This window comes from Streptacidiphilus pinicola, assembly GCF_003258295.1.
Classification (GTDB): Bacteria; Actinomycetota; Actinomycetes; order Streptomycetales; family Streptomycetaceae; genus Streptacidiphilus; species Streptacidiphilus pinicola.
Window position 1 is genome coordinate 1 of sequence record NZ_QKYN01000036.1, and the last position, 57,061, is coordinate 57,061.

Here is a 57,061-nt window from a genome sequence, read left to right on the forward strand (position 1 = left end):
CCAGGGACCGGCCGCGGCCGGTTGCGGTCCCGGGCCGCCGGACGAGCAGCCGGCCACGGCGGCGACCACGGCCAGCATCGACAGCAGCCCGGCCCCGAAGGCCCGGCCCCGGCGCGGGTGGGCGCGCCGACCCCGAGGGGAGTGCGTCGTCCTCATGGTCCCGACCTCCGTTCCCGCCGTCCCAGCGGGTAGAGCGCCATCAGCGAGGTCAGTACGGCGAGGACGCCGACGGCCCGCAGGGTGGTGATCGAGTGGGTGAAGAAGAACGCCTCCGCCACCAGCGTGTCGATCACGACGCTGAACGCCACGCTGAGCACGGCGAACTCGAGCCGGTCCGGCCCGTGTCCGCGATGGGCGGGGTGGGTCAGCCGGAGGGCGGCGGCGCCGGGGCAGACGAGCAGGAAGGGCACCACGAGCACGACCCGCAGCGGCGTCAGCTCGGCCGGCAGCAGGGTGGCGGCGACGGCCACCCATCCGGACAGCAGCAGGCCGTACCGGGCGAGGCCGTGCCGGGCGACGCTGTTCCTGGCGACGAGATGCGACATCAGCGTCCTCCTTGCTGCGGTTGCTGCTGCGACGGCTTGGACTGTCCGGGCCGTGGTTGCAGCGCGGGGTTGCTGCGGTCCACCAGCACGTAGACCACCGCGTCGGAGTTGCGGTAGACCGGGGCGAAGATGCGCGAGTGGTCGACCGCCGTCTCCAGTCTGCTGACGGTGTCGGCGGGCAGCACGCCGGTGATGTAGCACTCCGCCGTCTGGCCGCGGTTGAGGATGAGGTACACCGGACCCGGCGGCGCGTCGAGCGCGACGGCCTCCTCCAGACCGGCCAGCGGACTGCTGATGAGCAGGCGTCGGTTCTGGACGGAGTTCCAGGCGATGACCACGCGGCTGTGCAGCTCGTACTGGTTGTCGATGTTCGGGATGTTGTTGGTGACCGAGACGATCGTCGAACCGGTGGGCACCACGCGGTCCAGATAGGAGGTCGCCGAGGCTTCCTTGGCGGTGAAGTACTCCATCTGTTCCTTGCCGTAGTAGCCGAACACCAGGCCGCCGAGGAAGCCCAGCAGCAGCACGTAGGTGGCCGCCACTCTCAGCCATCCGGGCGGCCGGATGCGCGGCATACCGGGCTGACGGACCCGGACGACGAGCGTGGCGGTCAGCATCGCGGTGGCCGGCAGCGCGAACATGAAGGCGCGGAAGATCATCTCGCCGCCGTAGCTGTTCAGCGCGGGCATCGGCAGCGGCGCGAGGGCCAACCACGGGAGCACGGTGTGGCGGGTCCAGCGGCGGCGGACCAGGGCGACGACGGCCAGCAGCAGCACCGCCGCCGACAGGCCGCGATCGATCCAGGCCAGCAGGATCTGGCCCGCGGCGGGGGTGCCGAGCCCGGTCAGCCAGGTGGGGGCGTTCGAGTCGGGCGAGGTGAGCGCCTTGATGAAGCTGCCCAGGTTGGCCGCGATGTAGGGGCGCGCCGCGGTGGCGAACCAGACGGCCTGGAGCACCACGGCGGAGGCCAGCACCGGCAGCACGGTCCGCCGGTTGCGGCGCGGGACCGAGAGCGCGGTCAGGGTGACGATCAGCATCAGCGGGGTGAGCTGGTGCGAGGAGACCAGCACGGTCTCCATCAGCACCACCATGCCCAGCAGCGGCAGCCGCCAGCGTGGCGGTCCGGGGGACGTCAACTGCTTGACGACCAGCCCGATCAGGGTGACGTAGAGCAGGAAGTCGAAGGTCTGCGGGGCGAAGTAGTCCTGGCCGATCCACGAGCAGGAGAAGAAGATCCAGACGGCGCCCCAGATCAGCTTCCGCTGCCGGGTGAGCGAGCGGTACAGCAACAGCAGCGGACCGATCATCAGCACGTTGACGACCGGCGTGGCCCAGTGCGCGTAGCCCATCGCCGAGGGCAGCCCGGTGAGCCGCAGCACCAGGCCGTTCGCCGCGAAGAAGCCCGGCCACTGGTTGTAGATGTCGAGCCAGCCGGGGTGCGGCACCGCTCCCCCGTTGCGCAGCAGCGCGTCGACCACGTCGACGTGCTTCCAGGCCCAGGAGTAGCGCAGGGTGGGGTACAGGATGCTGGGGGTCGCATGGATGATCGCGATCAGCGAGACCACGTAGACGGCCGGCCAGACCCGGCTGAGGCGGTCCGCGTGCAGGGTGACCACGAAGCCGAGGGTGAGCAGGCCGAGCGCGACCCAGAACAGGACCGGCAGCACCTGGAGCAGGCCGAGGTCGCCCATCCGCCCGACGTGCACGTGGCGCAGCGAGAGCAGCCAGAGGGTCAGGGCCACCGGCGGCACGGCGCAGGTCACGACCGTCCGAACCGTCACGCGGCGGTTCGTCCGCACTCCGCGCGGGTCCGCCGGTTCGGCCGGCGCGGGTGGCACCGGCGTGTTCCGGGTCGCGGGGGGCCTCAGCGTTCCGGCCATCGCGCCGCCTCCGAGAGGACGGGGACGACGTTGGCCACGACCCACCAACGACTGCGCCCGTAGCGGGGCGACTTGTCCAGGTTCGAGGCCACGTGCCAGAGCCAGGCGAGCAGCGGCAGCGCGGTGCGGCCGAGGGTGTCGTCGACGCCCGCGGCGTCGAGCAGCGCGAGATCCGCGGCGGGCAGCGAGCCGTCGCGCAGGACCGCGGTGACGAGGCTGCCCCAACAGCGGTCGGCCGTCAGGGAGTGCAGCGCGAGGAGGAAGGTGTGCGCGTCGATCCCGGCGGGGGCGTCCGTGCCGGCGCCCGCCCAGTCGAGCACCCCGGAGACCCGGTCGCCGCCGTCGGCCAGCAGGACGTTGCCGGGGGCGTAGTCGCCGTGGATCCAGGCCACCGTCAGCGGCCGGCCCGCCAGTTCGGCGTGCACCCGGGCGCTGAGCGCGTCCAGGCCCGCGGCTCCCAGGCCCGCCCGGCACCAGGTGATCTGCTCGGACAGCAGGGTCCGGCGTGCGCCGATCCACTCGTCGATGCAGCCGTCGGCGCGCAGCGTGCGTCCCGTCGCCCGGTGCAGTTCGTGCACGGCGGTGAGCGAGGTGGCGGTCACCCGCCGGGTGTGGGCGGGGAACCGGGTGAGGTGGTCCTCCGCCCGGACGCCGGGCAGCCAGCTCTGGGTGACCAGCTGCGGCCGCTCGTCCAGGTGGCTGGCGACGGGCAGCGGCAGCAGCCGCCGCCACTCGCCCAGCCGCGGGTCCGCCTCCAACCGCCGCAGCACGTCCCACTCGCGGGCCAGGGACGCGGAGGCCCGCGGGTTCCTCGGGTGCTTGACGGCGAGTGAGGGCGCACCGGCGTAGTCGAGCCGGAAGACCAGCACGTCGGAGTGGCCCTGCGGGGAGGGGCGCAGGCGTGCCACCTCGGCGGAGTCGACGCCCGGGGTCGTCCAGCGCCCGGCCAGCCGACGGGCGGTCAGCCGGGCGGCGGGCCGGCTGAACAGCGCCGGGCGGCGGATCGGCAGCAGGCCGCGCAGGGGCGTCCAGCCCGGTCCGGCCGCATGGGCGGTCGTGCCCGTCCGGGCCGGCGCCGCCGCGGCCTCCGGCAGCCAGCTCGAGCGCCGCCACACCAGCCCGCCCGCGACCACGCACTGCGCCACGAGCCAGGCGACGGAGGCGCCGGCGACGCCCATCGGCCGCAGCAGCACCGCGCTCAGCCCGAGCACCAGTACCGCCTGCCCGGCCAGGGACGCCACGACGACGCGCATCCGGCGGCGCACCCGGCAGACCGCGACCGCGACGCAGACGACGAGGTTGGGCAGGGCGGACAGGCCGAGGAGTCGCAGCGCGACCACGCCGCTGTGGGCGTAGGCGGGGCCGAAGACGGTCAGCAGCCAGGGGGCCGCGACCACCACCAGCAGGGTGCCGACGGCCAGCAGCGCGCCCGCGTGGCGCAGCACGTGCAGGCAGTGACGCCGCAGTTCGCCGGGGGCGCCGACGGTCTCGACGATCAGAGAGGCGGACATGTTGATGGCGAACTGGTAGAGCGCGTACGCCACCAGCCAGGCGATCGAGAAGTAGGCGCTCGCGGCGGCGCCGAGGCGGTCCAGCACGATGATCGGCGGCAGGGTGGTGGCGGCGAGCCAGCACATCGAGGCGATCCAGTCGGCGGACAGGTAGCTCCAGGTGGGCGCGGCGGGCGCGGAAGGCTCGGTCGGGGTCCGGCGCACGTGCCGGGGTATCGCCCTGGCGAAGAGGTAGGTGTTGGTGAAGGCGAGCGAGACGACGAGGCCGACTCCCCAGGAGCCGAGGATCGCGCTCAGCGGTCCGGCGACCGCGAACAGGGCCAGCAGCAGCACCTTCGCCGTCGCGAACAGGGCGTTCTCGGCGACCACCCAGTCCGCCCGGCGCAGCCCCGTCAGCACCCCGTCCTGCAGCACGAAGACCGCGTAGCCGGCGACGGCGGCGGTGAACGCGGCGCCGACGAGGGGGGCGTGCAGGAAGGACAGGCCCGAGGCCAGCCGTGGGATGAGCAGGACGAATCCGGCGCCGAGCAGCAGCCCGCAGCTCACCGCGGCGAGGTAGGCCACGGCGACCAGCCGCCCGGTGCGCTTCCCCGCGGGTGCGACGAACCGGATCATCGTGTTGACCAGGTTGAGCTGCCCGATCCCGCCGAGGAACATCATCGCGGACACCGCGGCGTAGCCGCGCCCGACCGAGCCCGGGCCGAACAGGTGGGCGGCGAGCGCCCAGTAGGCGGCTCCCACGCCCGAGGTCAGGATCGAGCTGACGGTCAGCAGGTGTCCGTTGCGCAGCAGGGGGTCGTAGCCGCGGACGGCGGCGCGCACCACGGCCAGGGGCGAGCGCCGCACCGCGGTGGCGCGGTAGAAGGCCCGACCGGCCGGCGCACTCATGTCGACGCTTCCCCTCGGGTGGCCAGGCGGTTGATGACCCGCCGCGTCGCCGTCCGGGCGACGAGCGGGAACATCCGGCCGACGGCGGCCTTGCCTCCGCTCAGCACCCGGGCCGCGGCGACGTCGACCGCGGTGATGCCGCGGGCGGGCTGCCGCCTGACGATCGAGTAGGCGCGGTGGGCGGACAGGTCCCGTTCCACCATCGGGTCGTGGCGGCGTGCGCGCAGGAACACGCCCGGGAACTCCTCGTCCGGCCGGAGCACCTCGATGCCGAGGTCCCCGAAGATGGCGGCCATGTCGGCCACCTCGAAGCGCCAGAAGTCCAGGGGGTAGGGGTGGAACTCGAAGCCGCGGGAGCGGGTGGTGATGATCAGCAGTCCGCGGTCGCGCAGCACGCCCTTGAGGTTGTGGACCACCGCCCGCCAGTCCTGCACGTGTTCGAGCACCTCGGTGCTGATCACCACGTCGAACGAGGACTCGCCGAAGCGCTCGATCAACTCCTCGGCGGGACACAGGAGATCGACGCCGGGGCCGGAGGCCATGTCGACGCCGACGTACTCGGCCGGGCGTAGCGGCGTCACGATGGACCTGACCGCGCCCCGCGCGTCACGGGAGCCGACCTCGATCACCCGACGGCCGGTGACGTCCCGCGCACCCAGATGCCGGGCCAGGAAGACCGCTCCTGCCGCTGTACACACCCCGGATCACACTCCCTTCCTCACCTCAGCAGGCGACCGGGCGGCCGAGGGCCGCGCGCACGCGACGGTAGGCGCGCCAGCCTTTGGTCCGCAGCCGCTCCGGCACCGGTGCCACGGGCGCGCCGCGCCCCTCCACCCAGGCCTGGAACAGCTCTTGTGTGGTGTCGGCGCCGACCATCAGCCGGCTGATCCGCAGCGGATGGTCCTCCGGCGAGCTGAACGCCCGGCCGACGGCGCAGGCCGAAGTCCAGCCGGCTTTCTGCACCTTGCGGCGCACCGCCTGGCTCGAGTAGCCGTGCGGATAGGCGAAGGAGTCCACCACGTGGCCGACCGCGTCCTCCAACTCGCGCTTGCAGACCACGATCTCGTCGTACAGCCGGCGCCCCGGCAGGGTGTCCAGCTGGGGATGGGTCCGCGAGTGGCCGCCGATCTCGATCCCGTAGGCGTCGAGGCCGGAGACCTGGCGCCAGTTCAGCATCCGGGCGGGCGGCAGCAGGCTGCCGGTGGCGCTCCCGCCGGGGGGATGGATCGCCCCCGTGGTGAGGTAGAGGGTGGCGGGAAGTTCGCGGCCGGAGAGCAGCGGGGCCACGGTCCAGTAGAAGTCCGCGTAGCCGTCGTCGAAGGTGAGCACGGCGGCGCGCGGCGGCAGCGGCGGCCCGCCGTGCTGCGCGGAGACCAGGCGCCGCAACGGGACGACGGTCAGGCCGCCGTCCGCGATCCGGTCCAGTTGCTCGACGAAGGCACGCGGCGTCACCGTGTAGGGGGCGCTCCAGGTCGGCGGATCGTCCGTGACGGAGTGGTAGACGAAGACCGGTACGGCGCTCATGGCGCGGCCCTGCCCGTCGGGCCCGCGCGCGCGAAGCCGCGCAGCCGGCCGGTGCCGTAGCCGAGCAGGGTGGTCCCGACGCCGGCCGCCAGGGCCACCACCGTGCTGCGGCGCGTGCCCGCGCGGGGGCGCAGTCCACGCACGAGCGCCAGCGGAATGGTCGAGCGCAGGTAGCTGCGCTCGCTCGAGAGGGCCGGTCCGGCGCCGGCATGGCGTGCCACGGCTGCCTTGGACAGGCCCTCAGCGAAACAGCGTGAGCGGAAGTAGGCCCAGCTGGCTCGGGCCGGCGGCACATGGTGGCGAACGGCAGCGGCCGGCTCGTAGAGGAGCACGGCCTCGGGGTCGTGGGCGCTGATCCGCAGACACAGTTCGGTCTCCTCACAGCCGAGCGGCCGGCTGCCGACACGTCCCAGGTCCGTGCGGAAGCCGCCGACGGCCAACAGCTCGGACCGGCGGAAGGACATGTTGGCGCCGATGAAGTTCCGTACGGCGGAGCGCTGTTGCGGCAGGCCGCGGTAGGAGCAGCCGACCACCCAGTCGAACTCGGGCGGGAACCAGCCGGGTCGGCCGGTCTCCCACCACGGCCGGACCAGGCCTCCGACGCCGACCACGTGCGGGTTGCGGTAGTTGGAGACCAGCCGGCGCGACCAGTCCGGCGCGGCGGCCGCGTCGTCGTCCAGGAAGGCGACGACGTCGCCGCGGGCGGCGGCCACCCCGCTGTTGCGGGCCCCCGCCAGTCCCCGGCGTTCCCGGTTCGCGACGATGCGCACCCCGCAGGTCTCCACGCGGGCCCGGGCGGCGAGCTCGGGGCAGTGGTCCACGACGAGCAGCAGTTCGTCGACGGGCTCACGCTGGGTCTGGACGGACTCGATCGCGGCCAGCAAATCGTCCCAACGGTCCATGGTGTAGGCGCAGATGACCACGGACAGGGCGATCCCGGGCGTGGTCCCGGGCGTGATTCCCGGGGTGGCTCCTCCGTACGGACACATGGTCGACTCAGCTCCCCGGTTCGGTGCGGCATGCCTGCCCCACGCTTGCATTGAGGGGCACCGTCTCGACGACGGGCACCATGGTGATGCGCGGTGCCGGCCGGCACCCGGCACGGCCCGGCGACCCCGCCGGTCGTGCCGATGGCGGCCACCAGCCCGAGCGGGTGTCCGCACGGCCGCACCCACGCCCACACGCGCCCGTCCGGGGCGATCGACGCGATCGACCCAAGTCCGCGTGACAAGGCGCGAACGGCTGTGTACGGCGATACGCGGGCGGCAAGGCAGGGGCAGGCCGCATCGGTGCACCGGTCGGCACCGTTCATCATTTCCACCCCGCCACCGCGGGGGCCGCCGTGAGCCTGGCCCTGGGGCGCTCGGCGACGAGGGTACGCAGCACCCGGCGGCCGTCGGAGACGGCGTGCAGGTGCGAACGCCCGTTGCGGCGGGGCAGTTCGAGGCTCGGCACTTCGGCGACCCGAAGCCCCGAGCGGAGTGCGTGCGCGATCATCTCGGCTTCGATCTCGAATCCCGGCGCGGACAGGTCCAGTTCGTCCAGGAGGCTGCGCCGGAAGGCGCAGAAGCCGTAGCAGAGGTCGGTCAGCGAGGCGTCGTAGAGGCGGTTCACCACCGCCAGCAGGAGGTGGTTGCCGAGCGAGCGGAAGCGGGTCAGGTCCAGTGACCCGCCGCCCGCGACGAACCGGGAGCCCTTGACGAAGTCGAAGCCGTGCTCCAGGAAGTGCAGGTAGTGCGGGATCTCGCCGGGCCACATGCTGCCGTCGGCGTCCATCATCACCACGTAGTCGCCCGCGGCGGCCAGGAATCCGGTGCGCAGCGCGTTGCCCTTGCCGGGTCCCTGCTGCTGCACGATCCGCACGGTCGGCAGGCACAGGGCCGCCATACGCACGGTCGCGTCGCTGGAGGAGCCGTCCACGAGCAGCACCTCGTCGACGCAGCGCGGGATCTGCTCGAAGACCCAGGGGATGTTGCGGGCCTCGTTGTGCGCGGGCACGACCAGACTGACGGTGTGTCGGACCGGTGGCAGGTCGCTCGCGCGGCGCTTCTTCAGCTGCGGGGCGACTTGCGGAATCTCCACCCCGTTTGGGGACACACCGTTCGGGGACGTGTTGGTTCGGGGCAGGGTGGTACTCATCGGAGGATGCCTCTCCGCATGGAATGACGGCAGGCCGCAGCGGCGGCACAGGCCGTGTTTCACGGGGTCCCCGGGAATACGCGTGCGCGGTCGCACGAGTGGACGATCGGAGCGGTCACTCGGTTCGCGCCGTTCCCCGGCCCCTCGGTAGCCGTTCCCCCGAGCTACCGGTCAAGATTCGGACGCCAAAGCGTCGACCACCAAACTGGCGAATGTACTCCGCGCATTCGCGGCGCCAGGGCCCCATCATCGCCACCGCGCTCACACAGAGTCAAGGCTTTTTGTGAGATTCATCGCTTTTTGTGATAATTCGCCCCGCATGACTACAACGAGTGAGCGCGGTCGGCTTCCCGGGACCGCCCCGGGAAGCCGACCACGCAAAGCCCGCTCAGTCCAGCGCCGGGATCACGTCCCGCCCGTAGGCGTCGATGACGTCCTCCACCGCGTCGTGCATGGCGTAGATCGCGAACTGGTCCACACCGAGGGACCGCAGGTGTTCCAGCTGCTCCAGGTGCTGCTGCGGCGTGCCGATCAGGCAGAAGCGGTCGACGATCTCGTCGGGGACGAAGGCGGTGTCCGGGTTACCGGCGCGGCCGTGGTGGGAGTAGTCGTAGCCTTGGCGCTCCTTGATGTAGTCGGTGAGCGCGTCCGGGACCAGTCCGCTGTGCTCGCCGTAGCGGGAGACGAGGTCGGCGACGTGGTTGCCGACCATGCCGCCGAACCAGCGGCACTGCTCGCGAGCGTGGGCGAGCTGCTCGGCGCTTCCGTCGGTGACGTACGCCGGGGCGGCGACGCAGACGGTGACGGACGCCGGATCGCGGCCGGCCTCCTCCGCGGCGCGGCGGACCGCCTTGACCATCCACTCGGTCAGGAACGGGTCGGCGAGTTGGAGGATGAAGCCGTCGGCCTGACGGCCGGTCAGCTCCAGGGCCTTCGGCCCGTACGCGCCCATCCAGATCGGCAGTTTCGGGTCACCGCTGATCCACGGGATCCGCATGACCGTGCCGTCGACCTCCGCCTCCCTCCCCTCCGCCAGCTCCTTGATGACGTGCATCGCGTGCGAGAGCCGCTCCAGCGTCGCCGGCTTGCGGCCGGCGACCCGCTGGGCGGAGTCGCCACGGCCGATGCCGCAGACGGTGCGGTTGCCGAACATGTCGTTCAGCGTGGCGAACAGCGAGGCGGTGACCTCCCAGGTGCGGGTGACCGGGTTGGTGACCATCGGGCCGACCGTCAACCGTTCGGTGTTCGCGAGGATCTGGCTGTAGATCACGAACGGCTCCTGCCACAGCACGCAGGAGTCGAACGTCCAGCCGTGGGTGAACCCGGCTCGTTCGGCGCGGATCATCCGTTCCACCAGCAGCTTCGCCGGCGGGTCGGTCTGGAGGACGAGGCCGATATCCATCACGGGCGCCTTTCAGAGCAGGTACTGGGAGGTGGCACGCGGCACGAAGGTGCCGTGTCCGGCATGGCCGAGGTACTCGCCGCCGTCGACAACCACCGCACCGCGCGAGAGCACCGTCCGCGCCCTGCCGGTGACCTCGCGGCCCTCGTACGCGGAGTAGTCGACGTTCATGTGGTGGGTGGCCGCGGACATGGTGTAGCGCTCCTGCGGGTCGAAGATCACGACGTCCGCGTCCGCGCCCGGCGCGATCGTCCCCTTGCGCGGGTAGAGGCCGAACATCCGCGCCGGGGTCGCGCAGGCCAGCTCGATCCAGCGGCGCCGGGAGATGTGCCCGTCCAGGACGGCCTGGTGCAGCAGGTCCATCCGGTTCTCCACGCCCGGAAGGCCGTTGGGGATCTTCGAGAAGTCCCCGCGGCCCAGCTCCTTCTGCCCGACGAAGCAGAACGGGCAGTGGTCGGTGGAGACGACGGAGAGGTCGTTGGTGCGCAGCCCGCGCCAGAGCGCGGCCTGGTGCTCCTTGGGCCGCAGCGGCGTCGAGCACACGTACTTGGCGCCCTCGAAGTCCGGCTCCGCCAGGTTGTCCGTCGACAGGAACAGGTACTGCGGGCAGGTCTCGCCGAAGACGTTCAGCCCGAGGTCGCGCGCCTGCGCGATCTCCGCGACCGCCTGCTCCGCCGAGACGTGCACGACGTACAACGGCGCACCGGCCACCCGCGCGAGCTGGATCGCCCGGTGCGTCGCCTCCGCCTCCAGCAGCTCACGCCGGACCTCGCCGTGGTAGCGCGGGTCGGTGTGCCCGGCGGCGAGTGCCTGCTCGACCAGCACGTCGATGGCGATGCCGTTCTCCGCGTGCATCATGATCAGCCCGCCGTTGGCGGCGGAGCGCTGCATGGCCCGCAGGATGCGGCCGTCGTCGCTGTAGAAGACCCCCGGGTAGGCCATGAACAGCTTGAAGCTGGTCACCCCCTCCTCGACCAGGAGGTCCATCTCCTTGAGCGAGTGCTCGGTGACGTCCGACATGATCATGTGGAAGGCGTAGTCGATCGCGCAGTTGCCCTGCGCCTTCTCGTGCCAGGCGTCCAGGCCCTCGCGCAGACTGTGGCCGACGCTCTGCACGGCGAAGTCCACGATCGTCGTCGTGCCGCCGAAGGCGGCGGCCCGGGTGCCGGTCTCGAAGGTGTCGGAGGCGGAGGTGCCGCCGAAGGGCAGCTCCATGTGCGTGTGCGCGTCGACGCCCCCGGGGATGACGTAGCAGTCGGTGGCGTCGATGGTCCGGTCCGCCTGCCAGCCCGCCGCGACGTCACTGCCGGTCGCCGCGAGGGCGACCACGCGCTCGCCCTCGATCAGCACGTCGGCGTGGCTCTCGTCCGCCGCCGTGATGACCAACCCGCCGCGGACGACCGTCCGTTCGTGCGTCACAGTGCCTCCTCCCGCACAGCGGCCTGCTCGATCACAGGGCCTCCTCGATCGCCCACAGTTCCTTCTGCGCCCGGTCCAGCGCCTGGACCAGCAGCTCCGCGCCCTGCTCGGCCTCGTCCACGGTGAGGGAGAGCGGCGGGGCGATGCGGAGCGTGTTGCCGAGCGGTCCGCCCTTGCCGATGAGCAGGCCGAGGTCGCGGGCGTGTTCGAGCGTCATGGCCGCCGCCGCGGCGCTCGGTTCGCCCTCCCGGTTGACCAGCTCGACGCCGAGCATCAGTCCGCGGCCGCGGACCTCGCGGACGACGGGCAGCTGCCGCGCGCCCGCCTCGATCCGCTCGCGCAGCACCGCGCCGACGCGGCGCGCGTTGCCCTGCAGGTCGTGCTCCAGCAGGTACCGCAGGTTGGCCAGCGCCCCGGCCGTGGTGACCGGGCTGCCGCCGAAGGTGGAGATGGAGTTGGCCGCCAGGCAGTCCATGAGCTCGGCGCGCGCGACCACGCCGCCGATGGAGAGGCCGTTGCCCAGCCCCTTGGCGAAGGTCAGCGCGTCGGGCGGGCCCGCCTGGGCGTGCGCCTGCCAGCCCCAGAAGTGCTCGCCGGTGCGCCCCCACCCGGTCTGCACCTCGTCGCTGATCCACAGGATCCCGTACCGGTCCAGCACCCGCTTGAACGCGGCGAACAGCCCGTCCGGCCCGTAGGTGAACCCGCCCACCCCCTGGATCGGCTCGGCGATCAGCGCGGCCACCGGGCCGCCGACCTGCCCGAGCATGTCCTCCAGGTCCGCCGTGCAGGCCTCGACGAACGCCGCGTCGTCCAGGTGCGCGAACGGCCCGCGGGTGCGGACCGAGCCGTGCACGTAGAGCGTCTGCAGCGGCGACAGACTGGTCGGCGACCAGGAGCTGTTGCCGGTGATGCCCACGGTGGAGAAGGAGCGCCCGTGGTAGCTGTTGCGCATCGCCAGCACCTGGTTGGAGCGCCGGTAGCCGGTGGCGAGCAGCAGGGCCGCGTCGTTCGCCTCGGTGCCGGAGGTGGTGAAGAAGACCTTCGCGTCCGGGATCCCGGACAGCTCCGCGATCTGCTCGGCGAGCTCGACCATCGGCGTGGAGAGGTAGAGCGTCGAGCTGTGCAGGATCCGCCCGGCCTGCTCCGCGACGGCCTGCGTCACCTCGGGCTGGGCGTGCGCGGTCATGGTGGTGAGAATGCCGCCGAAGAAGTCCAGGTAGCGGCGCCCGTCGGAGCCGTGGACGTGCCGGCCCTCACCGTGGGTGAGCTCCAGCGGCTCGCGGTAGTAGAGCGCCAGCCAGGACGGGGTGACCGCCCGGTGCCGGTCGAGCAGGCTCTTCGACTCGTGGGTCGTGTCGTCGGTCATGTCGTCCGTCGTGCCATCGTCCGTCATCTGCGCTCAGGCCTCCGTCAGCGGGCCGTAGGCGTCGGGGCGGCGGTCCCGGTAGAAGGCCCACTGGTTGCGGACCTCCTCGATCAGCCCGAAGTCGAGGTCGCGCACGATCAGCTCCTCCTCCTTGTCGGAGGCGGGCTCGCCGACGAACTGGCCGCGCGGGTCCACGAAGTAGCTGGTGCCGTAGAAGTCGTTGTCGCCGTACTCCTCCACGCCGACGCGGTTGATCGCGGCGACGAAGTACTCGTTGGCGACCGCGGCGGCCGGCTGCTCCAGCTGCCACAGGTACGCGGACAGGCCGCGGCTGGTCGCGGAGGGGTTGTACACCAGCTCCGCCCCGGCGAGCCCGAGCGCGCGCCAGCCCTCCGGGAAGTGCCGGTCGTAGCAGATGTACACCCCGACCCGGCCCACGGCGGTGTCGAAGACCGGCCAGCCGAGGTTGCCGGGGCGGAAGTAGTACTTCTCCCAGAACCCCTTGACCTGCGGGATGTGGTGCTTGCGGTACTTGCCGAGGTAGCTGCCGTCGGCATCGATGACGGCGGCGGTGTTGTAGTAGAAACCGGACTGCTCGACCTCGTACACGGGCACGACCATGACCATGTTCAGCTCGCGCGCGAGCGCGCGCATCCGCGTCACGGTGGGCCCGTCCGGCACGGGCTCGGCCCACCGGTAGTGCTCCGGCTCCTGCACCTGGCAGAAGTACGGCGCGTTGAACACCTCCTGAAACCCGATCACCTGCGCGCCCTGCGCGGCCGCGTCCCGCGCGTACCGCTCGTGCACCTCGATCATGGACTCGGTGTCCCCGGTCCACTTCGCCTGCACGAGCGCTGCGCGCACCACGCGCGGCACTCCCTGCATCGACCTGCTGACGGATTCCGACATGTGCGGCGCCTCGCCTTCAGCGTGGATCTATGGATCTACGTGCGTAGAATCATGGTCGCTCCCGACCTTGATGGCAATATGTCGGGCTTACCACATCTCAGACGTTACTTCCCTGCTCAGGGGCGTGTCGCACCCTCAATGGACAGCAAAAGGTCAGCATCGTACACGGAGGAATGACAGCCCCGTGGCCACCAGGAGCCTCGCCCACGGCACGGGCACCTTCTTGAGGGACTGCGACCACCATCGGCTCGGCCTCTGCAGCGAGCACGCGTTCGAGGGCGTCAAGCCGCCGGAGCTGGACGAGGGGTAGGACGGTAGCGGACCGGGGTCCGCCGGAGGGCTGGTCCTCTCGGCGAGCCAGCGCGTGACGACGCCGCCGAACCAGGCGGCGTCGTCCAGCCAGGGGAAGTGCCCTGCCCCGGGCTGCACGACGAGCTGCACCCAGCCGTCCGCGAACAGCTCGCTGAGCTGTGTCGCGAGCACCGGGCTGGGACTGAAGTCGAGCTCCCCGGCGAGGATCAGGACCGGGATCTCGAGCCCCGCGAACGCGGCCCTCGTCGCCTCGGGGTCGAACGCGCCCTCGGCGTAGTGCGCCGCGCGGGCGTCACGCGCGGTGGAGTGGCTCCAGTCAGCAGACGGCATCTGCGGCGGTGTGAACGGCAACGTCGGACACTGCACTTGGTACACCCTGCGCGGGGACTACCTCGCCTAGGTCTGTTTGGAGTTGTGAGCAGCCCGGCCCGGTTCGCCCTCGAGAGCCGGGCCGGGCCGGGCTGGGCGGACGCAGACGCGGGGCGGTGCGGGTGAACGCGTGTCGGGCCCTGCCACGATCAGCGGGCGTCCAGCGGGTCAGCCTGGCCGAGGAGTTCCGCGAGCGGCGTGCCGGTCCGGGTAGCCACGATGCGGCGGGCGCGCATCTGGGCGCGGGTACGGGGGCGGAACTTCGGCTCCCGCCCGCAACCGCACGGCTCAAAGCCCTCGTATCGCAGCCCGGCGCGCAGGACCACCGCGACGACCGACCACGCCTTCCGGTTACTGCGGCGCGGTGCCGCGAAGTCGTGGCCGGCACACAGCAGCGGCTCGGCACACCGCTGGCAGCTGTGACGACCTGTGGCACGACCAGTCGCCGACCGTCAGGCGGAACTGATCCCACATCACCCATCGGCCGGCGTCCGATCAACGGGCCCGTCCAGGCTCCACGAGCAGGTACCGTCCACGCCCCGCCCGGTAGAGCAGCGCATCCCATCCAGCACTCCCCAGCGCCGCCACGGCCGCACCAAGGTCGGCCTCGCCGGCGTCGACCGCACGGTGGCCGCGCTGGTAGCGCCAGGTCACCCGGGCCCCGCCGGGCTCCGCCGGCTCCACCACGGCGCCGCTCGCGACGACGAGGTCACCCTCGACGGCGCAGATCGGCACACCGGCCGCCTCCAGTGCGAGCGCGATCGCGCGCACTGGCTGCGCCCGCTCCCACGGCGCGGGGAGGTCCGGGTGGTCGGCTTGGACGAGGCGCCGGATCTGCAGCAGCGACTCCCAAGCCTGCGCCACCTGCGGCACGCGCGCTTCGGGCGCGGACTCGGGTGGCTCGTGGCCGGTCCGTGCCGCGAAGCCGGCGTCACCCGTCATCGGAGGAGGCCTCAGGACGTGGGCCGGCGTCGGGATCACGCCCCTCGCGCAGGCCGGGCGGGCCGGGCACGCCGGGCGGGCGGCCAAGTCCCCAGGTGCTCTTGAGGTCGGCCATCATCTGGCTCACCAGCGCGTGGACATCCGACTCGGGGAGGTAGGTGTTCACCGCGTCGGCGGTCGTGCGCTGCGAGGACTCGACGTAGCGCCAGGTGCCGGAGTCACCGAGCCAGACGTCGAACTCGTGGTCCGCGTGGGTGAACCGCACGGTCGAGACGCCGTCGACGGTGACCAGCTCGCCCTGGAGGCGGCGGGCGAGTTCTTCGTGGGCCGGCGGCTCCGGCTTCTCCGGCAGCAGATGGCTGACCGCGAGCAGCGAGGACAAGGGACCCGCGAACGCCTCACCGTCAGGGGTCTCGAAGCTGAAAGCGACGGGCCACTCCACCGCGGCCGTCCGCTCCTGCGGATCGTCTCCGGTCGTGAGCTGGACCGGGCCGAGCCGGAAGGTGCCGTTCACGACCTCGTGCCAGCCGTCGGAAAGCTGCACCTCCCGGACCTCGTCGACATGGATGCGCATCAAGGCTGTCCCTCTCGTCGGGTCTGCCGGGCTCGGGTCTTCTTCTCGGCACGGGCACGCTCCGCCGCCAGCCGCTGCACCTCGCGGGCCCGCTCGGCATCCCGGGCCCGCTCGACCTGATCCTCGGTCGGCAGCTCGGGCTCGGGCTCACGCAGCTCGTAGGGCTCGGGGGTGTAGTCGACATGCTGCTTGACGACGTGCCGGCTGCGCTGGCCGCGGGGCAGCCCGTGCTCGCGCCGGCGCTGGTCGCGCATCCCCTCGGCCATCATCGCGGCGTACTGCGGCGAAGCAGGCGGGGCGTCGCGCTGGTCGACGTCCGTCATGTGGATCACGCTGGAAGCCTTGCGGCACCGCGGGCACGAGCCGGAGTCGTCCCGCAGCCAACCGTCCTCGCAGGCCGGGGACGGGCACTCCCCCGGTGCCAGCAGGTCCCAGGCGAGCTGGTCCCCGCGCCGGACGAGCTCGGGTCCGCTCAGGTTGGAGAACAGCTTGAACCAGCGACGCTCGATCCGCTCCCTCAGCTCGTCCGCGGTGCGGCACAGCAGCTGCTGCTCGACGAGCCGGACCACCGTGTGCGGCACACCGCCACGCCTGCCCAAGACCTCGGTGAGCGGGCCGGGCATCGCCTGCAGCACCCACACGGCCGACGACTGACCAGGACTTTGGAACGGCACCGCCAACCCAACCGCCTCCCCCTCGCACACCGCCAGGACCGGTCAGCCTACCTTCCGCGTCCCGGCGCAGGCCGGAGACCACCCGGGCATTCGGCCGATCTCGCGAACCCCCGGCGGCCGACCAGGCTCAGGTCCCCACCTCCGTGGGAAGGTCCGGGGCGTCGGTACGCGCGTTCTGCGGCCATCGCGCCGTGCCCAGGATCATCGGGCGGACGAAGGGGGGTGCCTTGGGGAGCACTCCGTGTTCGACGTGTCCGACCTCGAAGCCGGCTGCCTTGATCGAGTCCAGCGTCGGACGGTTGCACTCGCAGCAGACCACCAGCCGGTTCAACCAGTTGAGGCGGTCCTGGGTGCGGGCGAGCTTCGGCTCCGCGGAGCGCACGTGCTCCATGAAGAGCAGCCTGCCGCCGGGCCGCAGCACGCGACTGATCTGCCGCAGGGCCCGCTGCTGGTCGGCGACACCGCACAGCACCAGAGTGGAGACGACAACATCGAAGCTGTCGTCGTCGAAGGGCAGGTCCTCGGCGGGCGCACGCAGCACGGTGGCGTGCGGCGCACGCTCCCGGACCTGGCGTTCGAGTCGGCGGACCATGGCCGGCTCCGGTTCGGTGACCGTCAGGGCGGCCACGCCCGGACCGTAGAGTTCGAGGTTGGCTCCGGTCCCGGCACCGATCTCCAGCACCTCGCCCGTGGCCTGGGCGACCAGCCGACGCCGTGACTCCCGCAGGCCCGCCGCCTCGGCCCTGGCCATCTGCCGGTCGTAGGTCAGCGCGAAGAACGCTTTATGGATGCTCATGGCTGCCTCGATTCCTCACCCCCGGGAGCACGTCCCGGGTGCCGAAGTCGACGCTACGGCGGTGGCGGACATCGCCGCATGAGGCGGTTGCCTCATCTTCCCGTCCGGGGTCAGGCTGCGGCGTCGTCCACCGGCGGCAGCAGTCCGTTCTGCATCGCGAACAGGCATGCGGCGGCCCGGGTGGACACGCCGATCTTGGCGTAGATGTGCTCGACATGGTTCCGGGCGGTCTTCGGCGAGATGACCAGGCGGCCCGCGATCTCCCGGCTCGAGCAGCCCCGGGCGAGCAGCCGCAGCACGTCGACCTCCCGGCCGGTCAAACCGGCAGGACCGCGCCGGTGGCGGGCGACGCGGTGCCCGGCCGCGGTGAGCACCGCCGCCACCGCCTCTGCGTCGAGCCGACCGCCCGCCGCCTCGGCGCGCAACTCCGCCGCGGCCTGAGCTGCCGTCAGAGCCTGGCGGTGGGGCCGCGGTTCGATCATGGACTGGTAGGCGTCCGCGGCACCGAGGATCCGGGCCTTGGGTGAGATCGCCGGGGCGGTGAGTCCGCGGGGGTAGCCGGAGCCGTCCAGCCGCTCCCGGTGCTGCACGGCGATGGCTCCGAGCGGCGCCAGCGTCGCCGACTGACAGAGTATCCGTTCCGTCAGATAGGGCTGGAGGCGTACCCGTTCGCGTTCTCCGGTGCCGAGCGGGCCGGGTTTGTCCCAGATCGCGTTCGACACGCCGAGGCGTCCGAGTCCGTGCACCAGGGCGGCCCGGTGCAGCTCCTGCCGCTCGTCCTGCGTCAGGCCCACCTGCGAGGCGGCGGCGTCGACCAACGCGGCCACCGCGCGGGCGTGGCCCAGGGTGAACGGCGACTTCAGATCGACGAAGTCGGCCACCGCCAGCAGCGCCTCGTCGAACTGGTCCTCGCTCAGCCGGACGCCCAACGCCGGCTCGGCGCCGATCACCGCCTCCCAGGTCCGCGCCGCGTCCAGACCACCCAGCACGGCCTCCGGGTCCTCGCACAGCACCGCGGCGAGCCCCGGATCGAACTGCCCGCCCGCGCGTCGGCGGGCCAGCTCGACCGCGGCGTCCACGCCGCCCAGACGGTGTGCGACCTCGGTGAACTCCGCCAACTGAGCCAGGCGGGAGGGGATCGGAACCTCCCTCCCTTTGAGCTCTCCGGGCCAGCCACGCCCGTCCCACTGCTCGTAGGCCGCCCCGACCGCCTGCTGGACGTCCATTGGCAGGCTGAGCCGACGAGCCAGATCGGCAGCCAGAGCCGCGTGTCCGGCGATCATCGTCTCCACCTCGCGGAACCCGCCCAGGGTGAACTCCAGCCCGACCCGGAACCGGTGCAGTGGGGGGTTCCCCGAGCCGATCAGGCGCAGGGCCGACGCCGCCGCAGCAAGACTCCGTTGCTCGTACCGGTACTTGCCGGACTTCAGGGCGATGTCGTCGCCGAACCACTTCGCCTGCTCATGCGCGTCGGAATGGCAGCCCACGTTCACCAGCAGCGCCGTGTAGTACACGGCCAGGCGCTCCTGGTCACCCAGGCCGATCCGCTCGGAGAGGCGCAGGGCGATGAGGCACTGGCGCAGGACGTGTTCCATCGGCTGGCCGAAACCGAGGTCGACGCCCAGGGAAAGCGCGGCGACAAGCTCGGCCAGCCGCATCCGCGGGCCGGCACCCCTACCGCTCACGCTTCGACCCTATGCGGCCTTCTGGCCGTAGTGGAGCGCGCCCTGCCAGTCGATGGCCACGACCGGTTCGTCGCCGATCACCCACGCGTCGTGGCCGGAGGGCAGCACCGTGATGTCGCCCGCCTTCGCGTCGAACTCCGTCCCGTCGGCCATGCGGATGCGGATGGTCCCGGACACGTGGTACTGGAAGTGCGGCGCCTCGCACCACTCCGTGCCGGCCAGCGGCTTGACGTCCTGCGACCAGCGCCAGCCCGGTTCCAGGACCAGGCGGCCGACCACCCCACCGCCCGCGTTGATGATCTCCACGCGGCCGTGCGGGAAGGTGCGGACCTCCGCGGGCGCGCTGAAGTCCAGGTGCTGTGCCTGAGTCGCCGCCTTCGCTGCCGTCATCCCCTCCGTCGTGGTCTCCTCGTCCCAGGCCTGCAGGCTGGTCTGCGTGGTGACCAACCCGTCCCGCAGGTCCAGCATCGAGGTGGACAGCACCCTCGTGCCATCCGGGTATCGGCACTCCTCCAGGTAGGCCGCGTGGCTGCCGTCCGGTGAGACGACGACCTGCCCCAGGTGGTGCTCCATCTCCCGGCCGCACACGTCGTCGAGGAACTCCCCGATCGCCGCGGTGCCGGTGATCTCGTGCGGGTGACTCGGCTGGTCGCGATGGTCCACGACGGTCAGCCGCGCGTCCTGCGCGTACAGGCCCTTCAGGGCCGAGGCATCGCGGTCCTCGATGCCGCGGCGCAGCATTTCGATGTCGAACATCGGCCTACTCTGCGTCGTGCTCATTCCCTGCCACCTCTGATTTCGCGGTCATTTCCTCTCGGCCGAGCATCAGCCGCCCAGGCACCGATGCAGCACTGCGGACGGCATGGGACTCGCGGAGGGTTTCAGGAGGACGCTCCGGAGACTCCCGGGGCCACGAACCGGCGATGCATCGTGGTGAAGCTGACCTCCGGCTGTCCCGGAACGCCGACCTTCTCGACCGCGGGCGCCAGTCTCTCCTGCATGAACCGGGTGAAGTCCTCCTCGGTGTCCCACACGTCGGTGATACGGAGGCCGTCCGCGTCGAACCAGGCGACGTGGAGGACCGCGCCGTGGGGCGTGTCCTCCTCCCAGTGGACGACGTCGCGGACCGCGTCGTACTGCTCGGGCGTGGCCCCCGGCCAACTGAACGACAAGACGACAGCCATGGCGGATCTCCTCTCGTTACCCCTTCCAGGCTAGGCCGCCGGGCAGGACACCCGCCTGTTCACCGCCCGAGGACGGTTCGCCTCACCCGCCACGTGGCGAGACGGGGGCGGACCCTGCTCACCCCGAACCGAGTTGGCGGATGAAGCGGCGCCCTCGGCCGCGGTGTGCTTCGGAGTTCGGGTCAGGTGGACTCAAGGAGCCGCTTCAGCATCGCGACGTCGACGACGTGTCCGCGCGAGGGGAAGACCTTGGTCAGCAGGAGCTGGTGGACCTCGGGGTCGGGGTCGGCGACGCCGTCGGAGAGGACCAGGACGCGGTAGTCGCGGTCGGCGGCGTCGCTCAGCGTGGACAGGACCACACCGCTGGTGCTGATCCCGGTGAGGACGAGGGTGTCGATGTCCCGGTCGGTGAGCTGCTGGTGGAGGTCGGTGGTGGAGATGCCGCCGAAGCGCGTCTTGCGGACGGTGATGTCGCCGTCCTGTGGGGCGATCCGCTCGTCGATCCGGGTGGAGGCATCCTCGTGGTGCAGCATCCTCGCGGCCGCGACGCCACTGAAGGTGGTGTTGGTCGCCGGGACGGCGTCCCAGTCGTCCTCGGTGAAGGCGACGCGGACGTAGCCGATGGCTCCGCCCGCCTCGCGGACGTGGGTGATGACGTCCGCGACCCGCTCGACCAGTGCGTCGGAATCGGGAACGGCGGCGACGATGCCGCCCTGGAAGTCCATCGCCAGCAGGACGGTGCGCTTGGGGTCGACAGACGGGAGGGTGGTGGCGCTCACTGCGGTGTCGCTCCTTCGGAGGTGTGGTCCGAGGCTGTCCTCGGTTACGGTAGGGGTGTGCGGGAGTCGGTGTGGTGCGTGCGGGATTCGGCGCGGCCCATGAGCCGCCGGTCCAGGACCGTCAGCAGCAGGACCGCGAGACCGGTGCCGACCAGCACGAGGCCGAGGCCGTGCAGGGCGCGGTCGGTGACGCCGTGGTGGAAGACCAGGCCGGTGATCACGGACGAGACGATGGTGCCGAGGTAGGAGAAGGTCCGGAACAGGCCCGCGGCGGTACCGATCTGCTGCGGCAAGGCCTGCAGGTAGAGGGTGGTCTGGTTGCCGACCGTGGTGGCGGCGCTGGTGATCCCGAAGATCAGGGTCACCAGCACGATCACGAGCGCCGGACTGCGCGAGGTGAGCAGCACGATCGCAGCGGACCCGGCCAGCATGGTGACCGCGGAGACGACCAGCGGTCCGCGCACCAGGTTGCGGGTGGCCAGCGGCCGTGCGAGGAGCGCGGACACGCCGGCCATCGGGAGGAGGAGCAGCCCGGCCACGGTGGACGAGTAGCCGTGCGCCGCCTCCATCCACTCCGTCACGCCGTACATCACGGTGTAGACGCCGACCAGGGTCAACGCCTGGCGCAGGTAAGTGCGGCTGAGCGGGCCGTTGGCGGCCAGTCCCCGCAGGTCGAAGAACGGCTCAGGGGCGCGCAACTCCCACAACACCGTCGGGACCGCGGCGACGACGAACACTCCGAAGGCGGTCCAGTCGGCGGCCGGCAGGCTCATCAGAAAGATGATCAGGGCGGTCGTCGAGGCGGCGAAGCCGACGATCCCGGCCAGGTCGATCCTGCGGGCGACGCCGCGGAAGCCACCTGGCACCGACGAGCTCTCGCCGGGCTCGGGGGCGGGGTCCTTCGGCACCCAGCGCGCTGTCACCAGGAGGGCGGCGACGGTGACGGGGATGTTGATCAGGAACGCCCAGTGCCAGCCGGCCGCGCCGACCAGCAGTCCGCCCAGCGGCGGGCCGACGGCGGCGGTGGCCATCCCGGCGATGGCGAGCCCGCCGAGGACCGACCCCGGCGGCGCGTCCAGACCGGCCCGCGCCGCCCGGCGCCTGATCAGCACCATCGCGGAGGGGTAGCCGGCCGAGGTTCCGATGCCGATCAGAACCCTGGCCACGGTGAGCATCGCCAGGCTGTCGCCGAAGCCGCCGACCAGGCCGCCCAGCAGCACCAGGAGGATGCCGCCCAGGAAGACCCGGCGCGGCCCGACCACCTCCGCCAGTTTGCCGGCGGTGGGCTGCGCGATCGCGCTGGCCAGGTACAGCGAGGTGACCAGCACCGCGGTACTGCCCACGGAGACGTGCAGGCCGTCGGCGATCGGCACCAGAGCGGTCGCGATGATGGCGCTGTTGATCGGGTTCAGGCTGGACCCCACGTAGAGCGGGGTGGTGAAGCGCCATGGGAACGCCTGCTGTCCGGCCACGGGCGCGCTCTCGCCGGCAACGGCGTGTCCGGCGCTCATATCCGGGCCCGCCACGGGTCGGCGGTGGCGATCCGCTCCAGCAGCTCGATGGCCTTGTCCAGGTCGGCCCGCTCGTCCGGGGCCACCACCTGGTCGATGGCCTGCGCCAGGAACGAGGAACGGCCCTTCATCAGCCGGTCGATCAGCTCGAGGGCGGACGGGTCGGCGCTGACCAGCTTCTTGCGCCCGTCCTGGGGGTCGGGCTCCTGTCGTACCAGGCCCTCGGCCTTCAGCACGGCCAGGCTCTGCGAGATCGACTGGGGGCTGACATGCTCCAGGTCCGCGAGCCGGGCGGCCGTGATCGGCCCCTCCTGCGCGATCGTGCCCAGGACCATCAGGTGGCTCTGCGCAAAGCCGACCGCGTGCTGCCCGGACTCGGTGCGCAGCCTGGCCCGGAGGCGCTTCATCGCGTGCTGCAGCCGCTCCGCCGCCACCTCGGCCTCCCCGGGACCGCGGCCCGGGTCCTGGCTGACGTCTCTGTTCATGCTGCCACCGTAAAACTCGACAAGTAACTTTGCAAAGTTACTTGTCTATTTTCTCGGCCGAGCCCCGCCGGCGGACTACCCCAGTCCACCCAGACTCCGCCCCACCGAACTCACAGATCCGTCACGTGCATGGCGCCATTTTTCTTGTCTTAGTTCGCATCTTGCATCTCAGTGTCCATCAGATTACGTTCCTCGCTAGCGAGTTCCCTTGCCATGTGCGCGCCCAGGGAGGAACCCCCATGACACGAACGGCAATCCACGCCTGGCGCCGCTGGACGGGCGTGGCCGTGGCCGCCCTACTCACCAGCGCCGGGCTTGCCGCCGTCGGCGCCGCACCGGCCGTCTCGGCAGCCGCTCCGGCAGGGGCGACCGTGCCGTTCACCAGCCTGGAGGGTGAGGCGGGCACGCTCGCCGGTGGTGCGAGCGTGGTGTCGCTGAGCTCGCCGCCCACCACGCAGTACTCCAGCGCCGCCGTGGAGGCCTCCGGCCACGCCTACGTGCAGCTCACCGGCACCGGCCAGAGCGTGCAGTGGACCAACACCACCGGCGCGCCGATCAGCGCGATCAATGTGCGTGAGAGCATCCCCGACTCCCCCACCGGCGGCGGCACGACCGCGTCCCTCGACCTCTACGTCGACGGCACCTTCCGGCAGGCGCTGAACCTCAACTCCAAGCAGAGTTGGTTCTACGAGAACAGCAGCAACTACAACGGCAGCGACCAGAACCCCGCCGACGGCACCCCGCGGGTCTACTTCGACGAGTCGCACACCTTCATCTCCGGCGCGCCGATCGCCCCCGGCAGCACCCTGATGCTGCGGAAGGACGCCGCCAACACGGCCGCCTTCTACTACATCGACGTCCTGGACGCGGAGAACCCGCCCCCGCCGATCGCCCAGCCGGCGAACTCGATCTCCATCACCGACTGCGGCGCGACCGCCGACAACACCCCCACCAACGGCTCCGCCGACAGCGCCGCCGTCGACAGCACCGCGGCCATCCAGAACTGCATCAACCAGGCCCAGAGCCAGAACAAGACCCTCTGGATCCCGCCGGGCACCTTCTACCTGAAGGGCACCCAGGGCCTGACCGCGCAGGGCATCACCATCGCCGGCGCCGGAATCTGGTACAGCACCATCTACCGCGACGTGCCGCTGCCCAACAACACCCCGCTGGCCGCGCTGTTCGACCTGACCTCCGACACCGTGCAGGACTTCCACCTCGACTCCGACGCCACCAGCCGCGAGATGGTCGACGGCGGCGGGGGTGCGATGGACACCAGCGGCACCAACTGGGTCGCCGACGACATCTGGACCCAGCACACCGAGTCCGGCTTCTGGGCCTCCGGCACCGGCGGCACCGTCGAGAACTGCCGGGTCACCGCCGTCTGGGCCGACGGCATCAACCTCAACAACGTGTCCTTGGGCAACTCCGTCGGCAACAACCTCACCGCGACGAACAACTTCGTCCGCGGCACCGGCGACGACAGCATGGCCATCAACTCGGTGAACTACAACACCGACTCCAGCGGCAACAAGACCTATTACACGCCGATGTCGCACATCACGATGACGCACAACACCGTCATCGCGCCCTGGGGCGGCAAGGGCATCGGCATCTACGGCGGCAGCAACCAGGACGTCGAGAACAACTACATCGCCGACACCGCCCGCTACATCGGCCTGGGGGCCGGCCGGTTCGGCGTCAACGGCAACGACCTGCTCACCGCCACCGTCAACGGCAACACCGTCGTCCGGTCCGGCGGCAACGGCTACAGCCAGGGCCAGCCGGCCCTGCAGATCGGCAACGGCGGCGACGGCCAGAACGTCGGCGTCGTGGACCACGTGACCGCCGAGAACAACACCGTCCTCGACGCCCTCTACGACGGCATCGGCTTCTCCACCTCCACCAACACGCTGCTGCAGAACAACACCGTCACCTCGCCCTGGCGCAACGGCATCGTGATCGCCCCGCCGTACTACCCCGCGCCCACCGGTTCCGCGAACATCACCGGCAACACCGTCACCGGGCTGGGCTCCGGGACGTCGCCCTACCTCGACAACTCCAGCGGCTTCACCGCCACGCTGAGCGGCAACAGTTGGCAGGGCGGCGGCACCCCGGAGGGTCCCTTCGGCGGCAGCGCCGTCGCCGTCCCCGGCACCGTGCAGGCGGAGAACTACGACACCGGCGGCCAGGGCGTCGCCTACGACGTCTCCTCCGTCAACGGCACCGCCGACAGCTACCGCAGCGACGGCGTCGACCTGGAGACCACCACGGACACCGGCGGCGGCTACGACCTGGGGTGGACCGGCGGTGGCCAGTGGTTCCGGTACACCGTCGACGTCGCCGCAGCCGGCACCTACACCGTCAGCCTGCGGCTCGCCGCCCCCAGCGCCGTCACCGACGCCCTGCACCTCTCCGACGCCTCCGGTGCCAACCTCAGCGGGAACATCGACATCCCGGCGACCGGCGGCTGGCAGAACTGGACCACCGTCACCACCCAGGTGACCCTGCCCGCCGGACAGCAGACCCTGACGCTGGACCAGGACAACGGCGGCTGGAACGTCAACAGCCTCCAGTTCACCTCCGCCGGCACCGTCACCCCCACGAACCTGGCCGCCGGCCAACCCACTGCCGAGTCCTCGCACACCGACGTGTACCCGTCGTCCAACGTCACCGACGGCAACCAGAGCACCTACTGGGAGAGCACCAACAACGTGTTCCCGCAGTGGGTCCAGGTGGACCTGGGCTCGGCCCGGTCCGCCGACCGCGTGGTGCTGCAACTGCCCGCCGGTTGGGGGGCGCGCGACGAGACGCTCTCCCTGCTCGGCTCGACGGACGGATCGAACTTCACCACCGTCGTGGGATCGGCGACCCACACCTTCAGCCCGTCGGCCGACAACACCGTCACCCTCACCTTCCCGGCGACCGCGCAACGCTACTGGCGGGTCGACATCACCGCCAACACCGGCTGGCCCGCCGGCCAGATCTCCGAGTTCCAGATCTGGAACCAGTAGGACGATCGTGGGCCGCGGACCGGCGACCTCCCGGCGCTCCCTGCGCGAGCGCTACGGCCGCTGAGAGTCGCGCCTCGCCGACGCCCTCGACGTCGCGGCCGGAGAGCCGTGGAGTGCACCGGCCAGTACGGGGACCAGCCACCGCTCGATCTGCTCGGCGGGCTCGGCAGTCAGTTCGGCGCCGATGGGCGCCAGCGCGAGCCAGTTCAGCAGGCCCGCCGCGCACCGGATGCGGAAGTTCAACTCCTGCTCGTCGACCCCGGGGAGCTTCGACGAGAGCACCTCGGCCACGTCCCGCCGCGACTGCTGGAACTTCGCGGCCAGGCGGTCCCATCCCTGCGGCGGGTCGATTCCGACGCGCGCCACCGTGCGCATGACCGCGAGTTCGCGCCCGCCCGCCGCGAGGGCGCGCATCATCGGCCCGGCGAACGCCGCCGCCAGATCTTCGATGCCCGCGGCCGGGTCGAGCGAGGCGACCGCGTTCATCTGGGCGTCCAGGTACCGCTCCAGCGCATGCTCTATCGCCGCGTCGAAGAGCGCCTTCAGTGACCCGAAGTGGTAGCTCACCGCGGCGACGTTGGCCTCGGCGCGATCGGTGATCTCACGGAGGGTCACCCCCTCCTGGCCACGCTGCGCGAGCAACTCCAGCGCAGCGTCCATCAGCCGGTCCCGCGTCCGCCGGCCGGCCTCACGGCGCTGGTCTGTGCGTTCTGTCGCCATGGCAGAAGTCAAACAGTTGCTTGATTTTACTGTCAAGCAGCGAGCCCCCGGCGGCCGCCATCAATCTAATCAATCAATCGCTTGACAGTCGCTCGCCACGGTTCCTACAGTTCAATCATTCGCTTGATTAGTTGTGCGCCGACGGCGCCAACTCGACCTGTAGGAGCACGAGATGAAGCAGCTCGGATGGAAGACGATCGTCGCCACCACCGCCGTCGCGGGCCTGAGCAGCCTCGCCATCGCCGCCGCGCCGTCGCAGGCCGCGAGCCGCGTCAGCAGTAGCGCACACGTGCATGTCGTCAGCGAAACCTCGGCGCCCGCGGCCCTGAGCCCCGCTCAGCTCGCGGCACTGCCGCTGACGAACCGGCACCTGACCCGGCACGAGATGGACAACCTCGCGGTCGTGCTCGGTGCGTACCACGACGCGGAGGGCAACAGCCTGGACGTCAACGCGTTCATCAGCAGCTTCACCAAGGGCGGCGTCTTCAACGACATGGTCGCCGGCCAGAGCTACCGGGGTCAGGCACTCGGCGACGTGCTCACGAACATGGCGGCGATCTTCCCTGACGTCCACCGCGACCTGAAGAGCATCACCGTGAACGGCGACGAGGTCAGCCTCGAACTCGCCATCCAGGGCACCTTCGAGGGCCCGCTGCCGACCCCGGCGGGCACCCTGAAGCCGAACGGGGCGAAGGTCAACGTCCCCACCGCCGACTTCTGGTACCTGCAGGACGGCAAGATCAAGAAGTTCGACTGCTACGTCGGCTACAGCGACATGTACGCCCAGATGGGCGTGAACCTCGACTGGGCGGGCGCGGTCGCCAAGGGCTGAGGCGGTTCGACGAGTTCTGCCGAAAGGGGCTGTCCGGCCACGGGCCGGGCGGCCCCTTCGGCGTCGGCTGACATGCGCCCGACCGGAAACGGGCACCAGAGGGTGGCGTTCGGGCATCCGGGCCTGGCCCGCACCGGCCCGAAATCGACCGCGACCTGCGGGAATCGCTAGATCAAAACGGGCCTGCTTCGGGTTTGATTGCGTCAGTTACAGGCAGTGACCAGCGACACGGAGGACGGTATAACTCTTCTTGCGGGCAGAAACGGGCGTGCGATGCCCGAACGGGCCCGGCGGCGACAGCGACGAGGAGGTGGGCCATGCGAGCGGAGGAACGGCAACACCGGATCCTCGTGCTGGCCCGCCAGGAGGGCCGGATCGACGTGGCCCTCGCGGCGACCAGGTTCGACGTCGCACCGGAGACGATCCGCCGCGACCTCAGCGAACTGCAGCGTCGCGGGCTGGTCCGCCGTACCCACGGCGGCGCCTACCCGGTCGAGAGCGCCGGTTTCGAGACGGGACTGGCCGAACGCGTCAACCTGCACGTGGACAACAAGCGGCGCATCGCCGCCGAGGCGGTGAAGCTGCTCGGCGACGCGGAAACGGTCTTCGTCGACGAGGGCTACACCCCGCAGATCCTGGCCGCCTCGCTGCCCACCGACCGCCCGCTCACCATGGTGACCGCCTCGCTCGCCACCGCGGCGGCGGTCGCCGACTCGGCCAACCTCACCGTGCTGCTGCTCGGCGGCCGGGTGCGCGCCAGGACCCTGGCCACGGTGGGCTCGTGGGCGTGCTCGATGCTCGGCGGTTTCGTGATCGACCTCGCCTTCCTCGGCTCCAACGGCATCTCCCGCGAGCACGGGCTGACCACGCCCGATCCCGTGGTGGCCGACGTCAAGGCGAAGGCCATCGAGGTCTCCCGGCGCCGGGTCTTCATGGGCGACCACAGCAAGTTCGGCGTCAGCAGCTTCTGCCGCTTCGCCGAGATCGACCAGTTCGAGGCGATCGTCACCGACACCGGGCTGTCGGTCGCCGAAGCGCGACGCTACTCCCTGCTCGGACCCACCGTCATGAGGGTCTGAGCCGGAACCGGGAACATCCCGACTCCCCTCGCGCGCCCCTCCCCACCCGCGACTTTGTCATGGCCACGGTCGGCTCTTCCACCCTCGACGCCGCCCGACATCTACCGGAAAGAAGGACGACATGACCGGCAGAAGCACGCTCGTACGCCGCTCCGCTCCGCTCTGCGCCCTGCTGCTCGGTTCCGCGCTGCTGACGGCGTGCAGCGGAGCGGGAGGAGCCGGCGGCACGGTCGGCTCCTCCGCGCACTCCATCAACGTGCTGATGGTGAACAACCCGCAGATGGAGGACCTGCAGCAGCTCACCGCCAAGTACTTCACCAAGTCCACGGGGATCACCGTGCACTTCACCGTGCTGCCGGAGAACGACGTCCGCGACAAGATCACTCAGGACTTCTCCAGCCAGTCCGGACAGTACGACGTGGCGACGATCAGCAACTACGAGACACCCTTCTTCGCCAAGAACGGCTGGCTGGCCCCGCTGTCGGCCGACGCCCAGGGCGACTCCTCGTTCGACCAGGGCGACATCCTGCCCAGCATCCAGCAGTCGCTGACGGTCAACGGCCAGATCTACGCCGAGCCGTTCTACGGCGAGTCCTCGTTCCTGATGTACCGCAAGGACGTCTTCGCGGCCAAGCACCTCACCATGCCCGCCCAGCCCACCTGGGCACAGGTGGCCGACCTGGCCGCGAAGGCGGACGGCGCGCAGCCGGGTATGAAGGGCATCTGCCTGCGCGGGCAGCCGGGTTGGGGCGAGGTGATCGCCCCGCTGACGACCGTGGTGAACACCATGGGCGGCACCTGGTTCACCAAGGACTGGAAGGCCCAGCTCGACAGCTCCACCTTCACCCAGGCCACGAACTTCTACGTGAACCTGGTGCGGGCCCACGGCGAGGCGGGCGCGGCCCAGTCCGGCTTCACCGAGTGCCTGAACGACATGGAGCAGGGCAAGGTGGCCATGTGGTACGACGCCACCTCGGCGGCCGGCTCGCTGGAGGGCAGCGGCTCGCCGGTGGCCGGGAAGATGGGCTACGTGCCCGCCCCGGTCGACCAGACCAAGAGCTCCGGCTGGCTCTACACCTGGGCATGGGGGCTGCAGAAGGCCAGCCACAACCAGGGCGACGCGTGGAAGTTCATCTCCTGGGCCTCCAGCAAGCAGTACGAGCAGCTGGTCGGCACCACGCTGGGCTGGTCCAAGGTGCCCGCGGGCAAGCGCGCCTCCACCTACACCAACCCCGGCTACAGCGCCGCCGCCCAGGCCTTCGCGCAGCCCACGCTGACGGCGCTGACCTCGGCCGACCCGGCGAACCCGGGCGTCCAGCCGCGGCCCGCGCCGGGCATCCAGTTCGTCGGCATCCCCGAGTTCGAGGACCTCGGCACGCAGGTCTCGCAGCAGATCAGCGCAGCGATCGCGGGCCAGACCAGCGTCTCGCAGGCGCTGAGCACGAGTCAGTCGCTGGCCGCCAAGGTCGCCGCCCAGCACGCCGGCCAGTGACGGATCCGGGAGGGACGCATGAGCACCCCGCTGATCACCACCCGTAGCTCTCCCGGCGTCCTGCGCCGCGCCTCGGCGTCCGGGACGCCGGGGGCACCCCCGGCGCGCGGCGCCTGGGCCCGCCGGGCGCCGCTGCTGCCCGCGCTGATCTTCATGATCGTGGTCACCCAACTGCCGTTCGTCGGCACCCTGGTGATCTCCTTCATGCGCTGGAACGCGCTGGACCCCGCCGACCGCGGCTTCGGCGGCCTGAGCAACTACCGCAACGCGATCACCGACCCCTCGCTGCGCTCGGCGATTCTGACGACTGTCTTGCTGACCGCCACGGTGGTGCTGGTCAGCCTGCTGCTCGGTCTCGGGCTGGCCCTGCTGCTGGACCGGAGGTTCTTCGGCCGCGGCGTGGTCCGCACCATGCTGATCACGCCGTTCCTGGTGGTCCCGGTCGCCTCCGCGCTGCTGTGGAAGCACGCGATCTACAACGCCACCTACGGGCTGCTCAACGGCGGCCTGACCTGGCTCTGGAGCATCTTCGGCAGCAGCCACGCGCCGCAGCCCGACTGGCTGTCGAACGTGCCGCTGATCTCGGTCGAGGCCTCCCTGGTCTGGCAGTGGACCCCGTTCATGATGCTGATCCTGCTGGCCGGCCTGCAGAGCCGCCCGTCGGACGTGGTCGAGGCGGCCCGGGTCGACGGCGCGAGCACCTGGCAGGTGTTCCGCTACCTGACCTTCCCGCACCTGCGCCGCTACCTGGAGCTGGCGGCGCTGCTCGGCAGCATCTACGTGGTGCAGAACTTCGACGCCGTCTTCACCATCACCTCCGGCGGCCTCGGCACCGCCAACCTGCCCTACGCCGTCTACCAGACCTTCTACGAGGGCCACGACTACGGCCAGGCCTCGGCCGAGGGCGTGATCGTCGTGCTCTGCTCCATCGCGATCGCCACCCTGGCGCTGCGGACCGTCTCGTCGCTGTTCCGGGAGGAGTCCCTGTGACCACCGCCTCGATCTCCGCCCGTTCCCGCGGCAACCGGCGCAGCGGACCGGCGCTGGGTCTCGCGGCCTGGCTGTGCGGGCTGCTGTTCTTCCTTCCCTTCGCCTGGATGGTGCTCACCTCGCTGCACAGCGAGCAGAACGCGGCGACCAACCCGCCCAGCCTCGGCGCCCCGCTGACGCTCCAGGGCTACCGGGAGTTCTTCGGCGCCGGCACCGGGGTGAGCCCCTGGCCACCGCTGATCAACTCGCTGACCGCGAGCGTCGCGTCCACACTGCTGGTGCTGGCGCTCGCGATCCCGGCCGCCTACGCGCTGTCCATCAAGCCGGTGCGCAAATGGACCGACGTGATGTTCTTCTTCCTGTCCACCAAGATGCTGCCGGTCGTGGCCGGGCTGCTGCCGATCTACCTGATCGCGCAGAACGCCGGGATGCTGGACGACATCTGGCTGCTTGTCATCCTCTACACCTCGATGAACCTGCCGATCGCGGTGTGGATGATGCGGTCCTTCCTGGCCGAGGTGCCCAAGGAGATCCTGGAGGCCGCGTCCCTGGACGGCGCGGGCCTGCTGACCACGCTGACCCGGATCGTGGCCCCGGTGGCCGCCCCCGGCATCGCCGCCACCGCCCTGATCTCCTTCATCTTCAGCTGGAACGAACTCCTCTTCGCCCGGGTGCTGACCGGTGTCGTCGCCGGCACCGCACCCGTCTTCCTGACCGGCCTCGTCACCAGCCAGGGCCTGTTCCTGGCCAAGGTGTGCGCCGCCGCCGTCTGCATCTCGATCCCGGTGCTGATCGCCGGATTCGCCGCCCAGGACAAACTGGTCCAGGGCCTCTCGCTGGGAGCCGTCAAGTGAAGGCAGCCGTCATCAGTGCCCCCGGAGTGGTGAGCGTCACCACCATGGACGATCCCACCCCCGGGCCCGAGGACGTCGTCGTCGAGGTCGCCGCCTGCGGGCTGTGCGGGACCGATCTGCACATCCTGCAGGGCGAGTTCGCGCCCACGCTGCCGATCGTCCCCGGCCACGAGTTCGCCGGCACGATCGTGGCCGCGGGCGGCGGCGTGGTCGGTCTGGCGGTCGGCGACCGGGTCGCCGTCGACCCCTCGCTGTACTGCCACGCCTGCCACTACTGCCGTCAGGGCCGTGGCAACCTGTGCGAGCGTTGGAACGCCATCGGGGTCTCCCGGCCCGGCGCCGCCGCCGAGTTCGCGCTCGCCCCGGCCGGCAACTGCGTCAGGCTGCCGGAGCACGTGCGCACCGAGGACGCCGCGCTGATCGAGCCGCTCTCCTGCGCCGTGCGCGGCTACGACGTGCTGAACAGCCGGCTGGGCAGCTCGGTGCTGATCTACGGCTCCGGCACCATGGGCCTGATGATGCTGGAGCTGGCCAAGCGGACCGGCGCGAGCAGCGTCGACATGGTCGACATCAACCCCGACCGGCTCGCCACCGCGCGCCTGCTCGGCTGCTCCCGGACGGCGGCCTCGCCGGACGAGCTGGAGCAGCCGCGCGGCTGGGACGTGGTCGTCGACGCCACCGGCAACGAGCGGGCCATCCAGGACGCGCTCGGGCGGGTCGGCAAGGGCGGCACCTACCTGCAGTTCGGCGTGGCCGACTACGCGGCGCGGGCCACCATCGACCCCTACCGCATCTACAACCAGGAGATCACCATCACCGGCTCGATGGCGGTGCTGCACAGCTACGAACGTGCGGCGGACCTGTTCGCGGCCGGGGTGCTCGATCCGCAGGTCTTCGTCAGCGACCGGTTCGATCTGGCCGACTATCCGGTGGCGCTTCAGCAGTTCAAGGAGGGCAAGGGCCGCAAGATCCTGGTGACGCCGTGACCGGGCTGCCGACCCTCGTCATGGGCGAGGCCCTCGTCGACGTGCTGACGGGCGATCAGGGAGAGCTCCGACCCACCCCCGGAGGCAGCCCGGCCAACGTGGCCCTCGGGCTGGCCCGGCTGGGCCGGCCCGTCCGGCTGGCCACCCGGACCGGGGACGACACCTACGGCGCGCTGGTCCGCGACCACCTGACCCGCGACGGCGTGCTGCTGGTCGACGGCGCGACGGACGCGAACCCCACCGCGACTGCGACGGTGACGTTCCGACAGAACGGCAGCGCCCGCTACGACTTCGCGCTGCACTGGCAGCTCTCGACGGCCACAACGGCGGCGCTGCACGGCGGAACGGGCTACGCCCACCTGCACACAGGCTCGTTGGCCACCGCCTTGGCGCCGGGCGCGGCCCAGGTGCTGGCCGCCGTCCGGGCGGCGCGGCCGTGGGCCACCGTCTCCTACGACCCGAACCTGCGGCCCACCCTGCTGGACGGACCGGAGGTCGAACGCCCGCGGGTGGAAGCCCTGGTGGACCTGGCCGATCTCGTGAAAGCCAGCGAGGAGGATCTGGACTGGCTCTACCCGGACCTCGGCGCCGCGCGCGCCGCGGCGGACTGGGCGCAACGGGGGCCGTCGCTGGTGGTGCTGACCCGTGGCGACGCGGGCGCGACCGCCTTCTGGCCGCACGGGAGCTACGAGGTCCCGGCGGTCCCGGTGGACGTCGCGGACACCGTGGGGGCCGGTGACGCCTTCATGTCCGGTCTCCTCCATGGGTTGCTCGCCGCCGGGCTCCTCGGCGGCGACGGCACGCGGGACCAGGTTCCCGGCCGGGCCGCGCTGCGGGCGGCCACCCGGTCCGCGCAGACGCCGGACCGGGTACCCACCGCCCTGCGGCTGGCCGCGCTGGCCGCCGCGGTGACCTGCGGCCGTCCTGGCGCCGATCCGCCGACCGCCGCCGAACTGCGGTCCCTCGCCGAGCCGGACGGCCGGCGCTTAGCTCGTAACGCAACTGCACCACCGGTTTCCTGGGAGGACGGACGGTGACGGGCATGGATCGACTGCGGGTCGAGACCCTCGGGCCGCTGCGCGCGTGGGCCGGGCCGACCGAGATCGCCCTCGGCCCGCCCAAGCAGCGGGCGGTGTTCGCCGTGCTCGCGCTGAGCGAGGGCAGCCTGGTCTCCCGGGACGAACTGGTCGACCACCTGTGGGGGCCGACGCCGCCCGCCACCGCGGTCGGCAGCGTCCACACCTACGTCTCCGGCCTGCGCCGGGCCCTGGCCGGGCCGGCCGGGGACGCCCTGGTCAGTACGGGGACCGGCTACGCGCTCCGCCTCGATCCGGACCGGCTCGACGTCCGCGCGGTCGAACAGTTGGCGGCGCGAGCGGGCTCCGCCCGCGAGGGCGACCCCGTCGCCGCGGTCGCGGCCTGCGAACAGGCTCTGGCCTGCTGGCGTCCCGGCGCCGTGCTGGGCGGCCTGCCGGGACCGTTCGCCGTCGAGTTCCGTGCCTGGGCCGCGGATCTGCGGCTCCGCCTGCTGATGGAGCGCGCCGAGCTGCTGCTGGAACTGGACCGGCCGAACGGCGTCGCCGACGAGCTGCGCCTGCATGTCGCCGCGCACCCCTACGACGAGCGGCTGCGCGCACTGCTGATCACGGCGCTGCACCGGAGCGGCCGGACCGCCGACGCCCTGGCCCAGTACCAGGACCTGCGGCGGCTGCTGGCCGAGGACCTGGGCATCGACCCCTCGGCCGAGCTGCGGGAGCTCAACTCCTCGATCCTGTCCGAGAACGGACGGATCCGGACGACCGCGGACCGCGCCCTCCGCGCCGTCGCGACGGAACCCGTCTGCCCGGCCCAACTGCCGTGCAGCGTCGGCGCCTTCACGGGACGTGATGACGAGGTCCGCCGGGTGCTGGCGGCGAGCGTCCCGGCCGACCGCGAAGGCCGGACGACCGCGGGCATCATGACGGTTGTCGGGCCGGGCGGGGTCGGCAAGACCGCCCTGGCCGTGCACTGCGCCCACCAGTCGGCCGGCGCCTATCCGGACGGCCAGCTCTACCTGAACCTCGGCGGCTTCGACCCCAGGCAGTCGCCCCGCTCCCCGGCGGACGCACTGCACCACCTGCTGGCCTCACTGAACGTGGCGGACATTCCGGCCGACCAGGAGCAGCGGGCCGCCCTGTGGCGCAGCGTCGTCCGGGAGAAGCGCTTGCTGATCGTGCTGGACAACGCCGAATCCGCCGAGCAGGTCGAGCGGTTGCTGCCGGGCGCGGGACCCTCGTTCACCCTCGTGACCAGCCGCAACCGGCTGAGCGGGCTGACCATGCGCTACGCGGCCCGCCGGGTGGTGCTCTCCCCCTTCGGCCCGCGCGCGTCGCTGGACCTGCTGACCGCCGTGCTCGGACCCGCCCGCGTCCGGGCCGAGTTACCCGCCGCGCGCCGCATCGCCGAGTTGTGCGACGGGCTGCCGCTGGCGCTGCGGATCGCCTCCGAGCAGCTGGCGGCCGGGAGTTCGCCGCGGCTCTGCGATCTGGTGGCCGATCTGGAGGACCCGCGGCACCGGCTCGACGTGCTGCAGATCCCCGATGACGAACTCCACTCCGTACGAGGAGCGCTCTCCTGCTCCTACGCCCGGCTCGACGCCGCAACCGCCCATGCCTTCCGTACCCTCGGCCTCGCGCCCGGCGCGGACATCCGGCCGGAGGCGGCGGCCGCCCGACTGGGCCTGCCGCTGCCCGTCACGCTCACCGCACTGCGGAACCTGGCCGCCCAGCACCTGCTGGAGACCACCGGCCGCGGCTTCCGCATGCGCGAACTGACCAGGCTCTACGCCGAGGAACTCTCCCACCGGGACGAGCCGCCGGCGGAGTCCGCCGCGGTCACGCCGCTCCCACGGTCACGGGACGTCCCGCGCTCGGCGGCCGAAGCCCGTCACGCCCGCGCGGGCTAGGCACGCGGGCGTGCGGGCCGGGGCCGCGGTCGTGCGGGCGGCTCTGCCAGATCAGCACCGCCTCGATCCGGTTCGCCGCCCCCAGGGTGCGGAAGATGCGGTTGATGTGGTTCTTCACGGTCTTCTCGCTCAGCTGCAACTGCGCGGCGATCTCGGTGTTGCGCACGCCGCGCGAGACCAGCGCCATCACCTCGTGCTGACGCCGCGACAGGACCCGGGCGGGCCCGGGGGCGGCCGCCACGGCCGGGCGCGGAACGGGTGCCGCCCCGGGCACGGCCGCACCGGGCACGGGAACGGGCTCGATCCCGACCACGTTGAGCCGGTACTCGGCACAGAGCCTGCGCGGGCTGCGGACACCCGGCAGGGGCGCCGGCCCCGCCGCCGCACCGGCGGCAGGGCGCAGCGCGACCTCGACGTAGGGCATCCGCACGATGTCGACGTCCAGGTTCCTGCTGGCGAACACCTGCCGGATCTGGGCGAGGATGTCCGGGCTCGTGATGGCGATCCGCACCAGGCCGGAGCTGGGCCCGAGCGGCGCGGCCGGGGTGGTCGGCGTCATGGGTCCAGCGTGACGAAGTCCGCTTCACGTGTTCTTCAGGCCGGGTTCACGTCCGCTTCAGACCCCACCAGCGCCGCGACCGGCTCGTTCTCCCCCGGAAGCGGTGCGAGTCCGGCCAGCACCTCCTCCTCGGTGGGCACGTCGATCCGGTCCGCCCAGCGCAGCGTCGTGACGATCGCGTCGAAGAGCAGCACGACGGCCTGGACCGGCGCCGCCTCGACGTCGCCGTCGGACAGCACGGTGAAGGTCAGCAGCCCCCACACACCCGGCTCCTCCGGGTGCGCGACGTAGTAGGAGACCCGACGCGAGGGCGCCTTGCGCCCGATCCGGCTGCTCTCCGCCACGGAGGCCACCCGGACCGCGGGACCGCCCCCGATCTCCAGCCGGACGCCGTCCCTCCCGGCATCGGCCAGCAGGGACGTCAGCAGCTGCTCCGGGTCCTCGACGTCCTCCTCCCGGGTCGCCTCCGACTCAAGGACGGTCACCAGCATCGATCCGGGCAGCCGGACGCCGCTGAACTCCGCCAGCGGCAGCAGCACCGAGCGGGCGTTCTGCCGGGACGCCTCGTCGGTCGCCTCGGTCAGCTCCCGGCGCAGCATCCGGCGCCACGGGCCCGCCTTGTCCCGGGGCAACGACTCGGGCAGGTGATGCCGGATCACCTCCTCGATGATGCGGCGGCGCAGCGCCGGGGTGTCGGCGGTCGTGGGGATCTGCACCCACCCGTCCGGGACGACCAGCTCGAAGTCGATCACGTCTGCTCCTCTCCCGTGGCTGCGCTGGCGGTGACGAAACCCAACCGGGGCGGGCGGCCGTCGGTCGGGGCGCTCTCCTCGGCGATCTGCTGCATCAACTGCTCGACTCCCGGTCCGATCAGGGCCATCAGCCCCATCTCGACGACGCGGGTGCTGAGCAGGACGTCGGCGCTGACGCCAGGCCCGTCGCCGGTCGGCGGCAGGTCGAGGCGGAGCGCGGCGTCCAGCCGGGCATAGGCCGCGCCCTCGCTGCTGCGGCACAGGGCAAGGACCCGCAGCCCGTCACCTCCCGGCGTCGTCACGTAGTCGACGACGGGCTCCCGCGCGTCCTCCTCCCACCCGCCGGAACCCACCAGCTCCATCAGGTACTCGGGGTCCTCCGCCTCGGGCGCCCGGAACTCCACGACGACCGGGACCGGCGCCCATCGGACCCGGCCGTCCACGGCCACCGCGCCCCAGGCCAGCCGGGACCAGGGCGGCAGTTGCACCGCCCGCTCCCGCAGCCAGTCGGCGACATCGCGGCCCACGGCTTCGGCCGTCAGCGGGAACGGCGTTCCCGCCTCGTCGGCAGGCCAGCCCTCCCGGGCCGTGGCCAGTCCGTCGGCCGTCCACTCGGCGAACTGCGCCGCCAACCGGTCGGTCCAGGCCTGCGGCTCCGCCCGGTCCGGCCCACCGCCCGGCACCCACTCCCAGTGCCACGGTGTCCGCGTCAGGGCGGTCAGCTCCTCGCTCACGCTCTCTCCCCTGGTCATGCGGTGGCGTACCCGGGCGGGTTGAGGGCGGGGATCCAGCCCTTCAGCCGGCCGCCGGTGTAGACGAAGCCCGCGCCCACGCCGAACGCCCCGTTGAGGCCGCCCCAGACGTACCAGAGCGGCGAGATCCTGCCGAGTCCCGCCGCCCCGACGATGCCGGAGAGACCCTGGGCGCCCTTGACGCCGCCGATGATGCTGCCGATGTCCTTGCCGAACTGCAGCGGGTTGCTGCCCAGGTTCTTCCACATCGCGCCGGCGTCCCCCAGCTGCTTGCCCGCCGAACCCCAGAAGCCGACGTCGGGCGTGGTGGCGCCGAACTTGCCCAACAGCCAGTTGGTGGCCGGGTTGTTGTACCAGTCGGACAGGTTCTGCCAGTCCGCCGCGGCGTTGGGCGGCGGCGCTCCGGCCGGGGCCGGCGCCGGGGCCGGCGGCTCGGTCCGGGGCACGTTGCCGGGGCCGAACGGGCGGGAGTAGTTGGGGATCGGGCCGCCCGGACGCGGGTTGCCGGGGCCGAACGGGCGGGAGTAGTTCGGGATCTTGCCGGGCGGCCGCAGCGGGACCAGCTCGATACCGTCGTCCCCGGCCCGGTTGGCGATGGCGGTGGCCTTGGCGATGCCGGAGATGCCCTTGCCGACGACCCCCACGATCGCACCCAGCCCCGCGAGGCCCAGGCCGACCGCGCCGAGGATCACGTCCGCGAGACTGCCCTTGCCGTCCGCGTAGAGGGTGATGTTGGCGACCAGGGTGATGGCGCCGGCCACCACCCCGGCCAGGACCAACACGTCCACCCCGGGGATCAGGATGGCGAGGGCGCCCAGGATCATGCCGATGATGGCGAAGATCTGGCTGATCTTGGCCATCACCGCGTCGATCTTGTCCTTCAGGGTGTCGGTCAGACCGTCCTTGTAGTTCTTGGAGTTGACCGCGTCGCCGAAACGCTTGCCCGCCGTGTTGAGCGCGTCCATCGCGCTGTTGAGCCGGTTCTTCGCCGCGGTCAGCTGTGCGTTGGCGTCGTCGGTGGCCTTGGTCTTGGCCGTGCCCTTGGCCTGCTCGTCCGGTGACACCGAGCCGTCGGAACCCTTCTGCGGGTCCGGCATGCTGCTCGCCTTGGTCTGCGCGTCCACCGCGATCCGGGCCTCGACCAGCGCTGCGGCCGTCTCGGTGAGACCCTCGTCCAACGCGGGCTCGTACGTGGTGATCTGGTCGGCCACGTCGTGGTAGCGGACCCCCGCCTTGGTGAGCCGGTCGTTGAGCGAACTCGCCGCCGACTGCAGGCCCTGGACGTACTGGCCGGCCAGGCTGTCGCTGCTGGTGCCGACGATCTGCTGCAGCTTGGCGGTGGCGTCGTCGATGGTGGTCGCGATGTGCTGGTAACGCTGCTGCGCGGAGCGCACCGCGTCCGGATCGGCGTAGACCGGGTCCCCGTCCAGGTCCAGGGCCGACCAGTCGCCGAGATTCCTGATGGTCATCGCTTCTCCTCTCAGTTCTGCAGCGACTGGACCAGCTGGGTGTCGCCCTGCGACCAGGCCTGGTCGACCTTGTTGACCTTGTCCCGCAGTGCCTTCATGTCCTTGACCATCGCGTCGCGGTGGATGGTCCAGTTGGCGGCGAAGTCGCCCATCGAGAGGTTGGCGTTGTGCTGGCCCCACAGGCCCTTGTCATCGTTCTGGAAGTCCAGCGCGCCCTCGAACTGGCCGATCAGTTCGTCGGCCGGCGAGGGCCTGCAGGTCCTTGACCACGAGGTCTGCCATCACTGCTCCTGCTCGGTCGGGGCTTCGGTCGGGGCTTCGGTCGGGGCCGTTGCCGCCAACGGGATCTGTGCGGTGGTCAGGCTGCCGGTGCCGAGGTGCACCAGCGCCGCGCCGGGGACGACGCGCGTGGCGAGCTGGGACCGGGACAGGCGCGTGCCCACCAGATCGCCGTCGCCGGTGTTGGCCGGTGACAGCAGCGCACCGCGCCGGTTGCGCTTGACCTCGGCCTGCCAGCCGGAGAAGCCGCTCGCCACCGAGGCGACGTCACCCGCGAGGACCACCCCGCGGTTCGACCCCGCCGCCCGCCGCACGAAGGCCTTCAGCCAGTCCCGGCAGGACAGGTCCTTCCAGGCCTCGGCGTCGTCGACGAGCAGCACCACCGGCCCGTCGCCCGGGTCGAGCAGCTCGGCGAAGTCCGCCTCGGTCGGGGCCTCCGCGGTCAGGACGCCGCGCACACCGGCGCGGCCCGCGAACGCGCGCAGCGGCGAGTTCATCGGGGCGCCGAGCACCAGTTCGGCGCCGCCGCGCAGCAGCGACTCGGCCATCACGCAGAGCGCGGTGCTGCGTCCGGACCGGGACGGCCCGGCCACCAGGAAGGTGGGCTGGTCGCCGCGCAGGTCCGCGCCGAGCGGCTCCAGCTCGTCCCCGCCGACGCCGACCAGCGCCCACATCGGGGCCGGCGTCCCGACCAGCTCCCAGGCCTGCTCGAAGGAGAGCTGGGTGGGCAGCACGGCGATCCGGTTCGGCCGGGCCCACTTGGGCACCGCGGTCTCGCGTTCGGCGAGCCGTGCGCCCAGTGCGTGCAGGGCGGCGACCTGCGCCGGGCCCGCCGGATCGGCGGCCACCAGCCCGACCTGGGTCTCGATCGCGCTGGTCGCGCGGTAGCCGCGGCCGGGCGGCAGGTGCTCCGGGAGCTTCCGCGGGCTGAGCCCCGCAAGGCTGGCGTCGGTCCGGTCGGAGAGCCGCAGCACCAGCTTGTCCTCGGTGAGCGAGCCCATCCGGCCGCTCAGCAGCATCTGGTCCCCCGCGATCACCAGGTGCACCCCGGCGCTGCCGCCCTCGCGGTGCAGCGTGTGGATCAGCTCGGTGAGCGCTCCTCCGTCGTACTCGCTGAGGGTGCCCATGAAGCCCTCCCAGCGGTCCAGCAGCAGGATCACGTGCGGCAGCCGCTCCGCCGCGGGCGCGGCGGCCCGCTGCTCGGCCAGGTCGGCGAAACCGCCCTCGCCGAGTACCCGCTGACGGTGCAGCACCTCGGCGTGCAGGCGTCTGAGCAGCCGGGCCACCCGCTCCGGTTCCGAGCGCTGCACCACCGCGCCGCAGTGCGGCAGCCGGCTGAGCGGCAGCAGCGCCCCGTTGCCGCAGTCCAGTCCGTACAGGTGCAGGTCGGTCACCGAGGAGGAGGCGGCCGCGGTGGCGGCGATAGTGCGCAGCGCGGTGGAGCGGCCCGAGCGGGGCGCGCCGACGATGTGCAGGTGCCCGAAGGTGGCCAGGTCGACGGTGACCGGCTCCTGGCGCTGCTGCGTCGGCAGGTCCTGCACGGCCCAGGAGAAGACCGGCTCACCGCCCTTCCCGCGCACCGGCTCGGCGGGCAGCTCGACCACCGAGGAGAGCGGCAACGGCGGCAGCCAGGGGCGGCGCTGCGGGGCGATACCCAGCATGCTGTTGGCCTGCTCCACCGTCCGCACCAGCGCGGCGAGGTCCGTCTCGGTGTCCGTCTCGACCGCGCCCCGCGGGCGTTGCGGCGCCGGCCGGCCCAGGTCCAGCCAGGAGACCGGCTGGAGGAAGGGCGGGGTGACCACCGAGCGCCGGTCGCCGATCGGACGCCGGCCGCCGACCCGGCCGGTCTGGAAGGGGATCAGCGAGCTGTGCCCGAGCCGCGCGTAGGCCCGCCCGGGGGTCGCCGCCGAGATGCCCGCCGCCTCGCGGGCGTCGATGACGTCGGTGCTCTCCGCCGGGTCCGTCACCCGCAGCGCCACCCGGAGGTTGGTGTTGGCCCGGATCTCCGCCGAGACCACACCGGAGGGACGCTGGGTGGCCAGGATCAGGTGGATGCCCAACGAGCGGCCCCGCTGCGCGACGTTGACCAGACCGGTCACGAAGTCGGGCAACTCCCGGACCATGGAGGCGAACTCGTCGATGACGATCAACAGGCGCGGAATGGGTGCCAGTTCCCCGGGCCGGCGTTCGGCGTAGTCGAGGTAGTCCTCCAGGTCCTTGGCCCCGGCCTTGGCCAGCAGGTGCTCGCGGTGCGTCAGTTCGGCGCTCAGCGAGACCAGGGCGCGCTCCACCAGGTGGGTGTCCAGGTCGGTGACCAGGCCGACGGTGTGCGGCAGGTCCACACAGTCCTTGAACGCGGCGCCGCCCTTGTAGTCGACCAGGACGAAGGTCATCGCGTCCGGGCGGTTGGCCACCGCCAGCGAGGCCACCAGCGTCTGCAGGAACTCCGACTTGCCCGAGCCCGTGGTGCCCGCCACCAGACCGTGCGGTCCGTGGTTGACCAGGTCCAGCGCGAAAGGCCCGTCGAGCGAGTAGCCGACCACGGCCTTGGTGCTGCGTCCCGAGGCGCGCCAGTGGGACGCGATCGCGGTAGGGGTCGGCTCCTCCAGGCCGAGGATCTCCAGCAGCCGTGCCGAGCCCGGCAACGCGGCATCGCCCTGACCCTCGCTGACGTCGCGCAGCGGCGCCAGGCCGCGGCCCACGGCCTCGAACCAGCTGTCGGTCACCTCGTCGGCGCGGATGCCGTCGAGCTCCGCCTCCCGCTGACGCCGCAGCCGGGCCCGCTGACCGGTCCCGCCCGCGACCACGGTGGTGCACTCCTCCGGCAGGGTCCGCTCGTCCGCGTCCACACAGATGCTCATGACGCCGACCGCCGGACCCTCCTGAAGAACCGTCACCACGCCGGGGAGGGCTCGCAGTCGTCGGGCACCGTCCATCACCACGATCACCTCCGGGTCCGCCGAGACAGCCCCGGGACCGGAGTTGAGACGGGCCTGCCGCCTCGCCTTGATCAGCTCGCCCAACTCCGCGACCCGGTGCCCCAGCGTCTCGGCGTCCGCGCCGACCAGCGCCAGCGCCTGCTGACCGAGCAGCGGCCGGGTGTGCGGGAGCCAGGTGGCCCACTCCCACAGCTCCTCGCCCGCCGGGTCGGTCAGGATGTAGATCTGCACGTCGCGCGGGCTCTGCAGCACGGCCAGCTGGCCGACGAGCCAGCGGGCGGTACGCCGGGGCCAGTCGCCCTGTCCGGCGACACCGACCACGCCCGCCTGCGCGATGGAAAAGGCGGCCGGCACGTCCTCGGCGGCCCGCAGGTCGCGCCCACGCCCGGCTTCCTCCTCCACCACGATCGTCGTGGGCAGGTCGGCCGTGCCGACGCGGACCTGCAGATGGTCCGGGTCGGTCCGACGGCGCTCCCACAGTCGGGCCCGCGGCCCGGTGGCGACGACCAGGAGCTCGGCCGGGTCGGGGCAACCGGCACGGCGGTCGCGCTGCTCGCGTTCCAGCGCGGCCGCGATCGCGGCCTCGGTCGTCTCGACCTGCTGCCGGTACTCGGCCAGCTGCCGCCGGTGGCCGATCCTGCCCTGGCGACGCCCCGAGTACCAGGTGCCGACCATCATCATCGGCGACATCCCGGCCATCATCAGGTACATCACGTTGTGCATGAACATGGCCATCGCGCCGCCGAAGACGGCGGGCAGGGCGGTGGCCAGCCACGGGAGCGCGTTCTGCGTCGGCGCCTTGGGCCGGCCCGGCAGCTTGAACGCCGTCCGCAGGGCGGGCGGCAGCAGTCGCGGCGGCCTGTTGTAGTCGAGGTAGCCACCGTCGGCCGAGGACGCGATCACCGCGTCCGGCCGCTGCACCACCTGTACTTCCAACACCGTCCCACCGACGGTCAGCTGGGCGCCCGCCGGCCAGCGCACCTCGTGGTCGGGCAGCGGAGTGCGGTCCAGCACGGCGGACCCGGAACCGGAACGCACCCGCACCCGGGCGTCCAGGGGGACCCGGACCACGGCGACCGCCGCGTCCGGCTGCTCGCCGTCCACGACCGGCCCGCACGCGGGATCCACGGCAATGTGGTGCTCGCCCGCGTCCAGGTACCACACCTGGCCCGCGCCGACACCCGCCACGGCGCGCAGGGTGACCGGCCCGCCCCGGTGTCCCGTGACCGGGCCGGGCCGGTCGAGCCAGAGGACGACGCCGTCCTTGATACCGCTTTCCGCCAGGGGCTGGTCGAGGTCGAGCGGCCGGCGGCCCAGGTAGACCCGGTCGGCCGCGGGTGCGTCGACGGTCGGCACGTCCGTCAGGGCCGGGCTGTCCAGCAGTCCCTTGACGACGTCGCGGACGCTGGTGGTGGGTTCGGCGTCCACGACCACGTCGGCCGACCAGTCGGGGAACCGCGCTATCGTGATCATCATGAGCCTGCTGCTCCCCAACCCCTCGTGACCGGCGGGCCTGTTCCTGCCTGCTTCCGGGCCTACTTGTTGAGCGACCCGGCCAGCTGGCTGTCCATCTGCTGCATCGCGTCGACGGCCTTGTCCAGCCACTGGGAGAGCTGATCCAGCGTCTCCATCGCCTGGTTCGCGGAAGTGACGAACTCGGTGTGCACCTCGTCGAACCGGCCCGACGCCTGGTCGGTGACGAAGCCCGAACTCGTCAGGCTGTCGACGATGTTCTTGCACTCCGTCAGCTTCGCGTCGATGTCGCTCTTGTTGTTGCGCATCCGGTTCGCGCTGTCCTGCATCTCCTGGTAGGTGACGTTCACGTTCGCCATCAGGGTGTCCCTTCTTGTCGCTTCCCGGTCCTGCCGATGCTAGGAACGGCCTCGAAGGCCGGTCCAGGCCTGCCGAAGCGGCCTTGGGCCCCTGGGCCCAAGGCCCACCAGCTGTACGCCCGAACAGCGTTGACACCCTCCGGACGCGCGGCGAACGATCTGAGGACACCGCCGAGTGCCAGGGAGACGAAGGTGACTCTGTCGAGCCGATCCGCCCAGAGCCCTGCCCAGCGCCGCTCCTGGCTCGTCCGGCTTCGCCCGCGCCGCGGCACGCCACGACCTGCTGCCGCCCGTGCCGACCACGGGCTGTGGACCGTGGACCGGGTGGTCCGCGCCCTCGCCACCTCGTGCGACGCCGAGCACCGCGAGGTTCCCGCCGTCCATGCGGTCGTGATCGGCACCGACCGGGTCCGGCTCTACCTGAGCACCGCCGACGAACAGCCGCCTCCGGACTGGGAGTCCGAGCAGGACGGCCGGATCTGGCACGCGCCGCTGCGTGGACTGCAGAGCGCCCGGGTGTCGGACGCCCTGCCTGACGCCTTTCCGCAGCTCGTCTCCCTCGGCGTCTCACGTGAGGGCTTCGTCCTGCTCAACCTCGGCCGCGCCGGCGGGATCATCGCCCTGGAGGGCGATGCCCGACAGGTCCGGCTGCTCGCCCAGGACTGGACCAGGGAGCTGACCAGCAGCCCGTGGTCGCGCGAGGTCCGCCTGGTGCGGATCGGCTTCAAGTCCAGCCCCGCGGATCCGGAGGAGACGGTCGAGGCCAGGTCGCTCGGTGACGCCACCTCCACGCTGGCCGGCTACGACAGCGCCGTACTGCTCCTGGCCACCCCACCGGGCGGCCGGGACCGCGAGGTACTGCACAGGGCCGCCGCGGATCCGGCCGGACGCTGGACTGTCGTGGTCGTCGGACGGATGGAGCAACCGCGCTGGCGCCTGGTCCTGGGCCCCGACGGCATGGTGGACACCGGGTTCCTGGTCCACCCGGTGTCACGCCGGCTCGACCTGCCGCTGGACGCGCCGGAACTCGTCTTCCCCGACGACGATTCCGACTCCGACCCAGACCCCGACCTCGCGGCGAACCCGACGTCGACGGCCGGCGGCCGGGGCCGCCTCCCCCGACGCGGCGCCCTTCTCGCGTCCTCGGCCGCCGTGGTGGTGGCCGCCGTGGTCGCCGTCCTGGCCGCCACGCAGCTGGGATCCGCCCCCACGACTCCCGTGGCCCGCGCCTCCGCCGCTCCCGGCACGACCGCCTCGCATCCGGCCGTCCCGCCGGTGACCCAGCCCACCGCCACCTCGACCGGACCGGCAGCCCCACCGCCTCGCCCTGCCGGCACGCTGCTGAAGAACCCGGCCACCGGCGAGTGTCTCAGCGCCGGCGCCGGCACCGACGGAACCCCACTGGCCCTGACCGCCTGCAACGGCAACGCCAACCAGCGCTGGCAGGTCGCCTCGAACGGCACGATCCAGAGTCAGGGACTGTGCATGGACGCGGCCTGGGGCGCCACCACCCCCGGAACGATGGTCCAGGTGGCGCGCTGCAGCGGCAACCCTGCCCAGCTCTTCTCGCTCCGCCAAGGCAGGATCTACTCCCACCAGGCCGGCCTGTGCACCGCCGAGGTCAACGGCGGTACAGCCATCCACCTCGCCCCCTGCACCGGCCCCTCCACCGGTTTCCAGGAGGCCTGACGGCGCCCCGCACCGTGTCAGCCGGCCCGGCCCGGTCGACCGACCCGTCACCCGGCTCGGCTGAACGCGCGCCCGTCAGCCGTGTTCTCCTGACAGAAGATGTCAGTGAAAGGGTCCTAACCTCACCGGCATGACATCCACGACACCTCAGGTCTGGCACGCCGGCACCGACGTCATCGCAGGGCGCCACGTCAAGCGCTACCACATCAGCCGCGACCGGACCCCGATCGACCCGCAGATCGAGAAGAACGCCTACGACCTCGTTCCGGGGTTCCTGGCCCCACGCGACGAGACGACCCCGCCCGCCGCGTTCACCATCCTGTTCCGCAGTGCGGCCGGCGCGCACCTGAACGTCTACAGCTGGTACTGGGACAACTGCGTCTGGGCGCGGTTCGCCACCGGCGGTGTCCCGCTGATCGGCAGTCCCGACGAGGACCCCCGGAACATGGCCGAGCTCACCATCCCGCTGATCGGCTGCACCTACGAACTCGGCGTCCTGGTGCACGAGCGCGCGGCCTGGCTGCGGCACGTCTTCGGCACCGAGAAGCCGGACCTCGACGCCTACCTGGCCGACGTGATGCCCACCGGGCCGATCGGCCTGCCTAACGACGGACTGACCACAGCGTCATAGATCTGGTCGCCGCTCGGCGGCGGGCTGCTGACCGGGCGCTACCGGAAGGGCCGGCAGGCCGCGCCGTCCGCCACCCGGAACCGAGTTCAGAGCGCGGCAGTGGCGTGCATCTCCCAGACCAGGACTTCGGCCGAGGTGACGGCCGAGACCCGCTGTCCGCCCGTGGCGGTGAAGCGGGCGGCATCGCCCTCGTCGAGGGCGCCGACGCCTTCGACGTCGACCGAGCCGCGCGGGACGAAGAGGTGCAGGAACGGCGCCTCGGGTAGCGCGACCTGCTCTCCGGGGCGCAGCCGTGCGGCGTGCAGAGCCGCGTAGCGGTTCCGGATCCGGATCGCGCTGGCGTCCCGGTGCCGGTCCATGCCGGAGGCGACGGTGACCAGTGAACCGCCGAGCAACTCGTCGTCGATCTCGAGCTGCTCGTAGCCGGGCGTGACACCGGGCTCGTCGGGCAGCACCCACATCTGGACGAAGCGCACGGGCGTGGTGGGGCGCACGTCCGCGGCTCGGTAGGTGTCGTTCTTCTCCGAATGCAGGATCCCCGTGCCGGCGCTCATCCGCTGGGCGAGCCCTGGGTAGATCACGCCGGAGTGGCCGGTCGAGTCCTGGTGGACCAGGGAGCCCTGGAGCACCCAGGTGACGATCTCCATGTCCTGGTGCGGGTGGGTCTCGAAGCCGGCGCCGGGCTGCACCAGATCCTCGTTGTGGACGAGCAGCAGACCGTGGTGGGTATTGGCGGGGTCGGGCCGGCCGGTGCCGAGCGAGAACGAGTGCTTGGAGTCGAGCCAGGAGAGCCGGCTGGCGTGCCGTTCACCGGCGCGCCGCACCTCGACGGTGGGGGTGAGCAGTCCAGGCATGGGGGCCTCCTTCGTGGGGCTACATGTTCAACATTCAACCTTGAGGGTACGTCGCCGTGACTTTAATGTTCAAGCATGTCATCCGCAGAGTGCGGCTGTTACGCTCCCCTCATGACCACCCAGGACGAAGCAGCCGCCCAGGCGGGGACAGACGAACACGCCGACCTGTGGCTGACCTCCGGCGAGCTGGACTCGTGGCTGTCGGTGGTCCGCCTGATGACCCGGCTTCCTTGGGCCATCGACACCCAGCTCCAGCGCGACGCCGACCTGAGCATGGTCGAGTACATGGCCCTGGCCATGCTGTCCGAGGCCCCCGAATGGACCCTGCGAATGAGCACGCTCGCCGAGAACACCAGCACCTCACTGTCGCGCCTCTCCCACATGGTCAAGCGGCTCGAGAGCCGCGGCTACGTCCGCCGCGAGGCGGATCCGGCCGACGGGCGCTTCACCAACGCGATCCTGCTCCCGGCCGGCATGGCCAAGCTGGAGTCCGCCGCCCCCGCGCACGTGGCCTACGTCCGCCGCCTGGTCGTGGACAACCTCTCCGGCGAGCGCCTGCGCCGCCTCGGCCAGGACGCCGAGCGGATCCTGCAGCGGATCGACTCGCCTGCCCGTTGACAGCCTCGCCCGAACAGGGCGGGAATGAACGACTCGCCGGATGCGCTATCACTTGAGCCTTCAAGTTCAGAGGACTAGGGTTTCACTTGAAGGCTCAAGTCAATGAGAACTCGACCGAGGAGCTCATCATGACCACCGCAACGCCGACGCCGACCCCGGGCCACTACGCCATCGACGTCCCCCGCTCGGAGATCACCTTCACCACCAAGCACCTGTTCGGTCTGGGCACCGTCCGCGGCAGCTTCCAGCTGCGCGGCGGCACGGTCTCCCTCGCCGAGCCGCTCACCGCGACCCGCGTCGACGCCGTCGCCGACGCGGCCAGCTTCGACACCGGCAACAAGAACCGTGACCGCCAGGTGCTGTCCAAGGCGCTGCTGGACACCGAGAACTACCCCGACATCGTCTTCAGCGCCGCCGGCGCCGAGCTGGACCAGGGCGGAGCCTGGGCCCTTCAGGGCCGGCTGACCGCGCACGGCGTCGACGCACCCGTCACCTTCACCGTGACCAGGGCGGAGGTCATCGGCGACGAGATCGCCGTGGAAGCGGTAGCGACCGTCGACCGCTACGCCCACGGCGTCACCAAGCTCAAGGGCATGGCCGCCCGCCACCTCCAGCTGACCGCCTCTGTCCGCGCCCGGCGGGGCAACGGCAGCCACACCGCCTGAGCAGGCCAGGCAGACCGAAGGAGTGAACGACATGAGCACCCTCAAGATCGCCGTGATCCTCGGCAGCACGCGCCCCGGCCGCAACGGCAAGGCCGTCGCCGACTGGGTCGTCGACCGCGCGGGCGCCCGCACCGGCGCCGAGTACGAACTCGTCGACCTCGCCGACTGGCCGCTGCCCTTCATGGACGAGCCGATCCCGCCCTCGATGGGCCAGTACCAGGGCGCGCTCACCAAGGCGTGGGCGGCCAAGGTCGCTGAGTTCGACGGCTACGTCTTCGTCACACCGGAGTACAACCACTCCGTCCCGGCCGTGTTGAAGAACGCCATCGACACCGCCTACGCGGAGTGGAACAACAAGGCCGCCGCCGTGGTGTCCTACGGGACGGTCGGCGGAATCCGCGCCGCCGAGCACCTGCGCGGCATCGCCAGCGCCGTCCAGCTCGCGCACGTCCACCAGCAGTTGGCCTTCTCGCTGTTCACCGACTTCGAGAACCTCTCCCTCTTCAAGCCCGACGCGCACCACGACGCCTCGGCGACGAAGCTGTTCGAGGAGATCGAAGCCTGGTCGACCGCCATGAAGACCCTGCGCGTCTGAGCCGTCGGGAGACACCATGCCCCAGCAGCCCTCTCACCTCGCGCCCGCGGACACCTACGCGTTGGGCGCGAGACGGGTCCACCGGATCGGCTACGGCGCGATGCAACTGGCCGGCGACAACGTCTTCGGCCCGCCCCGCGACCGCGACGAGGCCCTGCGCGTGCTGCGCGCCGCGGTCGCCGGCGGCGTCGACCACATCGACACCGCCCAGTACTACGGGCCCGGCGTCGTCAACGAGTTGATCCGCGAGGCGCTCCATCCGTACCCGGCCGGCCTCGCCATCGTCAGCAAGGTCGCCGCCCGCCGCGACGAGAACGGCGCGATCCTGCCGTTCGACCAGCCGCACCAACTGCGCCAGGGCATCGAGGAGAACCTCGTCACCCTCGGCACCGACCGCCTGGCCGCGGTCAATCTGCGCCTGGTCGACCGAACGGCCCCGCCCGGTCCACGCTTTGACGCCCAGTTGGCCGAGCTCGTCCGGGCCCGCGACGAGGGCCTGGTCGACGGCATCGGCCTCAGCAACATCACCCGTGCCCATCTGCTGCGCGCCCTGGACCAGACCGACATCGTGTGCGTCCAGAACCTGTTCAACCTCGCTGACCAGTCGTCCTTCGACGTGCTGCGCGAATGCTCCGAGCGCGGGATCGCGTTCGTCCCGTTCTGCCCGCTCGGGTGGCCGCGCGGCGTGCAGAACGGAATTCTGAGCAGCGGTGCCGTGGCCGGCCTCGCCGCGCGACTCCAAGCCACCCCCGCCCAGATCGCCCTGGCCTGGCTGCTGGACCTCGCCCCCAACATCCTGCTCATTCCCGGCACCCGCACCCGCGCCCACCTGACCGAGAACCTCGCCACGGCCGCCGTCCGTCTCGACCCCGCCGCCCGCGCCGAACTGGCCAGTCACTTCCCGCCCCCGCACGCGGCGGCATGAACGCCCGGAAGGAGCACCGCCCATGACTGCCACCGTCACCGACCTGATGCGCCGCAACCTGCTCGACGTCTTCAACGAACCGGACCCCGAACGCCGCTCCCGAGCTGTCGCCGAGACGTACGCCGAGGACGTCGTCTGGCACGAACCCGACCGCGTTGTCCGCGGGCGCGAGGCACTCGCCCGGCGAGCCGAGGAGCTGCGCGCGCAGCTCCCGAACTGGGTCTTCGAGCCCGACGGTGCCGTCTCCGTCACCGACGACCTCGGCCACCTCGGCTTCCGCTACGGTCCCGCCGGGCAGCCTCCCGTCGTCTCGGGCATGGACATCGCCCACTGCAGGGACGGCGTCATCGTCGAGCTGTACACGCTGGTCCGGGCAGGCTGAAGCGGGGCGTATCCGTCACTCGGCGGCGGGCTGCTCCGCCTGGCGCAGCCGGTACGCCACGGCGACGCTCCACGGAACGCCGAGGAGCAGGACCAGGATCACGCCGAGCACGACCGGGGCCGGGCGCGCCGCGCCGAGGCCGAGGCAGGCCAGGGCGGTAGCGGCGCAGACGCGGGAGAGCGGGCGGTAGAGCGCGCGCTTGGTGCGCCAGACCACGAGACTGCCGGCCACCAGCATCGTGCTCGCCAGGACCAGCGCGGCGCCGCCGCACAGCACCCACGCGGTGGCGGCGCCGGTGCGGTCCTCGTGGGCGTGCTCGACCAGGTCGACCATGGCCGCGCCCATCGCGGCCACCGCCGCGGTCAGCGGCAGGTGGGCGAGCATCCACTGGACCGTCGCAGCCGGCGACTGCCGCGGCTCGCGGTGGCCGGCGAAGTCGAAGTACGTCCACCAGGCGCCGAAGCCCGCGACGACCGCGACCAGGCCGACGGCCATCGTGAGCGCGTTGACCGGCTCCGCCGCGAGCCCGGTGACGACACCCGTCACGGTCTCCCCCAACACGATGATGATGAGCAGCCCGAACCGCTCGATCAGCGCGTCGGTGACGCTGAGGGTGACGGCCCGTACCGGTGTGACGCAGAGGATCACGACGACGAAGCCGGCCAGGTAGGCGACGTCCAGTGCGCCCCACGTCCACACCCTGGCCCCGGTCGGCAGTACGGAACCGACCGCGAGGACGACGGCGCAGACGGCGGTGCCGGTGACGAAGAGACGGCTGGGGCGGCGGTACTCGGGCTCGTCCCCGCGTGAGGCCAGTCCCCAGAGCAGGGCGAGCACCGCGAACAGCACCCCTGCCGCGACGGAGAAGGCCGCGCCCCGGGCGCCGCCCGCCTGCGGGATGAACGCCCCGAGCGGGACCAGGACCAGGATCTGCAGCAGGAAGGTGATCCGGGCCCGGGCGTCCTCGTGGCCGTGCAGCTCGTGGTGCAGACTGCCGTTGACCCACGCGATCCACACCAGCCCGAACACCGCGCCGTACTCGCCGATCCCACGCCAGGTCAGCTGCCCGGCGAGGTGGTGCGCCGCCTGGGCGACCAGGACGACCACGACCAGGTCGTAGAACAGCTCCAACGGCCCGACGACCCGCTCGCGCGGCTGGTCCCCGTGCGGTCGCGGCGGCTGCCAGAGCTGGCGCCGCAGCCGCCGCAGCAGCGGCTGCGCGGCCGAGTCGGGCATGCGGCTGGTCCCCTCGATCTGCTGGTCTCCTCGATCTGGGCTGCCCGGTTCAGGGCAGGGTCTCGGTCCAGTCGACCATCAGCCGCCGCTCGGCGAAGAACCACTCGCCGTCCTGCTTGACGAATTCGTCGAGATAGCGGATCGAGGCCACCGTGATCGTGCGTTCTGCGTCCGTCCCGAACGTGATGTGGTGGGCGAGGCAGTAGCTCTCGCCGCGGGCAAGGTCGCCGTCCTGCCTCGTAAACTGTTTGACACCTGTATAAGAACACCGGGCGCGGGCCACCGCAACCGGACGGGAGAGTCCGGAGGGACACTGCGTGAGCACGGTGGGCGGCAGGACCGATCCGCGGGTCACCCGGACCACAACCGCCCTGCGGGAGGCCGTCGTCGAGCTCGCCTCGCAGCGGCCCGTCTCCCGGATCACCGTCGCCGAACTGGCGGAGCGCGCCGGGGTCACTCGGGCCACGTTCTACAACCGCTATGCGACGCCGCTCGACCCGCTGATCGAGGCACTCCAGGCCGATCTGGAGACCGGCCACCGCCTGGAGGAACAACGCCGGGCCGAGGGGCTTACGGGCCCGGAGCTGCTGCGTCTGGCCACGGCCGAGGTCGCCGACCACGTCGAGCGGTTCGCGCTCGTCTACCGGCACGCCGTGGCCGAACCCGCCGACGGAGGCGTCTACGACGCGCTGGTGCGTCACTTCGCCGCCTACGCGCGGGGCTTCCTCGCCCGTGCCGGCGAGGGGGCGGCGCCGGACGTGAGCCGCGCGGTCGTCGCGCAGTTCCTGGCCCACGGCTTCGCCGGAGCGATCCGGGCCTGGCTCGCCGACCCGTCCGTCACCAAGCAGGACCTCGTCGAGGCGGCCGTCGCCTGCGCACCGGCCTGGTGGCCGGCCGCGGCGGAGCGGCCTTAGGGCCTGTCCGGCGGGCGACCGGGGCTTCAGCGGCGGATCAGGCCCGTGCGTTTCACGGTGGCGAGCAGCGGGGTGACGTCGATGGCGGTGACCGAATCCAACGGGCCGACAGAGTCGGTGAGGAAGGCGTACAGGGCGTCGAGGTTCGCGGCGGCGACGGCGACGACGAGATTCGCCGGGCCGGTGGTCGCCGCGCAGAACCGGACGTGCGGGTGGGCGCTCAGGGTCTGCGCGGTCTCCTGCAGCGCCCCCGGCCGGACTGCGATCCACAGCAACGCCTCGGTCTGCGCGTCGAGCAGGGCGAGGTCGATCTCGGTGGCCAGGCGTACGACCTGGCCGGCCACGAGGGCCTCGACGCGGCGTCGCGCGGTCAGCGCGGTGGTGCCGGTGCGGCGGGCCAGGTCCGTCCAGGTGGCCCGACCGTCCTCGGCGAGCGCGGTGATCAACGCGATGTCGAGGTCGAGCAACGGCGCCGTCGTCGGAGGCGGCGTCATTTCGGGGGCGAGTTCGGCCAGTTCGGCGGCCGAGAGGAGGCCGGCGGTCCAGCGGAACGCCGTGGGGAAGACGCGCAGCAGCGTGTGGGCGGTCCAGGAGCCCACGGCGTCGGTGGCGGGCAGGTCGCGCAGCAGCAGGCTGTTCCGTGCCTCCGGGCCGTCCAGGAAGAAGACCGCGGAGATCTCGTCGCCGCCGCCGAGGATGTCCACCCAGACGGTGTCGCCGCGGCGGGCCAGAGCCTGGGCGACCTGACGGATCCTGCTGGGCCGGCAGCGGATCCGCAGGACGAGGGGAACCAGGTGCGGGAAGAGCGCCGGGTTGCGGACGACGGTCGCGCGGAGCGTGCTGTCGGCGTAGAGCAGGGCGACCCGGCGGACGACGGTCCGCTCGGACAGCCCCAGACAGCGGGCCAGCTCACGCCAGGAGGCGCGCGGCGAGGCGACCAGCGCGGCCGCGATCCGCCGGTCGGTCTCGTCCAGCACCTGTCTCATGATCTGCATTCTAGGCGCATGCTTTGGCGTGATTCCCGCGTGAGCGTCCTCCCTTTGGCGGTCTTTCTCCGCGCGGCGCCTACAACGGTCTCGTCACCAAGGGACACCTTCGAGACGAGGGAGAAGACGATGACCGATCACGGAGCCGACCTGCTGATCCGCGCCGGCGCGGTGCACACCCTGGTGCCCGGTCAGGCACCGCAGCGTGCCCTGGCTGTGCGTGGGGACCGAATCGTCGGTGTGTCCGCCCATCCCAAGGGCCTCGACCACCTGGTGAGCGCGGGTACCCAGGTGCACGACCTGCCCGGCTCGACCGTGCTGCCCGCCTTCGACGACACCCACACCCATCTGATCTTCGCGGCGCTCGGCGCGCGGGACGTCCCCGTCCACCAGGCCCGCACCATCCCGGAGTTCCTCGAGCTGATCCGGCAGCGAGCCGCCGTCACCCCCGCAGGCGAGTGGATCCGCACCACCACCAACTGGCAGGAACTCAACCTCGCCGAGCGCCGCATGCCCACCGCGGCCGAACTCGACCAGGCCACCGACCGGCACCCGGTCCTGGTCAAGCGCGGCGGCCACAACGACGTCGTCAACAGCTACGCACTCCGCCTGGCGGGCATCACCGAGGACACCCCCGTGCCGCCGGGCGGCACCATCGGCCGCGGCGCCGACGGCAGGCTGAACGGTCGTCTCATCGACAACGCCCTGCACCTGGTGGAGCACCTGGTCCCGGCCCCGGACCGGACCGAGCGCATTGAAGGACTGCGCCTGGCGAGCCGTCACTACGCCGCCACGGGCATCGGCACCGTCCGCGACTGCGCGGTCACCCCCGAGGACTACGCGGTGCTCCTGGCCGCCCGCGAGGCCGGCGCGCTCAGCACCCGCGTCCGCGCGCTGATCTCCGCCCTGGGCTTCACCAGCGCAGGCCAGGTGGAGGACCTGCTCGACGTCATGGAGGAGTGGCGTGACAGCTCCGATCCCCAGCTCTCCGTGTGGGGTGTGAAGTTCGGTCTCGACGGCGGCCTGGAGGCCGGCGCCACCGAGGAGCCGTACGCCTGCGACCACTCCTACTCCGGCATGCTGATCTGGGAGCCGGACGCACTGGTCGAAGCCGTCGAGGCGGTGGTCCGGCGCGGCTGGCGCGTCGGCACGCACGCGTACGGCGACCGGGCGGTCCGCACCCTCCTGGACGTCTACGAGCGCGTTCTGGAGCGCAACCCGGGTCTGCCCGCCGGAACGCTGGTCATGGAGCACGGCGGCCTGGCCGGCCCCGAACAGCGCACCCGCGCCGTCGCCCTGGGCATCCCGGTCACCATCCAGCAGCCGCTGCTGCACGACACCGCCGAGGTCGAGGAGGGCTTCTGGGGCCCCGAACGCGTCGCCCGCCTCTTCCCCGCCCGCGGATGGATCGACCTCGGGGCCCAGGTCAGTGCCGGCTCCGACTTCCCCGTCGGCCAGTTCGGCGCCATGCGCTCGGTCTGGGGCATGACGACACGGCAGACCGTCATCGGCGTCAAGGGCCCCGAGCACGCCATCACCTACGACGAGGCCCTCACCCTGCACACCGCCAACGCCGCCCGGCTGCTCGGCGAGGAACACCGGCGCGGCACCCTCACCCCCGGCCGCCTCGCCGACCTCACCATCTGGGACCGGGACCCCGCGCACCTTTCCGCAGACGCCCTGCGCGACCTCATGCCCACGCACACCTTCGTCGGAGGTCGCCTGGTCGCATCCGCCGGCACGAGCTGAGCGAAGTCCCGCCGCGTCCCGCGGTCCCGCCTGACGGCCCGGGCGGGACCCCGGCTTCGGCTACGCCCGTCGGAGTTCGAGCACGGGGATCGTCCGGACTCCGGCGGTCTGCTCGGCGTAGCCGGCGAAGCCCGGGTAGCGCCGTGCCTGTTCGGCAAAGACACGGTCGCGTTCGGCACCGGTCAGCTCGTGGACGGTCACCTGGTACGTCTCGGTGCCGCGTTCGACGGTGCCGCCACCCGCGGCGGTCAGGTTTCGGTACCAGTCCGGGTGGGTGGGCGCTCCGGACTTGGAGGCGAACACGTAGACGACGTCCGGGTCGGTTTCGTGCGCGAGGTACATCATCGGAGTGACGTACTCCCGGCCGCTCTTGCGGCCGTGGTGATGGAGCAGGACCAACGGAGCGCCCTCGAACGGCCCGCCGACCTTGCCCTGGTTCGCTCGGAACTCCGCGATGGTCTTCGCATTCCAGTCCTGCGGCTCGCTCATGTGTCGCTCTCCTGTCCGGAAGGTCTGTCGCTGCCAGCATGGTCGCCCGTCGGGTGAGCCGGCATCACCGGATCGAGGTGATTCACTCGGGCGGTCGCCCTGAGCGGCCGGATCTACCATGGATGTCGAGGTCTTCTTGAGGAGGCCGCATGGCCATCGGAAGCGTGTCCGGCTGGGTGGACGACCCGCGGTACATACCGATCTCCGAGCACGGCCTGATCGGTGATCTTCGAACCGCCGCGCTCGTCGGCACCGACGGCACCATCGACTGGTACTGCTGCCCGCGCTTCGACGCGCCGAGCGTGTTCGGGGCCATCCTCGACGCCGACCGGGGCGGGTCGTTCCAGCTTGCCGCCGACGCGCCGGCACGGACCCGGCAGTTCTACTTCCCCGACACCAACGTGCTGATCACCCGGTTCTACGGCGCCGACGGGGTGGCGGAGATCCAGGACTTCATGCCGGTCCTCGACGAGTCGCGCGAAGCGGGGCGGCACCGGCTGATCCGGCGGGTGGTCTGCGTGCGCGGCAGCCTGCCGTTCCGTGCACGGATCGCGCCCCGTTTCGGCTACGGAGCCGAGCCGCACACCGTGCACGCACAAGCCCATGAGGCCGTCTTCGCGTCCGCCTCGCTCACCCTCGGGCTCACCTCCACCGCGCCGCTGGAATCCGACGGCCTGGACGTGGTGTCGCACTTCAAGCTCCTCGAAGGCGAGTCCGTCGTCTTCGCCCTCGACCGGATCACCGACGACGTCCACCCCCGGGCCTGCCCGGCCGCCGAGGCGGAGGCGGAGTTCGAGGCGACGGTCCTGTTCTGGTGCCGCTGGCTGGCGCAGTCCCGCTACCGCGGCCGATGGCGGGAGATGGTGCACCGCTCCGCGTTGGCGCTGAAGCTGCTCACCTACGCGCCGACCGGCGCGATCGTGGCCGCGCCGACCACCAGC

At 71.7% G+C, this 57,061-nt stretch carries 54 protein-coding genes (1 of these 54 cut by a window edge); 19 read left to right on the plus strand and 35 right to left on the minus strand.

The genetic code is table 11. The annotated features are described in order from the left end of the window. Nucleotides 1–152: 152 nt before the first annotated feature. From DN069_RS08950 to DN069_RS09060, 22 genes are all read right to left on the minus strand, one after another. Nucleotides 153–545, minus strand: coding sequence for a DUF1616 domain-containing protein (locus tag DN069_RS08950; protein WP_111500334.1), 393 nt, complete (start codon nt 543–545; stop codon nt 153–155). Beyond that, nucleotides 545–2,326, minus strand: coding sequence for a glycosyltransferase (locus DN069_RS08955; protein WP_111500335.1), 1,782 nt, complete (start codon nt 2,324–2,326; stop codon nt 545–547). Before DN069_RS08955 ends, DN069_RS08950 begins: the two co-directional genes overlap by 1 nt. A gap of 83 nt (nt 2,327–2,409) precedes the next feature. Continuing rightward, complete coding sequence (locus tag DN069_RS08960) at nt 2,410–4,824, minus strand: phosphotransferase (RefSeq protein WP_111500336.1); 2,415 nt, start codon at nt 4,822–4,824, stop codon at nt 2,410–2,412. Then, the gene (locus DN069_RS08965; RefSeq protein WP_111500337.1) at nt 4,821–5,522 is read right to left on the minus strand and encodes a class I SAM-dependent methyltransferase; all 702 of its coding nucleotides are present in this window, start codon (nt 5,520–5,522) and stop codon (nt 4,821–4,823) included. The genes DN069_RS08960 and DN069_RS08965 overlap by 4 nt, the downstream gene beginning before the upstream one ends. 25 nt (nt 5,523–5,547) lie before the next feature. Then, the gene (locus DN069_RS08970; RefSeq protein WP_111500338.1) at nt 5,548–6,348 is read right to left on the minus strand and encodes a polysaccharide deacetylase family protein; all 801 of its coding nucleotides are present in this window, start codon (nt 6,346–6,348) and stop codon (nt 5,548–5,550) included. Then, nucleotides 6,345–7,337, minus strand: a complete 993-nt coding sequence (locus DN069_RS08975; RefSeq protein ID WP_111500339.1) for a glycosyltransferase family 2 protein — start codon at nt 7,335–7,337, stop codon at nt 6,345–6,347. Before DN069_RS08975 ends, DN069_RS08970 begins: the two co-directional genes overlap by 4 nt. 322 nt (nt 7,338–7,659) lie before the next feature. Further along, nucleotides 7,660–8,430, minus strand: coding sequence for a glycosyltransferase family 2 protein (locus DN069_RS08980; protein ID WP_243639026.1), 771 nt, complete (start codon nt 8,428–8,430; stop codon nt 7,660–7,662). A 445-nt stretch (nt 8,431–8,875) separates the two neighbouring features. Next, complete coding sequence (locus DN069_RS08985; RefSeq protein WP_111500341.1) at nt 8,876–9,889, minus strand: TIGR03842 family LLM class F420-dependent oxidoreductase; 1,014 nt, start codon at nt 9,887–9,889, stop codon at nt 8,876–8,878. A gap of 12 nt (nt 9,890–9,901) precedes the next feature. Continuing rightward, nucleotides 9,902–11,308 (minus strand): dihydropyrimidinase, encoded by a 1,407-nt coding sequence (gene hydA / locus DN069_RS08990; RefSeq protein ID WP_111500342.1) that lies wholly within the window; start codon nt 11,306–11,308, stop codon nt 9,902–9,904. Between the two features lie 31 nt (nt 11,309–11,339). Then, entirely contained in the window at nt 11,340–12,674 is a 1,335-nt protein-coding gene (locus tag DN069_RS08995; RefSeq protein ID WP_111500415.1) for an aspartate aminotransferase family protein, read from the minus strand. 33 nt (nt 12,675–12,707) lie between these two features. Beyond that, complete coding sequence (locus DN069_RS09000) at nt 12,708–13,550, minus strand: nitrilase-related carbon-nitrogen hydrolase (protein WP_111500343.1); 843 nt, start codon at nt 13,548–13,550, stop codon at nt 12,708–12,710. A 186-nt stretch (nt 13,551–13,736) separates the two neighbouring features. Then, nucleotides 13,737–14,225, minus strand: a complete 489-nt coding sequence (locus DN069_RS09005) for an alpha/beta fold hydrolase (RefSeq protein ID WP_133259860.1) — start codon at nt 14,223–14,225, stop codon at nt 13,737–13,739. A 534-nt stretch (nt 14,226–14,759) separates the two neighbouring features. Beyond that, complete coding sequence (locus tag DN069_RS39950; protein WP_165845434.1) at nt 14,760–15,206, minus strand: hypothetical protein; 447 nt, start codon at nt 15,204–15,206, stop codon at nt 14,760–14,762. Continuing rightward, complete coding sequence (locus tag DN069_RS09020) at nt 15,196–15,780, minus strand: hypothetical protein (protein ID WP_111500347.1); 585 nt, start codon at nt 15,778–15,780, stop codon at nt 15,196–15,198. The genes DN069_RS39950 and DN069_RS09020 overlap by 11 nt, the downstream gene beginning before the upstream one ends. Continuing rightward, entirely contained in the window at nt 15,780–16,421 is a 642-nt protein-coding gene (locus DN069_RS09025; protein WP_111500348.1) for a hypothetical protein, read from the minus strand. Before DN069_RS09025 ends, DN069_RS09020 begins: the two co-directional genes overlap by 1 nt. A 160-nt stretch (nt 16,422–16,581) precedes the next feature. Continuing rightward, nucleotides 16,582–17,250, minus strand: coding sequence for a class I SAM-dependent methyltransferase (locus DN069_RS09030; RefSeq protein ID WP_111500349.1), 669 nt, complete (start codon nt 17,248–17,250; stop codon nt 16,582–16,584). A gap of 110 nt (nt 17,251–17,360) precedes the next feature. Further along, the gene (locus DN069_RS42345; RefSeq protein WP_207892094.1) at nt 17,361–18,935 is read right to left on the minus strand and encodes an HD domain-containing phosphohydrolase; all 1,575 of its coding nucleotides are present in this window, start codon (nt 18,933–18,935) and stop codon (nt 17,361–17,363) included. A 9-nt stretch (nt 18,936–18,944) separates the two neighbouring features. Then, nucleotides 18,945–19,691, minus strand: a complete 747-nt coding sequence (locus tag DN069_RS42580) for a cupin domain-containing protein (protein WP_341538456.1) — start codon at nt 19,689–19,691, stop codon at nt 18,945–18,947. A 125-nt stretch (nt 19,692–19,816) separates the two neighbouring features. Further along, a complete protein-coding gene (locus DN069_RS09045) occupies nt 19,817–20,119 on the minus strand; it encodes a hypothetical protein (RefSeq protein ID WP_111500352.1) in 303 nt (100 codons plus the stop codon). A 182-nt stretch (nt 20,120–20,301) separates the two neighbouring features. Continuing rightward, nucleotides 20,302–20,898, minus strand: coding sequence for a cysteine hydrolase family protein (locus tag DN069_RS09050; protein WP_111500353.1), 597 nt, complete (start codon nt 20,896–20,898; stop codon nt 20,302–20,304). Nucleotides 20,899–20,942: 44 nt separating this feature from the next. Beyond that, the gene (locus DN069_RS09055; RefSeq protein ID WP_111500354.1) at nt 20,943–22,409 is read right to left on the minus strand and encodes an MFS transporter; all 1,467 of its coding nucleotides are present in this window, start codon (nt 22,407–22,409) and stop codon (nt 20,943–20,945) included. Beyond that, nucleotides 22,406–22,894, minus strand: a complete 489-nt coding sequence (locus DN069_RS09060) for a MarR family winged helix-turn-helix transcriptional regulator (protein ID WP_111500355.1) — start codon at nt 22,892–22,894, stop codon at nt 22,406–22,408. Before DN069_RS09060 ends, DN069_RS09055 begins: the two co-directional genes overlap by 4 nt. A 239-nt stretch (nt 22,895–23,133) precedes the next feature. On the opposite strand from DN069_RS09060, the gene DN069_RS09065 reads away from it, so the two are divergent. Beyond that, on the plus strand, nt 23,134–25,908 hold the full coding sequence (locus tag DN069_RS09065) for a carbohydrate-binding protein (protein WP_111500356.1): 2,775 nt from the start codon (nt 23,134–23,136) through the stop codon (nt 25,906–25,908). A gap of 51 nt (nt 25,909–25,959) precedes the next feature. Here the strand turns inward: DN069_RS09065 and DN069_RS09070 are convergent, their stop codons facing one another. Continuing rightward, nucleotides 25,960–26,628 carry a TetR/AcrR family transcriptional regulator gene (locus tag DN069_RS09070; protein ID WP_207892095.1) on the minus strand — a complete coding sequence of 223 codons (669 nt, stop codon included), beginning with the start codon at nt 26,626–26,628 and terminating at the stop codon, nt 25,960–25,962. Between the two features lie 172 nt (nt 26,629–26,800). Between DN069_RS09070 and DN069_RS09075 the strand changes: the two genes are divergently transcribed. The 8 genes from DN069_RS09075 (at nt 26,801) to DN069_RS09110 (ending at nt 35,805) form a co-directional block, all read left to right on the plus strand. Beyond that, complete coding sequence (locus tag DN069_RS09075) at nt 26,801–27,460, plus strand: nuclear transport factor 2 family protein (RefSeq protein WP_111500358.1); 660 nt, start codon at nt 26,801–26,803, stop codon at nt 27,458–27,460. A 317-nt stretch (nt 27,461–27,777) separates the two neighbouring features. Next, the gene (locus DN069_RS09080) at nt 27,778–28,539 is read left to right on the plus strand and encodes a DeoR/GlpR family DNA-binding transcription regulator (protein WP_111500359.1); all 762 of its coding nucleotides are present in this window, start codon (nt 27,778–27,780) and stop codon (nt 28,537–28,539) included. 121 nt (nt 28,540–28,660) lie between these two features. Further along, entirely contained in the window at nt 28,661–30,031 is a 1,371-nt protein-coding gene (locus DN069_RS09085; RefSeq protein ID WP_111500360.1) for an ABC transporter substrate-binding protein, read from the plus strand. An 18-nt stretch (nt 30,032–30,049) separates the two neighbouring features. Next, complete coding sequence (locus DN069_RS09090) at nt 30,050–31,021, plus strand: carbohydrate ABC transporter permease (protein WP_111500361.1); 972 nt, start codon at nt 30,050–30,052, stop codon at nt 31,019–31,021. Next, complete coding sequence (locus DN069_RS09095; protein WP_111500362.1) at nt 31,018–31,875, plus strand: carbohydrate ABC transporter permease; 858 nt, start codon at nt 31,018–31,020, stop codon at nt 31,873–31,875. The genes DN069_RS09090 and DN069_RS09095 overlap by 4 nt, the downstream gene beginning before the upstream one ends. Continuing rightward, nucleotides 31,872–32,861, plus strand: coding sequence for a zinc-dependent alcohol dehydrogenase family protein (locus tag DN069_RS09100; protein ID WP_111500363.1), 990 nt, complete (start codon nt 31,872–31,874; stop codon nt 32,859–32,861). The genes DN069_RS09095 and DN069_RS09100 overlap by 4 nt, the downstream gene beginning before the upstream one ends. Further along, nucleotides 32,858–33,898: a carbohydrate kinase family protein gene (locus DN069_RS09105; RefSeq protein WP_243639028.1), complete on the plus strand. Its 1,041-nt coding sequence runs from the start codon at nt 32,858–32,860 to the stop codon at nt 33,896–33,898. The genes DN069_RS09100 and DN069_RS09105 overlap by 4 nt, the downstream gene beginning before the upstream one ends. Before the next feature lie 5 nt (nt 33,899–33,903). Then, entirely contained in the window at nt 33,904–35,805 is a 1,902-nt protein-coding gene (locus DN069_RS09110; protein WP_133259861.1) for an AfsR/SARP family transcriptional regulator, read from the plus strand. On the opposite strand, the gene DN069_RS09115 is transcribed toward DN069_RS09110, so the two are convergent. The 7 genes from DN069_RS09115 to DN069_RS09140 all read right to left on the minus strand — a co-directional run bounded on the left by DN069_RS09115 (nt 35,735) and on the right by DN069_RS09140 (nt 44,387). Beyond that, nucleotides 35,735–36,364: a response regulator transcription factor gene (locus DN069_RS09115; RefSeq protein ID WP_111500365.1), complete on the minus strand. Its 630-nt coding sequence runs from the start codon at nt 36,362–36,364 to the stop codon at nt 35,735–35,737. The two genes, DN069_RS09110 and DN069_RS09115, sit on opposite strands and share 71 nt — an antisense overlap. Before the next feature lie 35 nt (nt 36,365–36,399). Further along, entirely contained in the window at nt 36,400–37,116 is a 717-nt protein-coding gene (locus tag DN069_RS09120; protein WP_111500366.1) for a hypothetical protein, read from the minus strand. Further along, a complete protein-coding gene (locus DN069_RS09125; protein ID WP_111500367.1) occupies nt 37,113–37,850 on the minus strand; it encodes a hypothetical protein in 738 nt (245 codons plus the stop codon). The genes DN069_RS09120 and DN069_RS09125 overlap by 4 nt, the downstream gene beginning before the upstream one ends. A 14-nt stretch (nt 37,851–37,864) precedes the next feature. Further along, complete coding sequence (locus tag DN069_RS09130) at nt 37,865–39,337, minus strand: hypothetical protein (protein ID WP_111500368.1); 1,473 nt, start codon at nt 39,335–39,337, stop codon at nt 37,865–37,867. Nucleotides 39,338–39,348: 11 nt separating this feature from the next. Then, on the minus strand, nt 39,349–39,489 hold the full coding sequence (locus DN069_RS39955; protein ID WP_165845435.1) for a hypothetical protein: 141 nt from the start codon (nt 39,487–39,489) through the stop codon (nt 39,349–39,351). Between the two features lie 129 nt (nt 39,490–39,618). Next, nucleotides 39,619–44,031, minus strand: coding sequence for an FtsK/SpoIIIE domain-containing protein (locus DN069_RS09135; RefSeq protein ID WP_111500369.1), 4,413 nt, complete (start codon nt 44,029–44,031; stop codon nt 39,619–39,621). 59 nt (nt 44,032–44,090) lie between these two features. Next, on the minus strand, nt 44,091–44,387 hold the full coding sequence (locus DN069_RS09140; protein ID WP_111500370.1) for a WXG100 family type VII secretion target: 297 nt from the start codon (nt 44,385–44,387) through the stop codon (nt 44,091–44,093). Between the two features lie 192 nt (nt 44,388–44,579). Here DN069_RS09140 and DN069_RS09145 point away from each other — a divergent pair, with 192 nt between their 5' ends. Next, entirely contained in the window at nt 44,580–46,076 is a 1,497-nt protein-coding gene (locus tag DN069_RS09145) for an RICIN domain-containing protein (RefSeq protein WP_165845436.1), read from the plus strand. 130 nt (nt 46,077–46,206) lie between these two features. Continuing rightward, a complete protein-coding gene (locus DN069_RS09150) occupies nt 46,207–46,707 on the plus strand; it encodes a hypothetical protein (RefSeq protein WP_111500372.1) in 501 nt (166 codons plus the stop codon). An 86-nt stretch (nt 46,708–46,793) separates the two neighbouring features. Here DN069_RS09150 and DN069_RS09155 read toward each other — a convergent pair whose 3' ends face one another. Continuing rightward, a complete protein-coding gene (locus tag DN069_RS09155) occupies nt 46,794–47,561 on the minus strand; it encodes a pirin family protein (protein WP_111500373.1) in 768 nt (255 codons plus the stop codon). 111 nt (nt 47,562–47,672) lie between these two features. Between DN069_RS09155 and DN069_RS09160 the strand changes: the two genes are divergently transcribed. The 5 genes from DN069_RS09160 (at nt 47,673) to DN069_RS09180 (ending at nt 50,746) form a co-directional block, all read left to right on the plus strand. Next, nucleotides 47,673–48,179, plus strand: a complete 507-nt coding sequence (locus DN069_RS09160; protein WP_111500374.1) for a MarR family winged helix-turn-helix transcriptional regulator — start codon at nt 47,673–47,675, stop codon at nt 48,177–48,179. A 128-nt stretch (nt 48,180–48,307) separates the two neighbouring features. After that, nucleotides 48,308–48,844, plus strand: coding sequence for a YceI family protein (locus DN069_RS09165; RefSeq protein ID WP_111500375.1), 537 nt, complete (start codon nt 48,308–48,310; stop codon nt 48,842–48,844). Nucleotides 48,845–48,875: 31 nt separating this feature from the next. Then, on the plus strand, nt 48,876–49,439 hold the full coding sequence (locus tag DN069_RS09170) for an NADPH-dependent FMN reductase (RefSeq protein WP_111500376.1): 564 nt from the start codon (nt 48,876–48,878) through the stop codon (nt 49,437–49,439). A gap of 16 nt (nt 49,440–49,455) precedes the next feature. Beyond that, nucleotides 49,456–50,364 (plus strand): oxidoreductase, encoded by a 909-nt coding sequence (locus DN069_RS09175; protein WP_111500377.1) that lies wholly within the window; start codon nt 49,456–49,458, stop codon nt 50,362–50,364. A gap of 22 nt (nt 50,365–50,386) precedes the next feature. Then, nucleotides 50,387–50,746, plus strand: coding sequence for a nuclear transport factor 2 family protein (locus DN069_RS09180; RefSeq protein WP_111500378.1), 360 nt, complete (start codon nt 50,387–50,389; stop codon nt 50,744–50,746). 15 nt (nt 50,747–50,761) lie between these two features. Here the strand turns inward: DN069_RS09180 and DN069_RS09185 are convergent, their stop codons facing one another. Both DN069_RS09185 and DN069_RS41425 read right to left on the minus strand, forming a co-directional pair. Continuing rightward, complete coding sequence (locus DN069_RS09185; protein WP_111500379.1) at nt 50,762–51,982, minus strand: low temperature requirement protein A; 1,221 nt, start codon at nt 51,980–51,982, stop codon at nt 50,762–50,764. Between the two features lie 49 nt (nt 51,983–52,031). Continuing rightward, a complete protein-coding gene (locus DN069_RS41425) occupies nt 52,032–52,265 on the minus strand; it encodes a nuclear transport factor 2 family protein (RefSeq protein WP_243639030.1) in 234 nt (77 codons plus the stop codon). Nucleotides 52,266–52,299: 34 nt separating this feature from the next. Between DN069_RS41425 and DN069_RS09195 the strand changes: the two genes are divergently transcribed. Beyond that, complete coding sequence (locus DN069_RS09195) at nt 52,300–52,896, plus strand: TetR/AcrR family transcriptional regulator (protein ID WP_111500381.1); 597 nt, start codon at nt 52,300–52,302, stop codon at nt 52,894–52,896. 26 nt (nt 52,897–52,922) lie between these two features. On the opposite strand, the gene DN069_RS09200 is transcribed toward DN069_RS09195, so the two are convergent. Next, entirely contained in the window at nt 52,923–53,882 is a 960-nt protein-coding gene (locus tag DN069_RS09200; RefSeq protein WP_111500417.1) for an Lrp/AsnC family transcriptional regulator, read from the minus strand. Between the two features lie 129 nt (nt 53,883–54,011). On the opposite strand from DN069_RS09200, the gene DN069_RS09205 reads away from it, so the two are divergent. Beyond that, complete coding sequence (locus tag DN069_RS09205; RefSeq protein ID WP_111500382.1) at nt 54,012–55,631, plus strand: amidohydrolase; 1,620 nt, start codon at nt 54,012–54,014, stop codon at nt 55,629–55,631. A gap of 60 nt (nt 55,632–55,691) precedes the next feature. Here DN069_RS09205 and DN069_RS09210 read toward each other — a convergent pair whose 3' ends face one another. Then, nucleotides 55,692–56,120: a nitroreductase family deazaflavin-dependent oxidoreductase gene (locus DN069_RS09210; RefSeq protein WP_111500383.1), complete on the minus strand. Its 429-nt coding sequence runs from the start codon at nt 56,118–56,120 to the stop codon at nt 55,692–55,694. A 149-nt stretch (nt 56,121–56,269) separates the two neighbouring features. Between DN069_RS09210 and DN069_RS09215 the strand changes: the two genes are divergently transcribed. Next, nucleotides 56,270–57,061, plus strand: the beginning of a protein-coding gene (locus tag DN069_RS09215) for a glycoside hydrolase family 15 protein (protein WP_111500384.1). 1,041 nt of this gene lie beyond the right edge of the window; only the first 792 of its 1,833 coding nucleotides appear in the window; it begins with the start codon at nt 56,270–56,272; its stop codon lies beyond the right edge, outside the window.

Excerpts from the sequence above, each read along its gene's own strand:
- DN069_RS09175 (WP_111500377.1), top strand. The coding sequence starts at position 49,456 with ATGCCCCAGCAGCCCTCTCACCTCGCGCCCGCGGACACCTACGCGTTG.
- DN069_RS09200 (WP_111500417.1), bottom strand. The coding sequence starts at position 53,882 with ATGAGACAGGTGCTGGACGAGACCGACCGGCGGATCGCGGCCGCGCTG.
- DN069_RS09205 (WP_111500382.1), top strand. The coding sequence starts at position 54,012 with ATGACCGATCACGGAGCCGACCTGCTGATCCGCGCCGGCGCGGTGCAC.
- DN069_RS39950 (WP_165845434.1), bottom strand. The coding sequence starts at position 15,206 with ATGACGGGTGACGCCGGCTTCGCGGCACGGACCGGCCACGAGCCACCC.
- DN069_RS09045 (WP_111500352.1), bottom strand. The coding sequence starts at position 20,119 with ATGGCTGTCGTCTTGTCGTTCAGTTGGCCGGGGGCCACGCCCGAGCAG.
- DN069_RS08970 (WP_111500338.1), bottom strand. The coding sequence starts at position 6,348 with ATGAGCGCCGTACCGGTCTTCGTCTACCACTCCGTCACGGACGATCCG.
- DN069_RS09140 (WP_111500370.1), bottom strand. The coding sequence starts at position 44,387 with ATGGCGAACGTGAACGTCACCTACCAGGAGATGCAGGACAGCGCGAAC.
- DN069_RS39955 (WP_165845435.1), bottom strand. The coding sequence starts at position 39,489 with ATGGGCGACTTCGCCGCCAACTGGACCATCCACCGCGACGCGATGGTC.
- DN069_RS09065 (WP_111500356.1), top strand. The coding sequence starts at position 23,134 with ATGACACGAACGGCAATCCACGCCTGGCGCCGCTGGACGGGCGTGGCC.
- DN069_RS09005 (WP_133259860.1), bottom strand. The coding sequence starts at position 14,225 with ATGCCGTCTGCTGACTGGAGCCACTCCACCGCGCGTGACGCCCGCGCG.
- DN069_RS09020 (WP_111500347.1), bottom strand. The coding sequence starts at position 15,780 with ATGCGCATCCATGTCGACGAGGTCCGGGAGGTGCAGCTTTCCGACGGC.
- DN069_RS09165 (WP_111500375.1), top strand. The coding sequence starts at position 48,308 with ATGACCACCGCAACGCCGACGCCGACCCCGGGCCACTACGCCATCGAC.
- DN069_RS08995 (WP_111500415.1), bottom strand. The coding sequence starts at position 12,674 with ATGACCGACGACACGACCCACGAGTCGAAGAGCCTGCTCGACCGGCAC.
- DN069_RS09160 (WP_111500374.1), top strand. The coding sequence starts at position 47,673 with ATGACCACCCAGGACGAAGCAGCCGCCCAGGCGGGGACAGACGAACAC.
- DN069_RS09210 (WP_111500383.1), bottom strand. The coding sequence starts at position 56,120 with ATGAGCGAGCCGCAGGACTGGAATGCGAAGACCATCGCGGAGTTCCGA.
- DN069_RS09090 (WP_111500361.1), top strand. The coding sequence starts at position 30,050 with ATGAGCACCCCGCTGATCACCACCCGTAGCTCTCCCGGCGTCCTGCGC.
- DN069_RS09055 (WP_111500354.1), bottom strand. The coding sequence starts at position 22,409 with ATGAGCGCCGGACACGCCGTTGCCGGCGAGAGCGCGCCCGTGGCCGGA.
- DN069_RS09115 (WP_111500365.1), bottom strand. The coding sequence starts at position 36,364 with ATGACGCCGACCACCCCGGCCGCGCCGCTCGGGCCCAGCTCCGGCCTG.
- DN069_RS09085 (WP_111500360.1), top strand. The coding sequence starts at position 28,661 with ATGACCGGCAGAAGCACGCTCGTACGCCGCTCCGCTCCGCTCTGCGCC.
- DN069_RS09185 (WP_111500379.1), bottom strand. The coding sequence starts at position 51,982 with ATGCCCGACTCGGCCGCGCAGCCGCTGCTGCGGCGGCTGCGGCGCCAG.
- DN069_RS08975 (WP_111500339.1), bottom strand. The coding sequence starts at position 7,337 with ATGTGTCCGTACGGAGGAGCCACCCCGGGAATCACGCCCGGGACCACG.
- DN069_RS42580 (WP_341538456.1), bottom strand. The coding sequence starts at position 19,691 with ATGTTCGACATCGAAATGCTGCGCCGCGGCATCGAGGACCGCGATGCC.
- DN069_RS09130 (WP_111500368.1), bottom strand. The coding sequence starts at position 39,337 with ATGACCATCAGGAATCTCGGCGACTGGTCGGCCCTGGACCTGGACGGG.
- DN069_RS09070 (WP_207892095.1), bottom strand. The coding sequence starts at position 26,628 with ATGGCGACAGAACGCACAGACCAGCGCCGTGAGGCCGGCCGGCGGACG.
- DN069_RS08960 (WP_111500336.1), bottom strand. The coding sequence starts at position 4,824 with ATGAGTGCGCCGGCCGGTCGGGCCTTCTACCGCGCCACCGCGGTGCGG.
- DN069_RS08985 (WP_111500341.1), bottom strand. The coding sequence starts at position 9,889 with ATGGATATCGGCCTCGTCCTCCAGACCGACCCGCCGGCGAAGCTGCTG.
- DN069_RS09155 (WP_111500373.1), bottom strand. The coding sequence starts at position 47,561 with ATGCCTGGACTGCTCACCCCCACCGTCGAGGTGCGGCGCGCCGGTGAA.
- DN069_RS09060 (WP_111500355.1), bottom strand. The coding sequence starts at position 22,894 with ATGAACAGAGACGTCAGCCAGGACCCGGGCCGCGGTCCCGGGGAGGCC.
- DN069_RS09150 (WP_111500372.1), top strand. The coding sequence starts at position 46,207 with ATGACATCCACGACACCTCAGGTCTGGCACGCCGGCACCGACGTCATC.
- DN069_RS09080 (WP_111500359.1), top strand. The coding sequence starts at position 27,778 with ATGCGAGCGGAGGAACGGCAACACCGGATCCTCGTGCTGGCCCGCCAG.
- DN069_RS09170 (WP_111500376.1), top strand. The coding sequence starts at position 48,876 with ATGAGCACCCTCAAGATCGCCGTGATCCTCGGCAGCACGCGCCCCGGC.
- DN069_RS09180 (WP_111500378.1), top strand. The coding sequence starts at position 50,387 with ATGACTGCCACCGTCACCGACCTGATGCGCCGCAACCTGCTCGACGTC.
- DN069_RS08950 (WP_111500334.1), bottom strand. The coding sequence starts at position 545 with ATGTCGCATCTCGTCGCCAGGAACAGCGTCGCCCGGCACGGCCTCGCC.
- DN069_RS09135 (WP_111500369.1), bottom strand. The coding sequence starts at position 44,031 with ATGATGATCACGATAGCGCGGTTCCCCGACTGGTCGGCCGACGTGGTC.
- DN069_RS09075 (WP_111500358.1), top strand. The coding sequence starts at position 26,801 with ATGAAGCAGCTCGGATGGAAGACGATCGTCGCCACCACCGCCGTCGCG.
- DN069_RS09110 (WP_133259861.1), top strand. The coding sequence starts at position 33,904 with ATGGATCGACTGCGGGTCGAGACCCTCGGGCCGCTGCGCGCGTGGGCC.
- DN069_RS09030 (WP_111500349.1), bottom strand. The coding sequence starts at position 17,250 with ATGAGCATCCATAAAGCGTTCTTCGCGCTGACCTACGACCGGCAGATG.